This window comes from Polaromonas sp. P1_F8 (assembly GCF_056405635.1).
Genome location: NZ_JBFUBS010000001.1, coordinates 675,644 through 733,314, shown reverse-complemented (window position 1 = coordinate 733,314; position 57,671 = coordinate 675,644). Strand labels below are relative to the sequence as shown.

General features: G+C 61.2%; 48 protein-coding genes and 2 tRNA genes (2 of these 50 running past the window's edge). 38 read left to right on the top strand and 12 right to left on the bottom strand.

What is annotated here, in order from left to right:
- The 3 genes in view from AC1D1J_RS03515 to AC1D1J_RS03505 are tightly spaced (at most 9 nt apart) and all read left to right on the top strand, a layout consistent with a single transcriptional unit that may run on beyond the window.
- Positions 1–235, top strand: partial view of an HNH endonuclease gene (locus AC1D1J_RS03515; RefSeq protein WP_477685572.1) — the 3' portion only. Its footprint begins 53 nt before the window's first position; the window shows 235 of its 288 coding nt (coding positions 54–288); its start codon lies off the left edge, out of view; its stop codon occupies positions 233–235.
- Positions 232–3,003, top strand: a complete 2,772-nt coding sequence (locus tag AC1D1J_RS03510; RefSeq protein WP_477685573.1) for a 7TM diverse intracellular signaling domain-containing protein — start codon at positions 232–234, stop codon at positions 3,001–3,003. The genes AC1D1J_RS03515 and AC1D1J_RS03510 overlap by 4 nt, the downstream gene beginning before the upstream one ends.
- Positions 3,004–3,012: 9 nt before the next feature.
- Positions 3,013–4,599 (top strand): alkaline phosphatase D family protein, encoded by a 1,587-nt coding sequence (locus AC1D1J_RS03505; RefSeq protein ID WP_477685574.1) that lies wholly within the window; start codon positions 3,013–3,015, stop codon positions 4,597–4,599.
- A gap of 171 nt (positions 4,600–4,770) precedes the next feature.
- Here the strand turns inward: AC1D1J_RS03505 and AC1D1J_RS03500 are convergent, their stop codons facing one another.
- The 3 genes from AC1D1J_RS03500 to mfd all read right to left on the bottom strand — a co-directional run bounded on the left by AC1D1J_RS03500 (position 4,771) and on the right by mfd (position 10,950).
- On the bottom strand, positions 4,771–6,627 hold the full coding sequence (locus AC1D1J_RS03500; RefSeq protein ID WP_477693903.1) for an ABC transporter ATP-binding protein: 1,857 nt from the start codon (positions 6,625–6,627) through the stop codon (positions 4,771–4,773).
- Positions 6,628–6,742: 115 nt separating this feature from the next.
- Positions 6,743–7,453 (bottom strand): phosphoserine phosphatase SerB, encoded by a 711-nt coding sequence (gene serB / locus AC1D1J_RS03495; protein ID WP_477693902.1) that lies wholly within the window; start codon positions 7,451–7,453, stop codon positions 6,743–6,745.
- Entirely contained in the window at positions 7,450–10,950 is a 3,501-nt protein-coding gene (gene mfd / locus AC1D1J_RS03490; protein WP_477693901.1) for a transcription-repair coupling factor, read from the bottom strand. The genes serB and mfd overlap by 4 nt, the downstream gene beginning before the upstream one ends.
- 157 nt (positions 10,951–11,107) lie before the next feature.
- Between mfd and ispD the strand changes: the two genes are divergently transcribed.
- Positions 11,108–11,887, top strand: coding sequence for a 2-C-methyl-D-erythritol 4-phosphate cytidylyltransferase (gene ispD / locus AC1D1J_RS03485; RefSeq protein WP_477685578.1), 780 nt, complete (start codon positions 11,108–11,110; stop codon positions 11,885–11,887).
- 32 nt (positions 11,888–11,919) lie between these two features.
- Complete coding sequence (gene ispF, locus AC1D1J_RS03480) at positions 11,920–12,402, top strand: 2-C-methyl-D-erythritol 2,4-cyclodiphosphate synthase (RefSeq protein ID WP_477685579.1); 483 nt, start codon at positions 11,920–11,922, stop codon at positions 12,400–12,402.
- A 99-nt stretch (positions 12,403–12,501) separates the two neighbouring features.
- Here the strand turns inward: ispF and AC1D1J_RS03475 are convergent, their stop codons facing one another.
- Together AC1D1J_RS03475 and ompR are read right to left on the bottom strand one after the other, a co-directional pair.
- Positions 12,502–13,878, bottom strand: coding sequence for a sensor histidine kinase (locus AC1D1J_RS03475; protein ID WP_477685580.1), 1,377 nt, complete (start codon positions 13,876–13,878; stop codon positions 12,502–12,504).
- Between the two features lie 348 nt (positions 13,879–14,226).
- Positions 14,227–14,964, bottom strand: coding sequence for an osmolarity response regulator transcription factor OmpR (gene ompR / locus AC1D1J_RS03470; protein ID WP_007866319.1), 738 nt, complete (start codon positions 14,962–14,964; stop codon positions 14,227–14,229).
- 362 nt (positions 14,965–15,326) lie between these two features.
- Here ompR and AC1D1J_RS03465 point away from each other — a divergent pair, with 362 nt between their 5' ends.
- Positions 15,327–16,043 carry an SIMPL domain-containing protein gene (locus AC1D1J_RS03465; protein WP_477685581.1) on the top strand — a complete coding sequence of 239 codons (717 nt, stop codon included), beginning with the start codon at positions 15,327–15,329 and terminating at the stop codon, positions 16,041–16,043.
- Here AC1D1J_RS03465 and AC1D1J_RS03460 read toward each other — a convergent pair.
- Positions 16,012–16,557: a multidrug/biocide efflux PACE transporter gene (locus AC1D1J_RS03460; protein WP_477694463.1), complete on the bottom strand. Its 546-nt coding sequence runs from the start codon at positions 16,555–16,557 to the stop codon at positions 16,012–16,014. The genes AC1D1J_RS03465 and AC1D1J_RS03460 overlap by 32 nt on opposite strands.
- Before the next feature lie 122 nt (positions 16,558–16,679).
- Here AC1D1J_RS03460 and AC1D1J_RS03455 point away from each other — a divergent pair, with 122 nt between their 5' ends.
- The gene (locus AC1D1J_RS03455) at positions 16,680–17,588 is read left to right on the top strand and encodes a LysR family transcriptional regulator (RefSeq protein WP_477685582.1); all 909 of its coding nucleotides are present in this window, start codon (positions 16,680–16,682) and stop codon (positions 17,586–17,588) included.
- A 143-nt stretch (positions 17,589–17,731) separates the two neighbouring features.
- Here AC1D1J_RS03455 and AC1D1J_RS03450 read toward each other — a convergent pair whose 3' ends face one another.
- Positions 17,732–18,355, bottom strand: coding sequence for an outer membrane beta-barrel protein (locus AC1D1J_RS03450; protein WP_477649170.1), 624 nt, complete (start codon positions 18,353–18,355; stop codon positions 17,732–17,734).
- A gap of 214 nt (positions 18,356–18,569) precedes the next feature.
- Between AC1D1J_RS03450 and AC1D1J_RS03445 the strand changes: the two genes are divergently transcribed.
- The 3 genes from AC1D1J_RS03445 to AC1D1J_RS03435 all read left to right on the top strand — a co-directional run bounded on the left by AC1D1J_RS03445 (position 18,570) and on the right by AC1D1J_RS03435 (position 21,652).
- Positions 18,570–19,415, top strand: coding sequence for an N-formylglutamate amidohydrolase (locus AC1D1J_RS03445; protein ID WP_477693900.1), 846 nt, complete (start codon positions 18,570–18,572; stop codon positions 19,413–19,415).
- 85 nt (positions 19,416–19,500) lie between these two features.
- Positions 19,501–20,547: a histone deacetylase family protein gene (locus tag AC1D1J_RS03440; protein WP_477693899.1), complete on the top strand. Its 1,047-nt coding sequence runs from the start codon at positions 19,501–19,503 to the stop codon at positions 20,545–20,547.
- 1 nt (position 20,548) lies between these two features.
- The gene (locus AC1D1J_RS03435) at positions 20,549–21,652 is read left to right on the top strand and encodes an NAD(P)/FAD-dependent oxidoreductase (protein ID WP_477693898.1); all 1,104 of its coding nucleotides are present in this window, start codon (positions 20,549–20,551) and stop codon (positions 21,650–21,652) included.
- Between the two features lie 3 nt (positions 21,653–21,655).
- On the opposite strand, the gene AC1D1J_RS03430 is transcribed toward AC1D1J_RS03435, so the two are convergent.
- Complete coding sequence (locus tag AC1D1J_RS03430) at positions 21,656–22,438, bottom strand: 3-hydroxybutyrate dehydrogenase (RefSeq protein ID WP_477649166.1); 783 nt, start codon at positions 22,436–22,438, stop codon at positions 21,656–21,658.
- A 118-nt stretch (positions 22,439–22,556) separates the two neighbouring features.
- On the opposite strand from AC1D1J_RS03430, the gene AC1D1J_RS03425 reads away from it, so the two are divergent.
- From AC1D1J_RS03425 to rimO, 8 genes are all read left to right on the top strand, one after another.
- Entirely contained in the window at positions 22,557–23,468 is a 912-nt protein-coding gene (locus AC1D1J_RS03425) for an alpha/beta fold hydrolase (RefSeq protein WP_477693897.1), read from the top strand.
- Positions 23,469–23,561: 93 nt separating this feature from the next.
- Entirely contained in the window at positions 23,562–25,820 is a 2,259-nt protein-coding gene (locus tag AC1D1J_RS03420) for a RelA/SpoT family protein (RefSeq protein ID WP_477693896.1), read from the top strand.
- A 91-nt stretch (positions 25,821–25,911) separates the two neighbouring features.
- A tRNA-Val gene (locus tag AC1D1J_RS03415) sits at positions 25,912–25,988 on the top strand.
- A gap of 168 nt (positions 25,989–26,156) precedes the next feature.
- Positions 26,157–28,013, top strand: coding sequence for a hypothetical protein (locus AC1D1J_RS03410; RefSeq protein ID WP_477685587.1), 1,857 nt, complete (start codon positions 26,157–26,159; stop codon positions 28,011–28,013).
- A 23-nt stretch (positions 28,014–28,036) separates the two neighbouring features.
- Positions 28,037–28,993, top strand: a complete 957-nt coding sequence (locus tag AC1D1J_RS03405; protein ID WP_477685588.1) for a glycosyltransferase — start codon at positions 28,037–28,039, stop codon at positions 28,991–28,993.
- On the top strand, positions 28,993–29,412 hold the full coding sequence (locus tag AC1D1J_RS03400; RefSeq protein ID WP_477693895.1) for a GtrA family protein: 420 nt from the start codon (positions 28,993–28,995) through the stop codon (positions 29,410–29,412). The genes AC1D1J_RS03405 and AC1D1J_RS03400 overlap by 1 nt, the downstream gene beginning before the upstream one ends.
- 132 nt (positions 29,413–29,544) lie before the next feature.
- Positions 29,545–30,159, top strand: coding sequence for a polyhydroxyalkanoate synthesis repressor PhaR (gene phaR, locus AC1D1J_RS03395; protein ID WP_477685590.1), 615 nt, complete (start codon positions 29,545–29,547; stop codon positions 30,157–30,159).
- Between the two features lie 66 nt (positions 30,160–30,225).
- The gene (gene rimO, locus AC1D1J_RS03390; RefSeq protein WP_477693894.1) at positions 30,226–31,635 is read left to right on the top strand and encodes a 30S ribosomal protein S12 methylthiotransferase RimO; all 1,410 of its coding nucleotides are present in this window, start codon (positions 30,226–30,228) and stop codon (positions 31,633–31,635) included.
- Positions 31,636–31,770: 135 nt separating this feature from the next.
- On the opposite strand, the gene AC1D1J_RS03385 is transcribed toward rimO, so the two are convergent.
- Positions 31,771–31,855, bottom strand: a tRNA-Leu gene (locus AC1D1J_RS03385).
- 167 nt (positions 31,856–32,022) lie between these two features.
- Here AC1D1J_RS03385 and rnr point away from each other — a divergent pair.
- Both rnr and AC1D1J_RS03375 read left to right on the top strand, forming a co-directional pair.
- On the top strand, positions 32,023–34,347 hold the full coding sequence (gene rnr, locus AC1D1J_RS03380) for a ribonuclease R (protein ID WP_477685592.1): 2,325 nt from the start codon (positions 32,023–32,025) through the stop codon (positions 34,345–34,347).
- A 75-nt stretch (positions 34,348–34,422) separates the two neighbouring features.
- Positions 34,423–34,992 carry a YggT family protein gene (locus AC1D1J_RS03375; RefSeq protein WP_477685593.1) on the top strand — a complete coding sequence of 190 codons (570 nt, stop codon included), beginning with the start codon at positions 34,423–34,425 and terminating at the stop codon, positions 34,990–34,992.
- 20 nt (positions 34,993–35,012) lie between these two features.
- Here the strand turns inward: AC1D1J_RS03375 and AC1D1J_RS03370 are convergent, their stop codons facing one another.
- The 3 genes from AC1D1J_RS03370 to AC1D1J_RS03360 form a co-directional block, all read right to left on the bottom strand.
- On the bottom strand, positions 35,013–36,539 hold the full coding sequence (locus tag AC1D1J_RS03370) for an NAD(P)H-hydrate dehydratase (protein WP_477693893.1): 1,527 nt from the start codon (positions 36,537–36,539) through the stop codon (positions 35,013–35,015).
- A gap of 71 nt (positions 36,540–36,610) precedes the next feature.
- Complete coding sequence (locus tag AC1D1J_RS03365; RefSeq protein ID WP_477693892.1) at positions 36,611–37,870, bottom strand: D-amino acid dehydrogenase; 1,260 nt, start codon at positions 37,868–37,870, stop codon at positions 36,611–36,613.
- A gap of 121 nt (positions 37,871–37,991) precedes the next feature.
- Positions 37,992–39,335: an amidase gene (locus AC1D1J_RS03360; RefSeq protein WP_477693891.1), complete on the bottom strand. Its 1,344-nt coding sequence runs from the start codon at positions 39,333–39,335 to the stop codon at positions 37,992–37,994.
- A 162-nt stretch (positions 39,336–39,497) separates the two neighbouring features.
- On the opposite strand from AC1D1J_RS03360, the gene rpsB reads away from it, so the two are divergent.
- The 18 genes from rpsB to carB form a co-directional block, all read left to right on the top strand.
- A complete protein-coding gene (rpsB, locus tag AC1D1J_RS03355; RefSeq protein ID WP_457280556.1) occupies positions 39,498–40,250 on the top strand; it encodes a 30S ribosomal protein S2 in 753 nt (250 codons plus the stop codon).
- 127 nt (positions 40,251–40,377) lie between these two features.
- Entirely contained in the window at positions 40,378–41,292 is a 915-nt protein-coding gene (tsf, locus tag AC1D1J_RS03350; RefSeq protein WP_457280557.1) for a translation elongation factor Ts, read from the top strand.
- 61 nt (positions 41,293–41,353) lie between these two features.
- Positions 41,354–42,064, top strand: a complete 711-nt coding sequence (gene pyrH / locus AC1D1J_RS03345) for a UMP kinase (protein WP_036838012.1) — start codon at positions 41,354–41,356, stop codon at positions 42,062–42,064.
- Between the two features lie 52 nt (positions 42,065–42,116).
- Complete coding sequence (gene frr, locus AC1D1J_RS03340) at positions 42,117–42,677, top strand: ribosome recycling factor (RefSeq protein ID WP_457280558.1); 561 nt, start codon at positions 42,117–42,119, stop codon at positions 42,675–42,677.
- 26 nt (positions 42,678–42,703) lie between these two features.
- Entirely contained in the window at positions 42,704–43,444 is a 741-nt protein-coding gene (uppS, locus tag AC1D1J_RS03335) for a polyprenyl diphosphate synthase (protein ID WP_477693890.1), read from the top strand.
- Complete coding sequence (locus AC1D1J_RS03330) at positions 43,444–44,304, top strand: phosphatidate cytidylyltransferase (protein ID WP_477693889.1); 861 nt, start codon at positions 43,444–43,446, stop codon at positions 44,302–44,304. The genes uppS and AC1D1J_RS03330 overlap by 1 nt, the downstream gene beginning before the upstream one ends.
- A 13-nt stretch (positions 44,305–44,317) precedes the next feature.
- Positions 44,318–45,505, top strand: a complete 1,188-nt coding sequence (gene ispC / locus AC1D1J_RS03325; protein ID WP_477693888.1) for a 1-deoxy-D-xylulose-5-phosphate reductoisomerase — start codon at positions 44,318–44,320, stop codon at positions 45,503–45,505.
- Position 45,506: 1 nt separating this feature from the next.
- The gene (gene rseP, locus AC1D1J_RS03320) at positions 45,507–46,880 is read left to right on the top strand and encodes an RIP metalloprotease RseP (protein WP_477693887.1); all 1,374 of its coding nucleotides are present in this window, start codon (positions 45,507–45,509) and stop codon (positions 46,878–46,880) included.
- A 13-nt stretch (positions 46,881–46,893) separates the two neighbouring features.
- The gene (bamA, locus tag AC1D1J_RS03315; protein WP_477685602.1) at positions 46,894–49,191 is read left to right on the top strand and encodes an outer membrane protein assembly factor BamA; all 2,298 of its coding nucleotides are present in this window, start codon (positions 46,894–46,896) and stop codon (positions 49,189–49,191) included.
- A complete protein-coding gene (locus tag AC1D1J_RS03310) occupies positions 49,191–49,697 on the top strand; it encodes an OmpH/Skp family outer membrane protein (RefSeq protein WP_477669255.1) in 507 nt (168 codons plus the stop codon). Before bamA ends, AC1D1J_RS03310 begins: the two co-directional genes overlap by 1 nt.
- 48 nt (positions 49,698–49,745) lie before the next feature.
- Complete coding sequence (gene lpxD, locus AC1D1J_RS03305; RefSeq protein ID WP_477693886.1) at positions 49,746–50,810, top strand: UDP-3-O-(3-hydroxymyristoyl)glucosamine N-acyltransferase; 1,065 nt, start codon at positions 49,746–49,748, stop codon at positions 50,808–50,810.
- Positions 50,807–51,247 (top strand): 3-hydroxyacyl-ACP dehydratase FabZ, encoded by a 441-nt coding sequence (gene fabZ, locus AC1D1J_RS03300; protein ID WP_477685604.1) that lies wholly within the window; start codon positions 50,807–50,809, stop codon positions 51,245–51,247. The genes lpxD and fabZ overlap by 4 nt, the downstream gene beginning before the upstream one ends.
- A 31-nt stretch (positions 51,248–51,278) precedes the next feature.
- The gene (gene lpxA, locus AC1D1J_RS03295; RefSeq protein WP_477693885.1) at positions 51,279–52,091 is read left to right on the top strand and encodes an acyl-ACP--UDP-N-acetylglucosamine O-acyltransferase; all 813 of its coding nucleotides are present in this window, start codon (positions 51,279–51,281) and stop codon (positions 52,089–52,091) included.
- 14 nt (positions 52,092–52,105) lie between these two features.
- Positions 52,106–53,320, top strand: a complete 1,215-nt coding sequence (gene lpxB / locus AC1D1J_RS03290) for a lipid-A-disaccharide synthase (RefSeq protein ID WP_477693884.1) — start codon at positions 52,106–52,108, stop codon at positions 53,318–53,320.
- On the top strand, positions 53,292–53,909 hold the full coding sequence (rnhB, locus tag AC1D1J_RS03285) for a ribonuclease HII (protein WP_477685607.1): 618 nt from the start codon (positions 53,292–53,294) through the stop codon (positions 53,907–53,909). The genes lpxB and rnhB overlap by 29 nt, the downstream gene beginning before the upstream one ends.
- Complete coding sequence (locus tag AC1D1J_RS03280; RefSeq protein WP_477693883.1) at positions 53,906–54,700, top strand: TrmH family RNA methyltransferase; 795 nt, start codon at positions 53,906–53,908, stop codon at positions 54,698–54,700. Before rnhB ends, AC1D1J_RS03280 begins: the two co-directional genes overlap by 4 nt.
- A 270-nt stretch (positions 54,701–54,970) precedes the next feature.
- On the top strand, positions 54,971–56,155 hold the full coding sequence (gene carA / locus AC1D1J_RS03275) for a glutamine-hydrolyzing carbamoyl-phosphate synthase small subunit (RefSeq protein ID WP_477685609.1): 1,185 nt from the start codon (positions 54,971–54,973) through the stop codon (positions 56,153–56,155).
- Positions 56,155–57,671 carry the 5' end (the start) of a carbamoyl-phosphate synthase large subunit gene (gene carB / locus AC1D1J_RS03270; protein WP_477685610.1) on the top strand. The gene runs 1,714 nt beyond the window's last position, so 1,517 of the gene's 3,231 nt are visible here — the first part of the coding sequence; the start codon lies at positions 56,155–56,157; the stop codon falls past the right edge of the window. The genes carA and carB overlap by 1 nt, the downstream gene beginning before the upstream one ends.

Genomic DNA, 57,671 nt, shown 5'->3' with positions numbered 1-57,671 from the left:
GCTCCACGGGGTGGTGCCGTGCTGGGTGTGCGGCGAACATGTCACGCCCCAGGCCGCCACCCTGGAGCACATCCTGCCCCTGAGCGAAGGGGGCAACAGCCATGCAGAAAACCTGGCGATCAGCCATGAAGTCTGCAACGGCCAGCGGCACGCTGCAGGTGCCGTTCCGGCTTCTGCCGCCTCGCCGGGGCAGGTCCAAAGGCGCAAGTCCCCGCTTCTTGCCGCCAATCCATGACATCTTGCTTGCGGTACCTGTTTCGGTTTGTGCTTGCCTTGCTGCTGGTGGGTGCCGGGCCATTGGTTTGGGCGCAGCCGCAGGAGCCCGTGCAGGAGCGCACCGAAGCGGGTGAGATCACCATCGGCGGCGACGACAGATATGTACTGTCGCAGTCGTTTACCTACCTTGAAGACGCCGGCGGCGAGCTGACACTGGCCGACCTTTTGAAACCGGATGCCCAGGCGCGCTTTCAGCCGGTGCCGCAAACCGGCTCGGCCACCAATTTTGGTTTGACCAGCTCGGCCATCTGGCTGCGTGTGAACCTGCGGACCGAACGCAGCACACCCGCAGACTGGATGCTGGAGCTGGCCTATCCGCCGCTGGACCGGCTGGAGCTGTATTCACCGGACGGCAAGGGCGGCTTTGTGTGGCAGGTGGGCGGTGACCTGTTGCCTTTTGCCGATCGGGCCGTGGTGCACCGCAACCATGTGATGCCGGTGCGTCTCAAGCCCGGTGCCGTCAATACGCTTTACCTTCGGGTGACGTCGGACGGCACAGTGTCTGCGCCCGTGCGTCTCTGGCAGCCTGCAGCACTGTGGCGGCACGACCAGGCTGAATACGCCACGATCAGCCTCTACTTTGGGTTGCTGGTCGGGCTCTTTTTCTACAACCTGCTGCTGTTTTTCTCGGTGCGTGACCGGGCCTACCTGATCTATGTGGCATTTGTCGGCTGCATGGCCATCGCGCAGGCCGCGTTGACGGGTTTTGGCGCGCAATTCATCTGGCCGGGCCTTACCTGGTGGAACAGCATTTCGCCCCCTGCGGGCATGGCGGCGACCGCATCTTTCGGCATTTTGTTTGCACGCAGCTTTCTTTCCAGTGCACTCAAGATGCCCCGCATGGACCGCTTTATACAGGCGCTGGTGGGCGGCTGGCTGCTGACCCTGCTGGCCGCTTTTACGATGCCTTATGTGGTGTCTTCATGGATGGTGACCGTGCTGGCGGTTCTCAGTGTCACCACGCTGGTCGCGGTGGGTTTGCTGAGCGTGCGCATGGGGCATCCCGGGGCCCGGTATTTCCTGGCGGCATGGGCCCTGCTGCTGGTGGGTGTGGTGACGCTGGCGTTGCACAACACGGGTGTCCTGCCGTCGAATGTACTCACGGCCAATTCGCTGTTGATCGGGTCGGCGCTGGAAATGGTCGTGCTGTCGTTTGCGCTGGCGGACCGCATCAACGTCACACGGCAGGAAAAAGAGCAGGCCCAGGCCCGCATCATGGCTGAGCAATCCATGGTGGAGGCCTTGAGCGTTTCCCAGGAAAATTTTCGCACCCTGCTGAAAGAGCGCGAAATGATCCTGGAAAATTCCATTGTGGGCATTGCCTTCCTGACACCGGATGGCCGCTTTCGCTGGGCCAACCAGGCCATGCTCAAGGTATTCGGTGCAGGCAGCAATCCGTTGACTTCGATGGAGCCGTTTTACCTGTCGCGTGAGCAGTACCTGCAGGTGGGCGGTGAAGTGGCCGCCTGCGTGAGCCGCGGTGAAAACTACGAAGGCGAGATCCAGGTCCGGCAGTTTGACGGCACCTTGATCTGGGTGTCGCTGTCGGGCAAGTCCGTTGCCGGACGCGACCTTTCGCAGGGCACGGTATGGGTGATCATCAACATCACGCAGCGCAAGGAACTGGAGGCCAAGCTGCTGCGCACCTCCTCGGAGCGCGAAGCCATTCTTAACAGTGCGCTGGTGGGTATTGTGCTGTCGGTGAACCGGCGCCATGAGTGGGTCAACGAGAAATTCGCCCAGATGATCGGCGGCCCGCGCGAAGAACTGATGGGGCAGTCTTCCAGCTATATCCATCCCGACCTTGCCACCTGGGAGCAGTTCGGCAAGGAAGCGCGTGAGATGCTGATTGCCACCGGCAGTTATATCAATGAACGCCAGCTCAGAAGGCGGGACGGACAGCTCTTCTGGGTGCAGATGGCCGGCAGTTGTGTTCAGCCCCATGACCCTGATTCAGGTGTGATCTGGGCGTTTCTTGACATCACCGAACGCAAGAAATCAGAGGAAGACACACGCGAGGCCCTTGAGCAGCAAAAGGCGCTCAATGAACTGCGCACCCGCTTCGTGGCCATGACCAGCCATGAGTTCCGTACACCGCTGTCTGGCATTCTTTCCGCCGAGGAATTGCTCAGGCATTACGGCAGCCGCTTGCCTGAGTCGGAAAAACTGGAGATTCTGGACAGCATTGCCGCCGGCGTGAAACGCATGACGGGCATGTTGGACCGCGTGCTGCTGCTGGGCAAGGCCGATGCCCAGATGCTGGAGTTTGAACCGCATCCGCTGGACCTGCACAGGCTGTGCCATCAATTGGTGGAAGAGGCGCGCACCCAGCAACCGGACAGCCTGTGCGAGTTGCAGCTGGATTATTCCGCCGGGGCGGGAGAAGGCCTGTACGACGAGAAGCTCCTGCGCCACATCTTCAGCAACCTGCTCTCCAATGCGGTCAAGTACTCGCCGCTGGGCGGTCTTGTGCGGTTCACCGTGAGCATCGATCAGGACATGACCGTCATGGAGGTGGCGGACGAGGGCATCGGTATTCCGGAGGACGAGTTGCCGCACCTGTTCGAATCTTTTCACCGCGCCAGTAACGTGGGCACCATCCAGGGCACCGGCCTGGGCCTGGCGATTGTGCGCAACGCGGTCGACATCCACGGCGGCACCATCGATGTGCACAGCAGCGCCGGCTCGGGAACCACGTTCATCGTGCGCCTGCCAGCCAGGCACTGAGCGATCCACATGACTCCCGTAATCCACAGGCGCCGGTTGCTTCAGTCGCTGGCGGCGGCGGGTGCTGGTTTTTACCTGCCACCCAGGGCATCGGCCCAGCAACGGCTGACCGGCAATCCTTTCACGCTGGGCGTGGCCAGCGGCTCACCCACCCATGACTCGGTGGTGCTCTGGACGCGGCTGCTTCTGGACAATGATGCGGCCATGCGCTTGCAGCCGGCGCCGGTGGCCGTACGATGGGAGATTGCGCACGACGATCATTTTTCGCGCATCGTGCAAGCCGGCCAGACCCATGCTGTACCCGGTCTGGCCCACTCGGTGCATGTGGAAGTGCAGGGCCTGGAGGCCGATCGCTGGTATTTCTACCGCTTTGCGGTGGGCGAGGCGGTAAGCGCCACCGGCCGCACCCGCACCTTTCCGGCACCCGATGCCGCTGTGGGGCGGCTGCGGCTGGCCTATGCCTCTTGCCAGCGCTGGGAACACGGCTACTACAGCGCCTACCGCCATATGCTTGCTGAAGAGCTTGATCTCGTGCTCTTCCTGGGCGACTACATCTACGAGTACCCCAACGCCGGCCAGCCGGTGCGTGTGCCCACGGGCGGCTGGGTGCTCACGCTGGACGACTACCGCCAGCGCTATGCCTTGCACAAGGGCGACGCCGACCTGCAGGCCATGCACGCAGCCTGCCCGTGGATGGTGACCTGGGACGACCACGAGGTGCAAAACGACTACGCGGGCGCCACACCCGGCAACAGCGGGCCGCCGGCGCCGGACTTTGCCGCCCGCCGCGCTGCCGCTTACCAGGCGTTTTATGAACACATGCCCGTGCGCGCTTCGGCGCTGACGCGGGCCGTGGCCGGCCTGGCAAGCGGCGCTGAAATGCGCATTTACCAGCGCGTTCCCTACGGCCGCCTGGCCTCGCTCTACATGCTCGACGCCCGCCAATACAAGGATGCGCAGGCCTGCACGCGTGACGGGAAAACCGGCTCCAGCACACTGAGCCCCGCCACCTGCGCTGCGTGGAAGGATCCGGCCCGCAGCATGCTGGGGACGCAGCAGGAAAGCTGGCTGGACGCTGAATGGAGCCGGGCCGCCAGCAAGGAAAGCAGCTGGAATCTGGTCGGCCAGCAATCGCTTTTTGGCCAGCGCGATTTTCGCCGTGGGCCTGAGCAGGTTTTCTGGAACGACGGCTGGGACGGTTATACAGCGGCACGCACGCGTTTTACCAACTCCCTGCGCAAGCACGCCGTGGCGAACCCGGTCATCCTCGGCGGCGATGTGCACGAAAACTGGGTGGGCCACGTCAAGGCCGACTACGCAGATGCGGCCAGCCCGTCAGTGGGCACCGAGTTTTGCGGCACCAGCATCACGTCCCGCTCTGCCGGCAACGCGAAAATTCCGGACTACCTCGCCGAAAATCCGCATTTCGTGTTTGCGGACTCAGAACGCAAAGGCTACGGCGTGGTGGAACTGACCCCGCGCAAGCTGACCACCACCTTGCGCGTGGTGAGCGACGTGACGCGTGCCGACAGCGGTGTGCAAACACTGGCGCAGTTTGCGGTGCAGGCGGGGCGCCCGGTGATCGAGAAAGCCTGAATCCGGCATGAGTGCAGCAGGCTCCGGGTTCAGGTATTTTGAGGCTTTTTCGTAAGCAAAATCGGGCTCTAGCCCTTTCAGTGCATGCGCGAGAAGCTATTAAAACAATAGCAAACGAGTGCCCGCCCCAGATGAGTACCTGAGGCGCGGCACCCGGCGCGGCCAGCAGCGTCAAGCCGCCAGCTCTTCTTCTTCCAGGTTGTCGCTGAGGAAGCCACCGCTTTGGTGCGCCCAGAGCCGTGCATACAGGCCGCCGTTGGCCAGCAGGCTGCGGTGGTCGCCTTCTTCGACGATGCGCCCTTGGTCGAGCACGATCAGCCTGTCCATGGCGGCGATGGTCGAGAGGCGGTGGGCAATCGCAATTACCGTCTTGCCCTGCATCAAGGTGTTCAGGCTGCTCTGGATGGCGACTTCGACTTCAGAGTCGAGTGCGCTGGTGGCTTCATCGAGCAGCAGGATGGGTGCGTCTTTCAGCATCACGCGCGCAATCGCGATGCGCTGGCGCTGACCGCCTGAAAGCTTCACACCGCGTTCGCCCACGTGGGCGTCGTAGCCGTGGCGGCCGTGCGGGTCGGTCAGGTCGGCGATGAAGGTGTCGGCTTCGGCACGCCGTGCGGCCAGGCGCATGTCGTCGTCGGTGGCGCCGGGGCGGCTGTAGGTAATGTTGTCGCGCACCGAACGGTGCAGCAGCGAGGTATCTTGCGTCACCATGCCGATGTGGCTGCGCAGGCTGTCCTGCGTCACGGTGGCAATGTCCTGGCCGTCGATCAGGATGCGCCCGCCGTCGAGGTCATAAAACCGCAGCAGCAGGTTGACCAGCGTCGATTTGCCCGCGCCGGAGCGTCCGATCAGGCCTATCTTTTCGCCAGGCCTGGCGGTCAGCGTCAGTTGGTCGATGACCGGCTTGTTCTTGCCGTAGCTGAAGTTCACGGCTTCAAAGCGCACTTCGCCGCGCGGCACGTCCAGTGCGGCCGCATCGGGCGCGTCCACGATGGTGTGCGGCCGCGAAAGCGTGTTGATGCCGTCCTGCACGGTGCCCACGCTTTCGAAAAGGCTGGTGGTCTCCCACATGATCCAGTGCGACATGCCCTGCAGGCGCAGCGCCATGGCAGTGGCCGCGGCCACCGCACCCGCGCCGACCTGGCCCAGGTGCCAGAGCCATAACGACGTGCCGGCCATGCCGAGGATCAGGCCCATGCTGAGCGTGTGGTTGACGATCTCGAACGCGCTGACCAGGCGCATCTGGGTGTAGCCGGTCTTCATGAACTCGCTCATCGCGTCGCGCGCGAAGCCGGCCTCGCGCCGGGTGTGCGAGAACAGCTTGACGGTGGTGATGTTGGTATAGGCGTCGGTGATGCGGCCTGTCATCAATGAGCGGGCGTCGGCCTGCTGCTTGCCGATGCGGCCCAGCCGCGGCACGAAGTAATAGAGGCTCGCGATGTAGAGCGCCAGCCAGACCAGGAAGGGCGCTACCAGTTTCGTGTCGAAGGCGGCGGCCAGAACCGTCATGGTGGCGATGTAGACGCCCATGGCCACCAGCACGTCGGCCAGCACGAAGAGCGTGTCGCGCACCGCCAGTGCGGTCTGCATGACCTTGGTGGTCAGCCGGCCGGCGAATTCGTCCTGGTAGAACGACATGCTTTGCCCCAGCATCAGGCGGTGAAAGTTCCAGCGCAGCCGCATCGGGAAGTTGATGGCCAGCGTCTGGTGCTTCACGGTGGTCTGCAGCGCCACGGCGGCGATGCTGGCCACCACGATGAAGGCGAGCCAGCCCAGTGCGTTGCCGTGCTCGACCCACAGGTTGGCGGGCGCCGTCGCGCCCAGCCAGTCGACGATGCGGCCCAGCATGGCGAACAGCAAGGCCTCAAAAACCGCCATGACCGCCGAGAGCAGCGCCAGCTGAAGGATGTAGCTGCGTGCGCCTTCGGTGCAGGCCCACAGAAAGGCCATGAAACCCTTGGGCGGCAAGGAAGGGTCAGCGTCAGGGTAGGCGGGAAGCTGGCTTTCGAATCGTTTGAAAAAACCCATGGATGTCGTTTGTCTTTGGTTCAGGTGTCTGCTTATAAGGTGTTATGGCTGTGGGATCGTTGACTTATTTCGGAGTGATTGATGCGCCGGCTGTGATGCCGGCAACACCAGGGCTTCAGCTGAAGAGCTCCAGCATCCGGTCCAGGCCGCCTTCATTGATGGCCACCATGGCCTGCTCGCGTACGCGCGGCTTGGCGTGATAGGCCACCGAGAGGCCGGCCACGCCCATCATGGGCAGGTCGTTGGCGCCGTCGCCCATGGCGATCGCCTGCAGCGGGTTGATGCCCAGCTTGCTGCAGGTCTCGAGCAGCATCTTGCGTTTTTCGTCGCCGTCGCAGATGTCGCCCCAGGGCTGGTCGACCATCTTGCCGGTGAGATAGCCGTCTTTCACCTCCAGCACGTTGGAGCGCGTGTAGTCGATGCCGAGTTCGTCACGCACGCGGTCAGTGAAGAAGGTGAAGCCGCCGCTGACCAGCAGCACCTTCATGCCGGCTTTCTTGCAGGTCTGCACCAGTTCGGCCGCGCCGGGGTTGAGTTTCAGTCGCTCGCGGTAGACCTCGTCCATGCTGGCCACGCTCACGCCCTTGAGCAGGGCCACGCGCTGGCGCAGGCTGTCCTTGTAGTCGGTGATCTCGCCGCGCATGGCGGCTTCGGTGATGGCTGCCACCTCGGCCTTGCGGCCCGCAGCGTCGGCGATTTCGTCCACACACTCGATATTGATGAGCGTGGAATCCATGTCAAAGGCGATCAGCCTGAAATTGCTGAGCTTGAGGTCTGGCGTAGAGACGTTGACGACGAGGCCGGGGGAGATTTCAGCGGGGGTCATGCGGGCGTTGCTTCTGTGGTGGAGGGGGTTTTGGGTTGACCGAGAGAGCGCAGGATGTCGCGCACCATTTGCGCGCGGTCTTTGGGTTCGGGGAGCTCGCGCTCGATACGCAGCTTGTCGTTGCCGGCCAGCTTGATGTGCCGGTTCTTCTGGATGAGGTGCATGATGGCCATCGAATCGATGGGCGGGTCTTTCTTGAAGGTGATGTTGATGCCGCCGGGCGCGGCATCGACCTTGACCACGCCGTAGGGACGGGCAATCACGCGCAGGCGGTGCACGTCGATGAGTGTCTGTGCCTGCGGCGGCAGCTTGCCGAAGCGGTCGACGATTTCTTCCAGCAGCGCGTCGATCTGGTCGGTGTTCTTCGCCGTGGCCAGCTTTTTGTAGAACGACAGGCGCAGGTGCACGTCGCCGCAGTAGTCGTTGGGCAGCAGGGCCGGGGCGTGCAGGTTGATCTCGGTGGTGACGCTGAGCGGCGACAGCAGGTCGGGCTCGCGCCCGGCCTTGAGCGAGGCCACGGCTTCGCTGAGCATCTCGTTGTAGAGCTGAAAGCCGACTTCGAGCATGTTGCCGCTCTGGTTTTCACCCAGCACTTCGCCGGTGCCGCGGATTTCCAGGTCGTGCATGGCCAGGTAAAAGCCCGAGCCGAGTTCTTCCATCTGCTGGATGGCTTCGAGCCGCTGGCCGGCCTGCTTGGTCAGGCCCTCGATGTCGGGCACCATCAAATAGGCGTAGGCCTGATGGTGGCTGCGGCCCACGCGGCCGCGCAGCTGGTGCAGCTGTGCCAGGCCGAACTTGTCGGCACGGCTCATCACGATGGTGTTGGCGGTCGGCACGTCGATGCCGGTTTCGATGATGGTCGAGCACAGCAGCAGGTTGTAGCGTTGGGCGATGAAGTCCTTCATCACGCGCTCAAGCTCGCGCTCGGGCATCTGGCCGTGCGCCACTGCGATTCGCGCTTCAGGCAGTATCTCTTCGAGCTTTTCGCGGCGGTTCTGGATGGTCTCGACCTCGTTGTGCAGGAAGTAGACCTGGCCGCCGCGTTTCAACTCGCGCAGCACTGCTTCCCGGATCACGCCATTGTTTTCGCTGCGCACAAAGGTCTTGATGGCCAGGCGCCGCTGCGGCGCAGTGGCGATCACGCTCAGGTCGCGCAGGCCTTCAAGCGCCATGCCCAGCGTGCGCGGGATCGGCGTGGCGGTCAGCGTCAGCACATCGACCTCGGCGCGCATCGCCTTCATGGCCTCTTTGTGGCGCACGCCGAAGCGGTGCTCTTCGTCGATGATGAGCAGGCCCAGGCGCTCGAACTTCACGTCCTGGCTGAGCAGCTTGTGCGTGCCCACCACGATGTCGACCGTGCCGTCGGCCAGGCCCTTGATGGCGGCGGTAATCTCTTTGCCCGAGCGGAAGCGGCTCATCTCGGCGATCTTGACAGGCCACTTGGCGAAGCGGTCCACCAGCGTCTGGTAGTGCTGCTCGGCCAGCAGGGTGGTGGGCGCCAGCAGCGCCACCTGCCGCCCGCCGGTCACGGCAATGAAGGCGGCGCGCAAGGCCACTTCTGTTTTTCCGAAACCCACATCGCCGCAGACCAGCCTGTCCATGGGGCGCGGGCTGATCATGTCCTGGATCACCGCATGGATGGCGGCGCGCTGGTCGGCGGTTTCCTCGAAGCCGAAGTCGTTGGCAAAGGTCTCGTAGTCGCCGGGCGAATAGCGGAAAGCATGGCCTTCGCGCGCGGCGCGGCGGGCGTAGATGTTGAGCAGCTCGGCGGCCGAGTCGCGGATCTGCTCGGCGGCCTTGCGCTTGGCCTTTTCCCATTGGCCGCTGCCCAGCCTGTGCAGCGGCGCTTCCTCGGCGCTGACGCCGGTGTAGCGGCTGATCAGGTGCAGCTGGCTGACGGGCACGTACAGTGTGGCGCTGTCAGCATATTCGAGGTGCAAAAACTCCTGCAGCAGCGGCGTGCCGTCGGCATTGGTGCCCTGGCCCAGGTCCATGTTGATGAGGCCGCGGTAGCGGCCAATGCCATGGGCGCTGTGCACCACTGGGTCGCCCACGTTGAGCTCCGAGAGGTCCTTGATCAGTGCTTCGACGTCGCTGACCTGTTCCTGCTTTTTGTTGCGGCGGCGCACGGTGGTGCCCGCGGCAAACAGTTCGGTCTCGGTGATGAAGTCGATGCCTTCTTCAAGCCAGCTGAAACCGGTGTTCAGCGCCGCGGTGGCGATGCCCAGTTTTTCATTGCTGGCCTGGAAGTCTTCAAGCGAGTCAAAGGCCGGCGGGCTGACGCTGCTGGCGCGCAGGAAGTCCAGCAGGCTTTCGCGGCGGCCATCGCTTTCGGCCAGCACCAGCACGCGCTGGGCGGTGTTGCGTACATGGCCCTTGAATTTAGCCAGCGGGTCTTCGGCGCCGCGCACCACGGCCATTTCACCCAGCTTTTGAAACTGTGCGTTGTCGGCCACGTCTTCGACCGTGGCGCGTATGGCCAGCTGCGCGTAGTCGTTGGCGCGAGCGTAAAACTGCTCGGTGCCCAGGAAGAGCGACTCGGGCGGCAGCGCCGGGCGGTCGGGCGCGTCACGTACCAGCCGGTAACGGTCTTTGGTGTCTTGCCAGAAGCGCTGGAAGGCCGGCTCCAGGTCGCCGTGCAGCACCACGGTGGCATTGCCGCCCAGGTAGTCAAACACGGTCGCGGTTTCTTCAAAGAAGAGCGGCAGGTAGTACTCAATACCGGCGGTCGCGACGCCGTTACCCATGTCTTTGTAGATGCGGCTTTTGGTCGGATCGCCGTCCAGCAGCTCGCGCCAGCGGCTGCGAAAGCGCGCGCGCGCCTCGTCGTCCATCGGAAACTCGCGTCCGGGCAGCAGGCGCACTTCCGGCACGGGGTAGAGGCTGCGCTGGCTGTCGGGGTCAAAGGTGCGGATGCTGTCGATCTCGTCGTCAAACAGGTCAACGCGGTAGGGCACGGGGCTGCCCATGGGGAAAAGGTCGATCAGGCCGCCGCGCACCGCGTATTCGCCGGGGCTGACGACCTGCGTGACATGGCTGTAGCCGGCGAGGGTGAGCTGGGCTTTAAGTTTGGTTTCGTCAAGCTTTTGCTTGACCTTGAACTGGAAGGTGTAGCCCGCCAGAAAGCTGGGCGGCGCCAGGCGATATAGCGCCGTAGTAGCGGGCACGATGACGACGTCGGCGCCAGTTTCCTTGTCGCGCTGCTGGATTCGCCACAGCGTGGCCAGGCGCTCGCTGATCAAATCCTGGTGGGGCGAGAAGGTGTCGTAGGGCAGGGTTTCCCAGTCCGGGAACAGCGCGCAGCGCAGGTCAGGTGCAAAGAAGGCGATCTCGTCCATCAGGCGCTGGGCCGTGGTGGCGTCCGACGTGATGATGGCGGTGAGTTTGCCCGCAACTTTTTCCCGGGTGCCCAGACGTGCCAGCAGCAGGGCATCGGCAGAACCGGCGGGCTGGGGCAGGGTGTAGCGTTTGCCGGTGACGAGTGAGGGTAGGTGCATTGATCGGTGCGCTGGCGAGTGTGTCGTTTCAAACAATCAGGAAAGAGGAAGGCAGGAAAGGCCAAAATTCAAACGACAAAAGCCAGACACCCCAAACCATCCGGAGTGGGGTGCCTGCATGCGTTCAAGCATCGATTTTAGAATCTATGATGAAGTTATGACGACAAGCCCTGCCAATAACCGTTCCGAACCCCGTTTTTTTGTGCTGATTCCCTGTGCGGGGCAAGGTAGCCGGGCCGGAACCCCTCAAGCCAAGCAATACCAGGTGATTGACGGCCTCCCTATGGTCCGCCATACCGTAGAGGCTTTTCGGGCGCTTCCAGGCACTTTCACCGGTTTGTGGGTGGTCATTTCCCCGTCGGATGACGATTTTTTGAAGGTGTTTCCCGATTTCGGCAACACGAACGAAACCCTGTGGGTTGGTGGCGGACTGACCCGTGCGGCCACGGTGCTGAACGGCCTCAAAGCGATGGTGGCGCAGCAACCCGGCGGCGCGGCCCTGACCGACTGGGTGCTGGTGCACGATGCGGCGCGCTGCCTGGTCACAGCCGGGCAGATCAAGGCCCTGATCCATGAATGCCGCAATGATTCTGTGGGCGGCCTGCTGGCTCAAAAGCTGCCGGACACGCTTAAAACCGAACGGGACGGCCGCGTGGCCGCCACTGTGGACCGTAGCGACAAATGGCTGGCGCAAACGCCGCAAATGTTTCGTATCGGCGCGCTGATCGATGCGCTGGAGCACACAGGAGACGCTGTCACCGATGAATCCAGCGCCATGGAAGCAATGGGCGTATCGCCCAGGCTGGTCAACGGCAGCGCGCAGAACTTCAAGGTGACCTATCCGGAAGATTTCGCTCTGGCGGAAGCGATTCTCTGGCAGCGCAGACGCAGCGGCGAACTGGCTGGTTTTCCCGGCCGGCCCTTGAATGCCGCCTGACGGTTCAAACAATCTTATGAAAGCCTTCATCCATGTCCCTCATGAATTTTCGAATCGGTGAAGGCTGGGACACCCACGCGCTGGTGCCTGGGCGCAAGCTCATCATCGGTGGTGTGGACATTCCCCATACTGTCGGCTTGCTTGGCCATTCGGACGCCGATGTGTTGTTGCACGCAATCACCGATGCGTTGCTGGGCGCTGCCGGGCTGGGCGACATCGGCTCGCATTTTCCGGACACCGACGCGCGCTTCAAGGGCGCTGATTCGACCGTCTTGCTGGCGGAGGTCGGGCGCTTGCTGGCAGAGCGTGGCCACAAGATCGGCAACATCGACAGCACGGTCATTGCGCAGGCGCCCAAACTTGCGCCTTACATTGCGGCAATGCGCACGCGCATCGCAGAAGTGCTGGCGCTGGAAGTGGGACAGGTGAACGTCAAGGCCAAGACCGCCGAAAAGCTCGGCCCGGTAGGACAGGGCCTGAGCATGGAAGCCCGGGCTGTTGTCCTGCTTTTTTAGCGCTATTGTTTTGATAGCTGCTCGCGCACGGCCTGCCTGGTCGGAGGGGTGGTTTCCCTTTGAGGTCGGCTGCGCAGCCGTACAGCCTTCTGCGGGGGGTCAGCTCCTGCGCAGCTTGATATGCGCGGCGAGCCCACCGGAGCCTGTGTTGGCCAGGCCAAATACGCCGCCCATGCGGTGAATCGTCTTTTCGACAATCGCGAGACCCAGGCCCGCCCCGGTGGCGGCCGTGCGTGCGGCGTCTCCCCGGAAAAACGGGCGGGTGAGCTTGGACAAGGTCTCGGGTGCTACGCCCATGCCGTGATCCCGTACCTTGATCAGCACCCACTGGTCACGGCCTTTAGCCGCAATATCAACCAAGGCAATGCCGGTTTCAGGTGTCTTGCCGTAGCGCCTGGCATTTTCGAGCAGGTTTGAAATCACGCGCGACAACTCGACCTCGTCGGCCAGCACGGCCATGTCGTCCGGGATGGTGACGGTGACCCGCATGTCTTCATAGTCTGCGATGGCATACACAGCGGCATCGACCACCGCATTGAGTGATACCCGTTCCAGCCGCGGTGGCTCGGGCCGTGCGTAGTCAAGGAATTTGTCGATGATGGCATCCAGCTGGGTGATGTCTGCGGCCATGTGCTCGCGCGCATCCATGTCGGTGACGCTCATCTCGGTTTCCAGGCGCAGCCGGGCCAGCGGGGTGCGCAGGTCATGGGAAATCCCCGCCAGCATGATGACCCGGTCCTGCTCGATTTTGGACAGCTGTTCGGCCATGCGGTTAAAGCCGATGTTGACCTCACGGATTTCGCTGGTCGCCACTTTTTCATCCAGCAGGCTGGCATCGAAGTCGCCGTCCCGCATTCGGCTGGCGGCGAACGACAGCTGCTTGAGCGGCCGGTTGATCAGGCGGGCAATAAAGGCTGCCCCGGCCAGCGACAGGGCCGCCGCCGTGATGAGCCAGATGATCCATGTGCTGTTGCGTGAGGGCCCGATCTTGGAGGGATCCGTGAGCAGCCAGTACGCATCGCCGTCGATGGTAAAGCCCACCCACAGGCCCTTCTGGCCATTGACGCTGCTGGCCACCACGGTGCCGTTGCCCAGTCGCGCTCTGAGCTCTTCGGCTGTGCGCTCACCCAGGTCGTCACTTTCAAAAAGCTCGTATTTATCTTTGGGTTCTCTCGGCGTGATGCGTACGCGCTCTTCATCGGCCAGTGTTTTGATCAGCGATACGCGAGCGATGGAGTCGGAATAGCGCAGTGCAGCGCGGCTGAGGTTGACGAGCGACGCAAGCTGCTGCGCATTCTGGATGGCGCGCGGCTCGGATTCGAGTGCCCGGAAGGTCTGCAGCCAGGCAACGATGGAGCCGAACAGCAGTAGCGCCAGGAAAAAGAAGGTCCGCCAGAACAGGCTGAAACCCCTGCGCGGGCGCATTTCCAGCGGGGCCGGGGCGGTTTCGAGGGGAACTGGATTGGTAGCGTCCATAAGGAAGTGGGGTACGTGGGCGCGAGCGCTGTGATCAATGGACGTTAGCACGATAAGCCTGCGCTACCGCAGCCAAGCTGTTGCCGCCTGTTGCAGGCCCGCCATACTTGCCCCCACGGTCGCTCACTTTGTGTAGCTCCCTGCCCCCCGAGGGGGCCGCCCGCCTGCAGTCCGGCAAAGCCGGTCCTGCGGCTCATGCTGGTAAAAGACTACTTCCGCTGGTCCTGCCCGCTGAACTCTTCAACCCAGCATGAGCCGCGGAACTGGCTTTGCCAGGCCGCAGGCGGGCGGCCCCCTCGGGGGGCMGCGCATTACACGAAGCCGAAGGCGCAGTGAAAAGCGTGGGGGCTAGTTCGTTCCGTCCGGCACAAACACGTAGCCGATACCCCAGACCGTCTGGATGTAGCGGGGCACCGCAGCGTCCACTTCGATCAGTTTGCGCAAACGCGACACCTGCACGTCCAGGCTGCGGTCAAAGGGCTCGAATTCGCGTCCGCGTGCCAGCTGTGCCAGTTTTTCGCGGGACAGCGGCTGCCGCGGGTGGCGCACCAGGGTTTTCAGCATGGCGAATTCGCCGGTGGTCAGCGGCAGCTCTTCGCCGTTCTTGTGCAGGGTACGCAAGCCCATATCGAAGGAAAACGGCCCAAAGGTAATCACTTCCTGGTCGCTGGACGGCGCACCCGGTACTTCGGCCGTCGGCCGGCGGCGCAGCACGGCGTGGATGCGGGCGAGCAATTCACGGGGATTGAACGGTTTTGCCAGGTAATCGTCGGCGCCGACCTCCAGGCCGACAATGCGGTCCACGTCCTCGCCTTTGGCGGTCAGCATGATGATGGGTGTACGGTCATTGGCGGCGCGCAGGCGGCGGCAAATGGAAAGGCCGTCTTCGCCGGGCATCATCAAATCCAGGACGATCAGGTCGACGGCGTCGCGCAGCATGATGCGGTTCAGCGCTTTGCTGTCTTCGGCGAGGATGACCTCAAAACCTTCCTGGGCCAGGTAGCGACGCAGCAGGTCGCGAATGCGGGCATCGTCATCAAGGATCAGGATTTTGTCGGCGCGGGCGTTGGGTTGAGCTTGGGTCATAGTCATCTGGTAATTTGTAACAGAGCCATTTTGAAGGCTGAAAAGGCGGGATGTCGCATTTTTCAGTCGGTTTGACACACTGTTACAAAAGTTGCGGTCACATGCAAGTGTGCGTGTTGACTATGGCAATGCGCCTACATTCGATTGAAAAAACACATGTAAAAATAATCGGCCGCTCCCCGGGCACCGCGCTGGCGGGCCCTTGTAAAAGCAATGCCGGGCGAATGCGCCTGGTTACTTGCGGTGAACAGGCTGCTTGATTTGCAGCGTTCCGGATGTTCACCGCGATTTCCCCCTCCATTTCACGCTTGTCTTTTTTAGCCAGAAGCGGCTGAAATCCACCACCCCGAAAGGTAATTCTGATGCGAGCTCCAAAATCGATCGCTTTGTGTGTCCTGTTGGCAGGCGCAGTGCTGGGTAGCCACGCGATGGCCCAGACCAACTTCCACGAATCCCTGCAGAACGTGGCTCAGTTATCGGTCAGCGGCTCGGTGGAGGTGCAGCAGGACCTGTTGTCGATTTCATTGACCACAACCCGTGATGGTGCTGACGCAGGCGTCGTGCAAAGCCAGCTCAGGCAGGCGCTTGAGACCGCGCTGACCCAGGCCAAACAGGCGGCAGCGCCCGGCCAGATGGAGGTGCGCACCGGGAATTTCAGCCTGTATCCGCGTTATGGAAAAGACGGCAAGATCAATGGCTGGCAGGGCTCTACCGAGCTGGTGCTGGAAGGCAAGGACTTCCCGCGCATTACCAGTACGGCGGGCAAGATCCAGACCCTGACCATGGGCAGCGTCAGTTTTGCATTGAGCCGGGAGCAACGCGCCAAAGTCGAGGGCGAGGCCCAGGCGCTCGCGATTGAGCGATTCAAGGCCAAAGCCAGTGAGGTGGCGCGCAGTTTTGGTTTTGCCGGCTACTCGCTGCGCGAAGTCTCGGTGAATGCCAACGACCAGGGCTCTCCACCGCGTCCCCGCATGATGGCGATGTCGGCCAAGGCCGAAATGGCCGATGCATCAGTGCCTGTGGAAGCCGGCAAGAGCACGGTATTGGTTATTGTGTCCGGCTCTGTGCAGATGAAGTAAGACACTTGCCGGCGGGCGCTGCGCAAAGCAGCGCGGGCGCCGGCTGCTGCCCGCCCGCCGTGCGGCCGGCCAGCTGGGCTTTGCGCGCGTGGCGCGCCACCACCCGTGAGCGGACATGGTCGTAAGCCCAGTTAAAGCAGAAGGTATAGGGCAGGAAGAACAGCACGATCGCAATGTCCAGTACAAAGGCTTCCCACAGGCCGATGTCCAGCCACCAGGCCGCCAGCGGAACCACCGCGATGATCAGGCCGATTTCAAACAGCACAGCATGCACTGCACGCGCCGTCAGGGTGCGCTGAAAGCCCATGCGGCGCTGCGCCCGGTCAAACAGGGCGTTGAACACCATGTTCCAGCTCATCGCCATCAGCGAAACCATCAAGGTCAGCAGGCCCATGTGCGCCAGCGAATAGCCGAGCAGCCAGGCGCCTAGTGGCGCACAGATGGCAATGGCCAGGATTTCAAAGCCGAGGGCGTGGAAAAACCGTTCTTTCAGGGATTTTTGGAGGCTCATGATGTGCGTTCTAGATGATTTACCGGCCGTTGAGGCGAGATGCCTTACCGCCATGACGGTATTTTCATCGCTATTTCGAATACATTAAAATCAATAATCATCGAAAAAATAGATAGAAAGCCGCTATGCGCCATTCCCCGGAAGCCTTGACCGCTTTTGCCGAGGCTGCGACCCTGGGTTCGTTCTCGGCTGCGGCCCGCAAACTGGGCAAAAGTCAGTCGACGGTGAGCAGTGCGATTGCCAACCTGGAAATCGACCTTGGCCTGAACCTGTTTGACCGGAGCAGCCGAAAGCCGGCACTGACGGAACACGGACGGGTCATGCTGGGCAAGGTGCAGGAAATCCTCGCGGCCAGCGACCGGCTTGACCGCGCTGCCAGCCAGCTTGGGGGCGGCCTGGAGCCCCGGCTCAGCGTGGTCTGGTCGGATACCTACCAGTCAGACCGGTTTGAAGAAATGCTTTCGGCTTTTGAGAAAAGCTTTCCCGACCTGGAGTTTGAATGCCTGATTGCCGAACACGGCGACCTGGTGTCGCTGGTGCAAACAGGGCGGGCAAACATTGGCGTGGTAGCCGCCCAGGGCGCTTATCCGCCCGACATTGGTTCGGCCACGATTGCCGAGCAGTCTGAAATCACCCTGTTTGTGGCCGCCGCCCACCCATTGGCCAGCATGAAAGACATCACGCCCGACGTTCTGGCCAATTTCAGGGAGCTGCGGCTGGATACCTATATAGAGATGGAGCAGGGCGCGCAGGGAGTCCGGAGCTCGCATGGGGCGCGCCAGTCGCGCCGCGCGTGGTCCGCTCCCAGCTATCTCATGCTGCTGGAAATGGCGGTGTTGGGTTTCGGATGGGCGGCCATTCCGCGCTGGATGGTGACGCGCTTTGCCGCTGGCAAACTGGTCGAACTTCATGCGCGCGGCTGGCCGCGCAGGGTGCCAGTGGACGCCGTGTGGTCACGCCAGCGCCCCTTGGGCCGTGCCGGAACCTGGCTGTTGCGGGAGATGCTGGCGCCGCACTTGCCGGCGGTTTTATAAGAATAAAGTGCTTGAAAGCGAAGAAAAACGGGCGCGAGCAGCTATGAAATTGATAGTGAATGCGTGAAGCGACAACGTGAAAAAGCCCGCATGCCGTGAAAGGCATGCGGGCTTTTGGCTGGTGGCTACGCTGCCACAACGGCCTAGAAGCGGTAGCGCAGGCCTATGCTGGTGGTGCTGAGGCGTTCCTTGTTGCCACCGGGGTACTTCATGTCATGCTCGTCCCATTGCAGCACCGCCGACAGGGTCGGAGTGAATGCCCATTCGGCACCCAGGCCGTACGACACGCCCCAGTTGCTTTCGCTGCCTGTGGCAATGCCGGACGCAGGTGCGGCGGACACGTGACTGCGTCCATAGGTCGTCCCCAGCTTGCCCAGCAGATTGAAGGAATTGCTGAGCGGCAAACGGCCGACCAGGCTCAGGTTGATGCCTTCTGCATCGGTCTGCCCGCCGCCACGGTTGATCTTGCCGAAATCGGTATAGCCCAGTTCCAGGCCTAAGTTGTTGTTGAAATAGCTGCCGCCGTAGATGTTGTACGACGTATCGTGATTTTCGGAAGCGAAACCGCCGGCGCCGCCGGGCAGCGAAAAATCGGACCTGCCCACATTGAGGCCGAAATAGCGCGAGCCCGGTGCGTAAAACGAGTAGTTGCTGCTGGATGTGGTGTTGGACGATGTCGAACCGCTTTGGGCGTTGGCCCCTGCGGCCGCAGCCAGGGCGGCGGCGGCCAGCACGGTTGCGGAGAGTCTGCGGGTCAAGGATGGCATGGTGTTTCCTTCAATGGCTGAAATTTCGGAATGCACTTTTTCGTCTGGAAAAAGCGACTTGATTGGCTTTCCGCTGTGAAATTTAAGGGTCGCACCCACACGCCGTTGTGAGGCTAAAAGTTAAAACGCTGTAGGACAAACGGAAGTTTGCGAAGGGGCTGAACCTGATGGCGCCACCGCCGGTTTGCCAATGTGCTGCTGCTAAAGTCAGGGCATGCCCTCCATTACCTACCTGCCCGGAAGCACTCCGCTGGTTCTTGATTCCCCGCACAGCGGGACGGTGTATCCGGCTGATTTCAGGCATGCCTGCGAGTTCGCCGTGCTGCGCAGCGCCGAAGATACTCATGTTGAAAAACTGTATGACTTCGCGCCGGCGTTGGGTGCGCATTGGGTTGAGGCGCATTTCCCCCGAAGCTACCTGGACGCCAACCGCAACACCACCGAAATGGATGTGTCCCTGCTGGATGCGCCCTGGCCCGAACCGGTAGACGACGATCCCCGGGTCATGTCCAAGGTCCGCCTGGGCAAGGGGCTGATCTGGCGCACCACCGACGAAGGCGTGCCGCTGTATGACCGCAAACTGGGAGTGGCAGAAATCCAGGCGCGCATCGAGCAGTGCTGGAAGCCCTACCACGCCGCCGTGGCGCAGGCGATTGATGCCGCCTGGCGGCAGCGCGGCTACAGCATCCACATCAATTGCCACTCCATGCCGGCAGTGGCCTCGGGCAGCGCCACCGATTTTCCGGGAGAGGCGCATGCGGACTTTGTGGTCGGCGACCGTGAAGGCACAACTGCCAGCAAGGCGTTGTCGACACTGGTGTGTGAGCACCTGCGCGCGCATGGCTACAGCGTGGCCTACAACCATCCCTATAAAGGTGTGGAGCTGGTGCGCCGCTATAGCGACCCGGCCGGGCACCGGCACAGCATCCAGCTGGAGATCAACCGCAAGCTGTATATGGACGAAACCACGCTGGAGATGACGCCGGGCGCCGGGGCCCTGAAGGCGACCTTGCGCTCACTGGTCGAGGTGTTGCTGAAGACCGACCCGCGCACACTTTGATGGTGGCAGGCTGCGCCGTGCAGCCGGCCACCATCACTCACCATCACGTCTTCCTGCTCATGAACAAACCAGACCATCAGCCACCATGCTTACTTTTTTCAGCGACAGCCACCACGACCATGCCCCTGCGTTCGAGTTTTACCGCGGTGAGCGCGTGCCGTGTTTTGAAACCCCCGAGCGGGCCGAATACGTCAAGGCCCGCCTGAGCGAGCGCGGCCACGAGCTGCGCACACCCCAGGCCGACAGCCGCGCGCTGTTGGCCAAAGTGCATAGCGCCCGCTACCTGGCGTTTCTGGAGCATGCGTGGCGCGACTGGGTGGCGCTTGAAGAGGGCAACGACCAGCGACAGCCTTTTCCCTCCGTCTGGCCCGTGCGTACCTTGCGCAGCGACGTGGAGCCCGTCAATTTCACCGCACGGCTGGGGCTTTATTCGATGGACAACGGGTCACCGCTTTCCGCGGGAACCTGGACGGCTGCCAAGGCTGGTGCAGATGCCGCCGCCGGCGCTGCCGCCTTGCTGGCGACCGGCCAGCCTTCAGCTCGCGGCGTGTTCTGCTGCAGCCGTCCACCCGGCCACCATGCAGGGGCCGATTTCATGGGGGGCTACAGCTTCCTGAACAACGCTGCAGTCGCTGCCCAGGCGTTTCGGGACGGCGGTGCCGCGCGCGTGGCAGTGCTGGACGTGGACTACCACCACGGCAACGGGACACAAAGCATTTTTTACGACCGCGCTGATGTGCTTTTTGTGAGCCTGCATGGCGACCCCTTGACCGAGTACCCGTTCTACCTGGGCCATGCCAACGAAACCGGCGCGGGCGAGGGCGAGGGCTTTAACCTGAACCTGCCGCTGGCCGCCGGCTGTACCGTGCTGCGCTGGTTTGAGGCGCTGGAAGCGGCATGCCTGCGCATCAAGCAGCACCGCGCCGATGCGCTAGTGGTATCACTGGGGCTGGACACCTTTGCCGAAGACCCCATCTCCACATTCGCGCTGCTGCCTGGTGACTTTATCCGCCTGGGCGAGCGCCTGGGCAAGCTGGGGTTGCCCGCGGTATTTGTGCTAGAAGGCGGTTACGCCGCTGCGGCGCTGGGCACCAACGCTGTCAATGTCATTGAAGGTTTTGAGGGCGTTTGATATGGACCAGGTCGATTGCGTGGTGATTGGTGCGGGTGTGGTGGGCCTGGCGGTGGCGCGTGCGCTGGCCTTGCAGGGCAGGGAGGTGATGGTGCTGGAAGCCGCCGACGCGATAGGCACAGGCACCAGCTCGCGCAACAGCGAAGTTATTCACGCCGGCATTTACTATCCGCAGGGTTCGCTCAAGGCGCGGCTCTGCGTGGAAGGCAAGGGCCTGCTGTACGACTACTGCGCGGAACGCGGCATAGGCCACAAGCGCTGCGGCAAGCTGATCGTAGCGACCAGCGAGGCTCAGGTGGTGCAGCTGCAGGCTATCCGTGAAAAGGCCGCTGCCAACGGCGTGAACGACCTGGTGCTGCTGACCCGCGAAGAAGCCCGGGCGATGGAGCCGCAACTCGAATGCGTGGCGGCGCTGCATTCGCCCAGCACTGGTATTGTCGACAGCCACGGCCTCATGCTGGCGTTGCAGGGCGATCTTGAGAATTCCGGCGGACTTGTAGTATTAAATTCGCCCCTGGCCCATGCGGAATGTGCGCAAGCAGCTATTAATTTAATAGCAGAAGACGGTACGGAACTGCAAGCCAGGACCGTCGTCAACGCCGCCGGGCTGCAAGCCCAGCACCTGGCCAGCCGCTTTGCAGGATTTCCGGCGCAGCATGTGCCGCCCAGCCATTACGCCAAAGGCAACTACTTCACCTTGCCCGGCCGTTCGCCCTTCAGCCGCCTGATCTACCCCGTGCCCGAAGCCGCCGGCCTGGGTGTGCACCTGACCATCGACCTGGGCGGCCAGGCCAAGTTCGGCCCCGACGTGCAATGGGTCGACTCACCCGACGACCTGGTGGTGGACCCGGCGCGCGGCGATGCCTTTTACGCCGAAGTACGCAAGTATTGGCCCGGATTGGCTGACGGTGTGCTCATGCCGGGTTACTCGGGCATGCGTCCCAAGATCCAGGCGCCCGACGAAGCCGCCAAAGATTTTCTGATCCAGGGACCGCGTGATCACGGTGTGGCAGGGCTCGTCAATCTTTTTGGTATTGAATCGCCGGGGCTGACAAGTTCACTGGCGATTGGCGGCTATGTGGGCCGTATGGTGCAAACGGCTTGATCTTTACTGCGCCGCCCAGCCACCATCCATGTTCCAGGCCACGCCGCGCACGTTGTTGCCCGCGGGTGAGCAGAAAAACACTGCCAGCGCGCCGAGCTCTTCGGGCGTGGTGAACTGCAGCGAAGGCTCTTTTTCACCCAGCAGTTGCTGCTTGGCGGCCTCGTTGCTGATGTTGCCAGCCGCGGCTTTGGCATCCACCTGTTTTTGCACCAGGGGCGTCAGCACCCAGCCGGGGCAGATGGCGTTGCAGGTGACACCGGTGGTGGCGTTTTCGAGGGCGGTGACTTTGGTCAGGCCCACAATGCCGTGCTTGGCGGCAACGTAGGCGGATTTTTCTGCAGAGCCCACGAGGCCGTGGACCGACGCCACGTTGATGATGCGTCCCCAGCCTTTGCCGCCGTTGGCGGCCAGCATGGCAGGCAACGCCAGGCGGGTGGCGTGAAAAGCGCTGCTCAGGTTGATGGCGATCACAGCGTCCCATTTTTCGACCGGAAAGTTCTCGACGCGGGCAACGTGCTGGATGCCGGCGTTGTTGACGAGGATGTCGACCTGGCCGAATTGCGCGGCAGCAAACCGCATCATGTCCTCGATGTCGGCGGGCTTGCTCATGTCGGCGCCGTGGTAGGCCACGCGCACGCCCAGCGCTTCGATCTCGGCCTTGGGACCGTCCACATCGCCGAAGCCGTTGATGACGATGTTGGCGCCTTGCGCTGCCAGCGCCTTGGCGATGCCCAGGCCGATCCCGCTGGTCGAGCCGGTGACGAGGGCTGTTTTACCTTTGAGCATGATGTTTCTCCGGATGATTTACGATGGTTGAGCTGGGATTCTGAACGGCGCGCGGTGCAGGCTGCGCATCGCCAGTTTCTCAAGCAATTATCAAGCCTTTGAATTGAACTGCCGCACCATGACCCAACCTACGCTGAACTACGTAAATTGCCCCGACGCCACAGGCGGGCACCGCATGGCGTACTGGCAATGGGGCCGGCCGGAAAGTGCGCACGTCGTGGTGTGCGTGCACGGCCTGTCGCGGCAGGGGCGCGATTTTGACGTACTGGCGAGGGCGCTGTGCGACCAGGCTCCGGGCGGCATTCGCGTGGTCTGCCCCGACGTGGTGGGCCGCGGGGAAAGCGACTGGCTCAAAGATCCCATGGGCTATCAAATGCGGGGCTATGCCGCCGACATGCTGGCGCTGCTGGGCCAGCTGCACGCGCAGGCGCCCGTGGTTTCGCTGGACTGGGTGGGCACCAGCATGGGTGGCCTGATCGGGGTAGCGGTGTGTGGGACCGCGGGTCTGCCCTTGCCGGCGCCGGTGCGCCGGCTGGTGCTCAATGATGTGGGCCCGGCCATCCAGTGGCAGGCGATCGTACGGATCGGCGCTTATTTGGGGCAGGCCGGTCACTTTGGGTCGGTGCAGGAAGCGGCTGATGCGATGTGGGCGATTTCCCAAAGCTTTGGCCCGCACACGCCCGACCAGTGGCTGGCGCTGTCGCGTCCCATGCTCAGGCGCGTCTCGGACGCCGCCGATGCCAAATGGCGCCTGCATTACGACCCGGCCATCGCCGTGCCTTTCAAGCAGGAGACCGAGCAATCCGCACAGCAGGGTGAAGCCTTGCTCTGGCAGCTCTACGACAATATCAAGGCGCAAACGCTGGTGATCCGCGGCAAGCAGTCGGACTTGCTGAGCTCCCAGACGGCTCAGGCCATGACGGTCCGCGGCCCGCGCGCACACCTGGTGGAGTTTGACGGGGTAGGCCATGCGCCCACGCTGATCGCTGCGGACCAGGTGGCCGCGGTGGCGGGTTTCCTGCTTGGGTAGCGCTTGGGTAGTGCCCGGGTATTGAATTGGGTGATGCAGGGGAAGTGCTGCAATGCGGCACTGCCAGCCTCGCAACTATTTGACTGAAGTTTCATGAAAAGCAATGTGGTCGGGCCCGGTAGCCCGACACCCTCCCAGGGGGCAAACGCCTCCATCGTGACCGCCACGGCCGACAGCCTGCCGGACCAGCCGCATGCGCTGGCCCGTGCCCGGGCGTTTGCCGAGCCCCTGATTGCCAGCGAAACGCATGACACGGGTGAAAACATCCTGGCGCATGCCGACGCCGTGGCGGCCATCCTGAAAAACATCGGCGGCTCGGAAGCCATGCAGGCCGCGACCTACCTGGTGTATGCGTGCCAGCATCTGAACAAGCCGCAGGAAGTCATCACCAAGGCATTCGGCGCCAACTATGCTGCGCTGGCGCTGGAAACCACCAAACTGGTCCAGGTGCAGCGGCAGGCTCGCACGGCCAATGCCAAGGCGCACTTGCTGGACGACCCGGCTGCGCAAACCGAAAACGTGCGCAAGATGCTGTTGGCGTTCTCGCGCGACTTGCGGGTGGTGATGTTGCGGCTGGCGTCACGGCTTCAAACCCTGCGCCATTACGCGGCCACCCGGCAACCTGCCCCTTTGCCGCTGGCCCACGAATCCCTGCATGTGTTCGCACCGTTGGCCAATCGCCTGGGCATCTGGCAGATTAAATGGGAAATGGAAGACTTGGCCTTCCGTTTCCTGGAGCCCGATACCTACAAGCAGACAGCCCGTCTGCTGGATGAAAAGCGCGTGGAGCGCGAAGGCTTCATGGAGGCCTTGCGTGCGCAGCTGGAGCGCGAGCTGAACCAGAACGGCATTGCCGCGCTGGTGCAGGGCCGACCCAAGCACATCTACAGCATCGTTAAAAAAATGCGCGGCAAGTCGCTTGACTTCGAGCAGGTGTTTGATATCCGTGCCTTGCGTGTGATTGCCGCCGACGTGAAGGGCTGTTATGCCGCGCTCGGTTTTGTACATTCGCGCTTCACGCCGGTGGACGGCGAGTTTGACGACTACATCGCCAAGCCCAAGTCCAATGGCTACCAGTCATTGCACACCGTGGTGCGCGACGATGGCGGGCGGGCGGTGGAGATACAGGTGCGCACGCAGGCCATGCATGACCATGCCGAGCACGGCGTGGCTGCGCATTGGGCCTACAAGGAGGCGGGTGCCAAGGGTTACGCGGGCGTATCGGCCAGCAGCGAATATGACGCCAAGATCGCCGTGCTGCGGCAACTGCTCGCGTGGGAGCGGGACCTCTCGGGCCCGGCTTCCCAGCGTGCACGCGACGCCAAGCAGGGGCTGTTCGAAGACCGCATCTACGTGCTGACTCCTGATGCCGCCATTGTGGAATTGCCGCAGGGCGCGACGACGGTGGATTTTGCTTACAGCGTGCACACCAGCCTGGGGCACCGTTGCCGGGGCGCGCGCATTGACGGTGTCATGGTGCCGCTGAATACGCCCTTGCAAAATGGCCAGACGGTTGAAGTGATCACCGTGAAGGAAGGTGGCCCCTCGCGCGATTGGCTCAACCCCGAGCTCGGTTTCTTGTGCAGCCACCGTGCAAAGTCGAAAGTCCGCGCATGGTTCAACGTGTTGGCCATGGAACAGACGGTGGCCCGGGGCCGCGAGGCCGTGGAAAAGCTGCTTCAGCGCGAAGGCAAGACCGCCATGAAGCTGGACGACCTGGCGGTGCAACTCGGCTTCAAGGCGGCGGATGATTTGTTTGAAGTAGTGGGCAAGGACGAGCTGTCACTGCGCACGATCGAAAACATGCTCAGGCCACCCGAGCCGGTGTTGAGCCAGGACGACTATGTGCTGGCAAAAAAAGCGCGCCCGCCGAATCAGAAATCCAAAAGTGGCGGCGGCGTGCTGGTGGTCGGCATGGGTTCGCTGCTGACGCAGCTGGCCAAATGCTGCAAGCCGGCGCCGCCGGATGAAATTCTCGGTTTTGTCACCAAAGGCAAAGGGGTCAGCATCCATCGCAGCGACTGCAGCAATTTCCGCAACATGGCCAGCGGCAGTCCCGACCGCGTGATTGAGGTTGAATGGAACGCACCCAAGACGGCGGATGGCGCGGTGTATCCGGTGGATGTGGCCGTGGAGGCGGCGGACAGGCAGGGATTGCTCCGCGATATTTCCGAGGTATTCGCCAAGGAAAAAATGAATGTGATTGGTGTGCAGACGCAATCGGTCAAGGACAACCGCGGCGGCACGGCCTGGATGACATTCACCGTGGAGGTTGCGCAATCGGGCCGGCTTAACCAGGTGCTGGCCGTCGTGGCCGAGGTGCCGGGCGTGCGGTCTGCGCGGAGACGCTGAACCCCATCAACAGGACTTTTTTAGGCAAATTTTCAGGGCGAAGCCGGATAGCCGTTTTGCTTTGCTACAATACGAGCTTCGAACAGTCCTTAGGCGCGTAGCTCAGCTGGTTAGAGCACCACCTTGACATGGTGGGGGTCGTTGGTTCGAGTCCAATCGCGCCTACCAATTCCTGTTCTACAAATACGGCATCTACGGATGTCGTTTTTTTTGGTCCCGAATATATTCCCGACAAGGTGTTCCCGGAAACGTCCCGCCGCGTACCGGTTTCAACTGGGTTCTTTGTCCGCTTCCTCTGGGCATTTAGGACGGGAAGAAAAGCATCAGGAAGTTGCCATGGGATTTTTCTCTAAACTCCATTCGCGGCAGATAGCCTGTCTGGATCAGCCATCAGCCCCGCGTTGGGCAGCTCTCTTCGTTCCCCTTTTGTTTGCGCTGGCTTCCGTATTTGTGATCGGCCAGGATGCGAACTGGGATCTGCTTAACTACCACCTCTATAACGCGTATGCGCTGCTCAACGGCCGCGTTGGGGTTGACCTTGCACCGGCCGCGATGCAGAGCTATTTCAATCCGCTGCTGGATTTGCCCTATTTTCTGATGGTCCAGCACTGGCCGCCTCGTGCAGCTGCCTTCGCGATGGGCTTGTTTCATGGCCTTAATTTTGTATTTTTGCTTCTGATCGTGAAGCCTTTTGTTGTGCGTGCAAAACATCCCAACGCGACGGCGATTCTGCTCTCGCTGGCTGGGTGCCTGAGTGCTGTTTTTGTGTCGGAACTGGGAAACACCATGGGCGACAACGCTTCATCGGTGTTTGTGCTGGCAGGCCTGGCGATCGCAGTGGCACGATGGGATGACGTGGTACGTGTGCGCGGACACTACCTGTTGTGGTTACTGTTGGCAGGATTGCTGATAGGTATGGGTGCGGGCGCAAAGCTCACAAACGCGGTTTATGCGGTGGCCGGCGCCTTGGCATTTCTGCTCGCCTGTCCCGGCGGCGCAGTGCATCGGTTGCGCGTCGCATCGACATTCAGCGTGGGCGTTGTGCTGGGCATCGCCTTGACGGGAGGCTACTGGTTCCTTCTGCTCTGGGATCTCTACGGCAATCCGCTGTTCCCGCAGTTCAACACTTATTTTCAGTCGGACATGGCCGGCTCGATCGGTGTGGGGGACGCCCGCTGGAGACCCAAAGGTATAGCTGAAGCGATTTTTTTCCCCTTTATCTTTGCGCTGAATCCAGCGCGTGTTGGTGAATCGGCGCTTTATCAGATCGCGCTACCTGTGTTGTACGCATTGTTCCTGTTTTGGGCTGTTGCGGCGGTGCGTCACCGATTTTTCAGGCTACCGCCCGTGCGGCATGGATATGCCTTTCCTCTCGAGGCGCCGTCGCGGGCTCATTTCCTGCTGGCATTCGCCTCTACGAGCTACTTGACTTGGCTCGGAATCTTCAGCATTCACCGTTACCTGGTGCCGCTGGAAATGATTGCTCCATTGGCAATTTGGCTTTTGCTGCATCGGTTATTCAAGCCGGCTCTGGCGCAATCGCTCGGGAAAAAGATACTATTTTCCTCGGTGGTTGTGGTTTTGCTATTCCGGACAACATGGGGCAACGTTGGTTTTGGCGAGACGGCTTTTCGGGTTGAATTGCCACCACTGGCTCAACCAGAAAAAACCGCGGTCATGATATTGCAAGGTGGTCAGCACGCTTGGTTGATCCCTTTTTTCCCGTCGGAGATCGAAGTTGCCTCGCTGGCAAGTTTTCCCGAGTCGCCGAAATTTGTGGCGCAGGCCATGCGTATGATCGACAGCCGGTCAGAAAACGCTTATGTTATTTTTGCAGCGAGCAAAGACACGCGGCCTGCGCAAATTGCAAAAATCAATCGTGTTCTGGCAAGCATGAGCATTGGGAAAAACGGTTTTGGCTGCAATGTCGTACGTTGGGCCATCAATCGAAATTCCCGCTTGAATGCCAGGATGTCCGATAGCAGCAACGGTGCGTACTGCGGTGTTGTGATGGATCCCGCCACGCGGCGTGATCTTGCCGGGGAAGACAAGGTCATCGCCCAGGCCAGTGACGAACTTGCAAAAGCACGCTATGGCTTGCGTATCGATCTGGCATCGTGTGTGACGTACCATGCGTGGGTGGGCAACCGCCAGGATCGCTACCAATACTGCCGTATTTCCCGTCAGTCGTGATTCAGTCTTTTCAAGAGGTGTCGATGAGTTCTGCCAAGCCGACCGTTGCCGTCATTCTTCCTGCCTACAACGAAGAGTTGACGATCAGGCAGGTTATCCTGGACTTCCATGCTGCGCTGCCTGACGCCACCATATGTGTGATCGACAACAACTCCAGCGACCGTACCTCCGCAATCACTGAAACGACATTTGAAGAGTTGGGCTGTCAGGGGCGGTTGATTCGCGAGTATCGACAAGGCAAGGGAAATGCATTACGCCGTGCATTTTCCGATGTGGACGCTGACATTTATTTGCTGGCTGACGCCGACCAGACTTATCCGGCATCTCGCGCCGCCGACATGATCGCGCCTGTTGCGTCAGGCCAAGCGGACATGGTAGTAGGCGATCGGCATTCCGGCGGGCATTATCAGGACCACAACAAACGCCGCTTTCACGGATTTGGCAATGATCTTGTCAAAAACATGATCAATTTGTTTTTCCGATCCACTTTGCAGGACATCATGAGCGGGTATCGTGCCTTCAGCCGTACCTTTGTGAAGACCTATCCGGTAATGGTGGCAGGCTTTCAGGTCGAAACTGATATGACGCTGCATGCGCTTGATAAACGTTTTCGCGTCATGGAAATTCCTGTGGAGTATGTGGACAGGCCGGCTGGCAGCTTTTCCAAGCTCAACACCTTGGCCGATGGCGCCAAGGTTATTTTTGCGATTTTCCAGATACTGCGTTATTACAAGCCGTTGGCGTTTTTTGGTACGGTTTCCGTGCTGCTCATGGTCCTCGGTTTTATTGCCGGTATTCCGGTGTTGGCTGACTGGTTCACCTACCAATACATTTACCATGTACCGCTGGCGGTGCTTGCTGCCGCGCTGGAAATCGTGGCAGTCATCTTCTTTTCCGTGGCGTTGATGCTCGACAGCATCGTGCATCAGCACAGGATGAGCTACGAACTCATGATCGTGTCCATGACAAATAAAACCTGATGTCCAAGAGCCCGTCGGAACAAAATTCAGGACGCCAGTTGATGACCTTTCTGGTGGTGGGTGGTTTCGGCTTCGTGGTTGATGCTGGTTTATTCTTTGTCTTCCTGCGGATATTCGGCATCGACATCATGGTCGCGCGCGCATTGGCCTTTCTTCCCGCGACGTTTGTTACCTGGTGGGCCAACCGGCTATTCACCTTTCGCCCGCCAACCGGCGCCAGAGTTTTTTTAATGCAGGAATATCTCAGGTATTTGCTGGTGCAGGCCGGAGGCATTGCGATCAATTTCCTGGTTTTCTACCTGATGATCCTCTGGCTTCCGATCGCGGCCGCTCACACGCTCCTGCCGCTGGCTGTCGGCTCCGTGATTGCGTTGCTTTTTAACTTTTCGGGTGCGCGTTTTCTGGTTTTCAGGCATTGATCGAGATAGCGAGGCCGCTTGTGTCAAGATGATGCTGATAGCTTCTTCTTGTGAAATGTCAGGGTAAACCAAGATAAGTGCGGGTATCAGGCTCCCTAAAATAGCCCAATTCATCCATTCACCGGAATACCAGTGCCAAAAAGCAAATCCACCAGCCCATCACCCGGCATGCCGCCTTCACAGGATGAGGCTTCTGCCGACGGCGCTCCCGGTGCCAAAGGTGGTCGGACGGCCGGCAAGGCTGCGGCTTCCCGTGTGATCAAGAAGTACCCGAACCGACGGCTGTACGACACCGAGACATCGGCCTACATCACGCTCACAGAAGTGCGCCAGCTGGTGATGGACACCGCCGATTTTGTGGTGCGCGATGCCAAGACCAATGAAGATTTGACGCGCAGCATCCTGCTGCAGATCATTTTGGAAGAGGAAACCGGCGGTGCACCGATGTTCACCGAGGCTGTGCTCGCCAACATCATCCGTTTTTACGGCAATGCGATGCAGAGCTTCATGGGTGCCTACCTTGAGAAGAACGTGCAGAGTTTTATGGACCTGCAGGTCAAGATGGCCGAGCAGTCCAAAGGGCTGACGCCCGAGATGTGGGCGCAGTTCATGAATGCGCAATCTCCCATGATGCAAGGCATGATGGGCAATTACGTGGAGCAATCCAAGAACGTTTTCACGCAGATGCAGGAGCAGATGCAAAAACAGAGCGAGCAGATGCTGCAGGCCTTCGGCTTGAAGCGTTGAAATGAAAGCCAGGGGTTGAATCTCTGGCGGTCCCGCAGAAGTCGGCGACCTGAGACAATACACCCCATGAGTGAAGTTATTTCCCCACCTGTTTCCATTAACACCAAGCCCGCGCCGCGCGTCGGCTTTGTCAGCCTGGGCTGCCCCAAGGCCCTGACTGATTCCGAGCTGATCCTGACGCAATTGAGTGCTGAGGGCTACCAGACCTCCAAGACCTTTGAAGGTGCGGACCTGGTGATCGTCAATACCTGCGGCTTCATCGACGACGCGGTCAAGGAAAGCCTGGACACCATTGGCGAGGCGCTGGCCGAAAACGGCAAGGTCATCGTCACCGGCTGCCTGGGCGCCAAGGCGGGTGAGGGCGGCGGCAACCTGGTGCGCCAGATGCACCCGAGCGTGCTGGCCGTGACGGGCCCGCACGCCACGCAAGAGGTGATGGACGCGGTGCACCTGAACCTGCCCAAGCCGCATGATCCTTTCGTGGACCTGGTGCCGAATGCCTTTGGCATTGCCGGCATCAAGCTGACGCCCAAACATTACGCCTACCTGAAGATCAGCGAAGGCTGCAATCATCGCTGCACATTCTGCATCATCCCGTCCATGCGCGGCGACCTGGTGTCGCGCCCTATCGGCGACGTGCTCAATGAGGCGCGCGCCCTGTTTGAAGGCGGCGTGAAGGAATTGCTGGTGATCAGCCAGGACACCTCGGCCTATGGCGTCGATGTGAAATACCGCACTGGCTTCTGGGATGGCAAGCCCATCAAGACGCGCATGCTGGAACTGGTGCAGGCACTGGGCGAGATCGCCGAGCCGTATGGCGCCTGGGTGCGCTTGCATTATGTGTATCCGTACCCAAGTGTGGATGAAGTGCTGCCGCTGATGGCCACCGGCAAGGTGCTGCCTTACCTGGATGTACCTTTGCAGCACAGCCACCCGGATGTGCTCAAGCGCATGAAGCGGCCGGCCAGCGGCGAGAAAAATCTTGAGCGCATTGCGCGCTGGCGCGAGATCTGCCCCGAAATTGTGATTCGCAGCACCTTCATCGCCGGTTTTCCCGGCGAGACGGAAGCGGAGTTCGACCATCTGCTGGACTTCATGCGGGAAGCCAAAATCGACCGTGCAGGCTGTTTTGCCTATAGCGCGGTGGAAGGCGCCACGGCCAACGATATTCCCGGCATGCTGCCGATCGAGCTGCGTGAAGAGCGGCGCGCCCGCTTTATGGCCGTGGCCGAAGCGGTGTCCAGCCAGAAACTGCAGCAGCGCATAGGTGCAACCATGCAGGTGCTGGTGGATTCGGCGCCGGCGCTAGGCCGAAAGGGTGGCACCGGGCGCTCTTATGCCGATGCGCCGGAGATCGACGGCATCGTCAAGCTGTTACCGCCCGAGAAAATCAGCAAGACGCTGAAAGTCGGCGAATTCACCCGGGCCCGCATTGTCGGAACCCAGGGCCATGACCTGGTTGCCGTGCCTGTTTGATTAACGATACTGCGGACGCTAAACCGGGCCTGAAGAAGAGGCCCGGCCACAAAAAAAGCCACTGGGTCACAGTGGCTTTAATCTTGCTTTACCCCAGAGTCAGTTTCAGAGTCTGGCAAAGCTGTTTGGTGTATCTGGTGCCCGGGAGAGAACTCGAATCTCCACATCTTGCGATACACGGACCTGAACCGTGCGCGTCTACCAATTCCGCCACCCGGGCACAGCTAGCAGTGTACCATTACTTCAATGCTTTCTCAGGCCCGGGCCCTCAAATTTTCCTGAAATATTTCGGCTGCATACTTAAACCCGGCAGCCTCCAACGAAAAGAGACTTTCTATCAAAACAACTCACTCCCATCCCGGCGGATCGTCCGCCCATTCATCCGGCTTGCTCGCTGAATTCGAGGGCACCGTTTCCGGCCACCGCGACGGCCATGGTTTCGTATTGCGCGATGACGGCGAAGCAGATATTTACCTGCCGCCCAACGAAATGCGTGCAGTGCTGCACAAGGATCGTGTCAAGGCCCGCATCGTGCGGCACGACCGCAAAAACCGGCCCGAAGGCCGCGTCACGGAAATCGTTGAGCGATCCTCGAATCCCATCATCGGCCGCCTGCTGCAGGAAAGCGGCGTCTGGCTGGTGGCACCCGAAGACAAGCGCTATGGTCAGGACGTCCTGATCCCCAAGGGCGCTACCGGCACGGCCAAGGCCGGCCAGGTGGTGGTGGTGCAACTCACCGAGCCGCCGGCGCTGTTTGGCCAGCCTGTGGGCCGCGTCAAGGAAGTACTGGGCGAGATCGACGACCCCGGCATGGAGATCGAGATCGCGGTGCGCAAGTACGGCGTGCCGCATGAATTCAGCGACGAAGCGCTGGCCCTGGCCCGCACCCTGCCGGATTCCGTGCGGCCTGCCGACAAAAAGCATCGCGTTGACCTGACGGACGTGCCGCTGGTCACCATCGACGGCGAAGATGCCCGCGACTTTGACGACGCCGTGTATTGCGAGCCCGCCAAAGTGGGCCGCGGCAAGGGCTGGCGTCTGTTGGTGGCGATTGCCGACGTGAGCCACTATGTGGAAACCGGCAGCGCTATCGACATCGACGCCTACGACCGCGCTACCAGCGTGTATTTTCCGCGCCGCGTGATTCCCATGCTGCCGGAAAAATTGTCGAATGGCCTTTGCTCGCTCAACCCGAATGTCGAGCGCCTGTGCATGGTCTGCGACATGCTGGTCAATGCCAAGGGCGAGGTTCACGCCTACCAGTTCTACCCGGCGGTGATGTTCAGCCAGGCGCGTTTTACCTACACCGAAGTCGCCGCCATCCTGGCCAACACACGCGGCCCTGAAGCTGCGCAGCGCAAGGCGTTGGTGCCGCACCTGCTCGACCTGCACGACGTGTACCAGGCACTGCTCAAGGAGCGTGGCGAACGCGGGGCGGTGGATTTTGAAACCACCGAGACCCAGATTGTTTGCGACGAAGCAGGCCGGATTGAAAAAATCGTCCCCCGCACCCGCAACGTGGCGCACCGGCTGATTGAAGAAGCCATGCTGGCGGCCAACGTCTGCTCGGCGGACTTCATCTCGCAAAGCAAGCACGTGGGCCTGTACCGTGTGCACGAAGGCCCAACGCCCGAGAAGAAGGAGATGCTGCGCAACTACCTGAAGGCGGCCGGCATCGGCATGACCATCACCGATGACCCGGCGCCCGGCGAATTCCAGAAGATCGCGCTGGCCACCAAGGACCGGCCGGACGCACAGCAAATCCACTCGATGCTGCTGCGATCCATGCAGCAGGCGATCTATACACCCATGAACAGCGGTCACTTTGGCTTGGCCTATGAGGCTTACACGCACTTCACCAGCCCGATCCGGCGTTATCCGGATCTGCTGGTGCACCGCGTCATCAAGGCGGTGCTGAACAAGGCCAAGTACCAGCTCCCGACCCTGCCCACGCCGGGCGAAGCTGAGGCCAAGTTGTCCAAACGCCTGGCCGCGCGCGTCAAGGAACCAACGCAAAAGCCGAAAAAAGCCAGCGCGGACGAACTCGCCTGGCAGGCCGCCGGCCTTCACTGCAGCGCCAACGAGCGCCGCGCCGACGAAGCCAGCCGCGACGTGGAAGCCTGGCTCAAGTGCAAGTACATGCGCGAGCATCTCGGTGAGGAATTCGGCGGCGTCGTCACCGCGGCCACGGGCTTCGGCATCTTTGTCACGCTGGACGCGATGTACGTCGAAGGCCTGGTGCACATCACCGAGCTGGGCGGCGAATACTTCCGCTTCGACGAAGCCCGCCAGGAACTGCGCGGCGAGCGCACCGGCATCCGTTATGCCATCGGCACGCGGGTGCGGGTGCAGGTCAGCCGGGTGGACCTGGACGGCCGCAAGATCGACTTCCGGCTGGTGAATGAGGGCCAGGACCTTGTTGGCCGTGCGATGAAGGACAAGACGGGCGGCCATGCGGCGGAACTGCCGGCACAGGAACGCGGCGCTTCGCGCCATGCGGCAGAGCCTCGAACCGGCGGCAAGGCGGGCGGCAAGAGCGCTGGTAAACGCTCGGAGTCGCGCTCAGGCGGCCGCGGCGGCGGCGCGGCCAGCCGCAGCACCAGCAGCAGTGAAAGGGCGCCCAAATCGCCCATTCAGGCTCTGAAGGCGGCGGTCAAGAAGGCGGCGGGCAATCCGCCGGGCCGCAAGCAGGGCAAGAAGCCGCGCCGTTAGGCGCCGGGACACCATGAAATTTCCGCACAACACTTTTTCCCTGCCTGCGCTCCGTACGCGCAAGGCACGTTGCCCATGCTGATGCGCGTATTGGCCTTCCTGCTTGAAACGCTGTTTTTCCTGCTGATTGCAGCGGCGTTGCTGCGGGCCTGGATGAACTGGGTCCGGGTCAACATGACGGCCCAGCCCGGCCATTTTGTGATGGCCGTGACCGACTGGCTGGTCAAGCCCTTGCGCCGCGTGCTGCCCAGGCCGGTGATGCAGTCCCGGGTGGACTGGGCCAGCATCCTGGCGGCCGTGTTGCTGGCACTGGCCTATGCGTTGCTGTGGGGCCTGCTGTTTGGACTGCTGCTGGGGGGCACGTTGTGGACTGCCGGGGCTGCCCCTGTAGCCTTGCTCACGCTGCTGTCCTTTGCGCTGAAGATGCTGATCCGCGTGGCGCTGCAAACCCTGTTCATCCTGGTGCTCGGTTTCGCCATCCTGTCGTGGGTGCAGCCTGGTTCACCCGCGTATGGTTTGCTGGGGCGCCTGACCGAGCCCGTGCTGGCACCCCTGCGCCGCGTGATCCCCACGGTGGGCGGCGTGGATTTGTCCGCGCTGGTGCTCATCGTGCTGATCCAAATCGCCCTGATGATCCTGGTGTAAGGCCCTCATCGGCGCGTCTGTCAGTTGCCGCCTTGTGCACGGGCCAGTTCCGAGGCCGTCAGGGCCGGGGCCGTCCATTCGTCGGCCAGACGGCCATGTGCCCATACGGCGCTGCAGGCAGCGTTGAAGGCATCCAGCCCTGCCGCCAGCCGCGCGCCCACCATGCCCGCCAGCACGTCGCCGGTGCCGGCAGTAGCCAGCAGGGCGTTGCCGGTGCTGTTGATGGCGCTGCTGCGGCCCGGCGCCGCGATCACTGTTCCCGAACCCTTGAGTACCACCACACACTGAAACCGGTCGGCAAGCTGCCGGGCCGATGCCAGCCGGTCGGATTGAACCACTGCGGCCGTGGTTCCGGCCAGCCGGGCGGCTTCCAGCGGGTGCGGTGTCAGCACCGTGCGGTAGCCGCGGCCGTGACGTGCAATGAGCTGCGCCTGGAACTGCGTGTCCCCTGCAATGGCATTGAGCGCATCGGCATCCAGCACCAGCCGCCTGGCTGTCGACAGCACCCTGGCCAGCACGGCCCTGACGGCCTCGCCGCCGCCGCAGCCGCACACCACCACCTGCTGTGCGAGGTCCAGCGCCTCGGGCGCGCGGAACATCAGCTCCGGTTGTTGCGGGTCGACTGCGATGGTTGGCTTGCCGAGCAGCGCCACAAATACCCGGCCGGTGCCGGCATGCAGGGCGGCCCGCGCCGCCAGCAGCGCGGCGCCCGCCATATGGCTGTGGGCGGCGGACTCTCCCCCGAGCACGGCCACGTCACCAAAACTGCCTTTGTGGCTGGCATGCGCGTTGGCTGACCGGGGCGGCTGGCCGGCCTGGTCGGCGCCCAGCAACCAGGCGTCGGTCTGGCTTGGGGTTGCCGCCTGCGTCTCGCGGACGCCGAGATCGTCAAACCAGACCTGGCCCGCCCAATCCCGGCCGCCGGCGGTGAACAGTCCCGGCTTCAATGTTAAAAGGCTTAAGGTAAAAATGGCTGTGGCGCCCGGTTTACGGGCGCAAGCAGCTATCAAATGTGTAGCAGATCCGGTGTCTGCATCCAGGCCGGTCGGCACGTCCACTGCCAGCCGCGGCGCACTGCCGTCCTGCATTCGCGCCAGCCATTCCAGCATCAAGGCCGTGCCTGGGCGCTCGGGGTCCAGCGTGCCGCCTATGCCCAACAGGGCGTCGATGCAGAAATCAAAATCATCGGGCGGTTGCGCCGCCATGGGCACGCCCGCGGCGATGGCGCGCTCGCGCGAGGCATGGGCGTCGCGCGGCAGGCTGGTTTTTCCGGCGGGCAGGCCGGTCCAGGTTACGACCACTGTTTTGCCCCATTGGTGCAGATGCATGGCGGCCTCAAAACCGTCGCCGCCATTATTGCCGGGCCCACAGGCGATCCAGATGCGCTTCGCATGTGGCGCCAGGGCCAGCGCCAGGCGCGCGACCGAGAGGCCGGCCCGCTGCATCAGCGTGTGGGGCGGCAGCCCGGCGGCGGCATGCCGTTCAAGTTCACGCGTGGCCGCCACGCTGTGAAGCGGCTCGCTGCGGGCGCTGGAAATTTTTCGCATGGCCCGATTGTGCGGCCCCGCAAAGTAAAAAGCCCGGCAGGCCGGGCTTTGGGCGTAGACGCGGGGTGGTTTCAGCCCAGGCGGGCAACCCCCAGGCCTTCCATGTCGATGTCCGCGCTTTTGCCGGCCATCAGGTCGGCCAGCACCCGCGCGCTGCCGCAGCTGAGGGCCCAGCCGCTGGAGCCATGCCCCAGGTTGAGCCAAAGGCCGGGAATGCCGCTGTCGCCGATGATGGGCGGGCCGTCGGGCAGCATGGGCCGGGCGCCTTTCCATTCCTGCACGCTGGCGCCGGTGTTGGAGAGCTGGGCCGCACCCGGGAACCAGTCGTGGAGCACCTTGTACAGCGTCTGGATGGACGATGCCCGTTTGCTTTCAAGCGTGCCGCCGATTTCGGCGCTGCCGGCCACGCGCACGCGGTTGCCCAGGCGGGAAATCGCGACCTTGTAGCGCTCGTCCATCAGTGCGCTGCGCGGTGCGTTCAGCGGTTCGCGGATCGGCGCGCTGATGGAGTAACCGTAAACCGCCGCCATGGGAATCTTCAGGCCGAGCGGCCTCAGGAGCTCCGCGGACGCCAGGCCGGCGCACATGACCACGCGGTCGAAGCTGCGTGGGCTGGCCTCGCCTGCTATCAAAATACTAGCTGGTTGCGCCCGTTCCAATTGGGCTACAGCCGTATTGAACTCAAAATTCACGCCGATGCGCTGGGCTTCGTTCTTCAGCAGCAGGGCAAACTGGCGGCAATTGGCCACCTCGTCGTTCGGCAGGTGCACGGCGCCCAGGAAGGGCGTGTCCGGGCTCAGTGCCGGCTCGATCTTGCGCACCTCGTCGGGGCCGATTTCCTTGAATACCACGCCGGCATCGCGCAGCACGGCCAGGCCCGGCTGCACCAGCTTCGCGTCTTTTTCAGAGCGCAGCAGCACCATGTAGCCGGGGCTGCCGTCGTACTCGAGCTCCAGTTCGGCCGTCAGGTGGTGCAGCCTTTCGCGGCTGTAAAAAGCCAGGCGCTGCATGCGCGCGCGGTTGGCCAGATAGGTTTCGAGCTTGCAGGCGCGAAACCATTTCCACATCCAGGCCAGGTCGCGGGCCGACAGTGGCAGGCCGAGCTTGACCGGCGCGTGGCGGCTGAAAAGATGGCTGATGACCTTGCCCGGCATGCCGGGGGCAGCCCAGGGCGTGACGTAGCCGGGCGCTACCAGGCCGGCGTTGGCAAAGCTGGTTTCCTCGGCCGCCGCGCCGCGCCGTTCGAAGACGGTGACCTCGTGGCCGTCCAGGGCCAGCTCGTAAGCGGTGGTGATGCCGATGATGCCGGCGCCAATGACGGCAATCCTCATGCGAGGCTCCCGCGGTCATGTGGGGCAGGCACGGGGCGCGGGGCTGGGGAGATGTTTTTGTACATTTTTATAAGAAAAAGGCTTTCAAGCCAATAGGGATGAGCGCGAGCAGCTATCGTTTTTATAGCGAATTCGACAGGGCGGTCTCCACCTGCAGGGCCAGGTCCAGCACCGCGTCGTCATGCAGCGCCGCATGCCAGAGCATCAGGCCCACGGGCAACTGGCCGGGCGTGTGGCAGGGCAGGGAAATGGCGCAGCCGTCGAGCATGTTCACCACGGAGGTGTTGCGCAGCAGCAGGCCGTTGACCCGGAAAAATTCGGCATCGTCACCCAGCACACCGGCGATCGGCGGCGCGACGATGGGGACGGTGGGCGAGAGCATGGCGTCAAAGCCTTGCAGGCGTGTTTCCATGCGGGCCACCCAGGCCTTGCGGGCAGCCAGCAGGTCGATGTAGTCGGCCGCACTCATGCCGGCGCCACGCAGGATGCGCAAGGCCACGCGCGGGTCGTATTCGGCCTGGTGTCTGGTGATCAGCGTTCGGTGCCAGGCATAACTTTCCGCCGCCGAGAGGCCGCCGGTGGCATTGATGGCGGCCAGCTCGCCGATCTCTTCCAGGTCGATTTCTTCAATATGCGCGCCCGCCTGGCGAAGGATTCGCAGGCTGCGCCCAAACGCCTCGGCGACGGTGTTGTCCAGGTGGTCCTGCATCACGGTGCGGGCAACGGCCAGGCGACAGGAGGCGAGCGGTTTGCCGGCCAGTTGGACCTTGCGTGCCGCCAGGACCTCATGCACGGTGACTGCGTCGCGCACCGAGCGGGTCAGGGCGCACACGGTGTCCAGGCTGATAGACAAGGGTAGGGCGCCTTGCGTGGGCACCAGGCGCGCGGTGCTTTTGAAGCCGACGATGCCGCAAAGCGCCGCCGGGATACGGATCGATCCGCCGGTGTCGGAGCCGAGCCCGACCAGGGCCGCACCCGTGGCCACCGAGACTGCCGCACCGGAGGACGAGCCCCCGGGAATACGCGCCACCTTCGGGTCGGCCGGGTTGACGGGTGTGCCGTAGTGCGGGTTGATGCCGACGCCGGAGAAGGCGAACTCGACCATGTTGGTGCGCCCCATGAACATGGCGCCGGCTGCGCGCAGGCGTGCCACGGCGGGGCAGTCTTCTGCGGCAGGCGCGGCGCCTGCCAGCACGGTGGATCCGGCTGTGGTGGTCTGGCCGGCCACGTCGAACAGGTCCTTCACCGACACCGGAATGCCGGCAAGCGGAAGGCCTGCAGCGTCCGAAACGGGGTTTTCCGCCGTTCCGGCAAGGTTTCGGCTCCCTGGCATGAAAACGTGGCGGCAGGCGTCACTTTGGGCCGAAGCCAGGGCCTGTTCGATAACCTGCCGGGGAGCGGTCTGGCCGGTCGTCATGGCCTGGCGAGTGGCATGGAGGTCGCCTGAGGAGGGCATCTGGCTCATGGGTCAGGAGGGTGTTATACTCGACAGGCTTTGCAAATGACGATTTTGTTGTTTGCAAGGCAAATCGCAAATCAGCCACTCAAGGTGTTGCCCCGGAAATCTCGAAAGAGGCTAACGGGACGATAAGCGCTGATTTTAGACACAACCTTTTGGAGTATTCCTATGTCGACCACTATGCGCGAAATGCTGGAAGCAGGCGTTCATTTCGGACACCAAACCCGCTTCTGGGACCCCAAGATGGCCCCGTACATCTTCGGCCATCGCAACCGTATTCACATCATCAACCTGGAAAAATCGCTTCCGATGTACCAGGAAGCGATGAAGTTCGCGAAGCAGCTGTCTGCCAACCGCGGCACCATCCTGATGGTAGGCACCAAGCGCCAGGCTCGCGACATCGTCGCCACCGAAGCCAAGCGCGCCGGTGTTCCCTATGTTGACCAGCGCTGGCTGGGCGGCATGCTGACCAACTTCAAGACGGTCAAGACTTCCATCAAGCGCCTGAAAGAAATGAAGGCCCAGCAGGAAGCCGGCCTTGATTCCATCAGCAAAAAAGAACAGCTCACCTTCAAGCGCGAAATCGAAAAGCTTGAAAAAGACATCGGCGGCATTCAGGATATGAACGCCCTGCCGGACGCCATCTTCGTGATCGACGTGGGCTTCCACAAAATCGCGATCCTGGAAGCCAAGAAACTCGGCATTCCCCTGATCGGCGTGGTTGACTCCAACCACTCGCCTATCGGCATCGACTACGTGATCCCCGGCAATGACGACTCCTCCAAGGCTGTCGCCCTGTACGCCCGCGGTATCGCCGACGCGATCATCGAAGGCCGCGCCAATGCCGTGAACGACGTCGTCAAGGCGGTTTCGGCTGAGAGCTCGGATGAGTTCGTGGAAGTGGAAAACGCAGCCGCCTGATAGTTTTCGGCTCTGCGCCAGACGCGAAAAAGGGGCTCGCGTAGCCCCTTTTTCACAACCTAACGAAAAGCTGGGTGCGAATTGATCGCTTCCAGCGTGTCAAAAACGACAAAACGGAGAATCAAAGATGGCAATTACTGCAAGCATGGTCGCTGAACTGCGCGCCAAGACCGACGCCCCCATGATGGAGTGCAAGAAAGCACTGACCGAAGCTGAAGGCAACTTCGAAAAAGCCGAAGAAATCCTGCGCGTCAAGCTCGGCAGCAAGGCCGGCAAGGCCGCCTCCCGCGTCACCGCCGAAGGCGTTGTGGCTGCGCACCGCGAAGGCGATGTGGGTGCGCTGGTGGAAATCAACTGCGAAACCGACTTCGTGACCAAGAACGACAGCTTCCTGGCCTTCACCAAGGCAGTGGTCGAAGGGATTGTCAAGAACAACCCGGCCGATGTGGAAGCTGTTGGCGCCATGCCTTTGTCGCTCGACGGCTTCGGCCCGACGGTGGAAGACGTGCGCAAGGGCCTGATCGGCAAGATCGGCGAAAACATGAGCGTGCGCCGCTTCAAGCGTTTCTCGGGCAGCAAGCTGGCCTCTTACCTGCACGGCACGCGCATCGGTGTGGTCGTGGAGTTTGAAGGCGACGAAGCCGCCGCCAAGGATGTCGCCATGCATGTGGCCGCGATGAAGCCCGTGTCCCTGTCCAGCGCTGAAGTTCCCGCTGAACTGGTCGCCAAGGAGCGCTCGGTTGCTGCAGCCAAGGCCGCTGAAGATGCCGCCAAGGCACAAGCTGAAGGCAAGGCCGTCCAGTCCGCTGAAATTGTTGCAAAGCGTATCGAAGGTGGCGTGCAGAAGTACCTGAAGGAAGTCAGCCTGTACAACCAGACTTTCGTCAAGAACGACAAGCAGACCGTCGAGCAAATGCTCAAGGAAAAAGCGACAACGATCAAGTCTTTCACGCTGTATGTCGTGGGTGAAGGCATTGAGAAAAAGGTGGACGATTTCGCTGCCGAAGTCGCTGCCCAGGTCGCCGCAGCCAAGGCTGCTTGAGCATTTCAGTCCAGCCGGAAGGCCGCTAAACTTCAGACAACCCAACAAAGAAAGCTCTCACATGCCAGCCTACAAGCGAATCTTGTTAAAACTGTCAGGTGAGGCCTTGATGGGGGATGATGCCTTTGGCATCAACCGTGCGACCATCGTGCGCATGGTGGAAGAGATTGCCGAAGTCACCCGCATGGGTGTCGAAGTGGCGGTCGTGATCGGAGGCGGCAACATTTTTCGCGGTGTGGCCGGCGGTTCCGTCGGCATGGACCGCGCCACCGCCGACTACATGGGCATGCTGGCCACCGTGATGAACGCGCTGGCCTTGGGCGACACCATGGACAAGGCCGGGCTGATCGCTCGCGTAATGTCGGCCATTGGCATTGAGCGCGTGGTCGAGCCTTATGTTCGCCCCAAAGCCCTGCAGTACCTGGAAGAGGGCAAGGTCGTCATCTTCGCGGCCGGCACCGGCAACCCGTTTTTCACCACCGACACGGCGGCCGCATTGCGCGGTGCGGAAATTGGCGCCGAGATCGTGCTGAAGGCCACCAAGGTCGACGGTGTGTACACTGCGGACCCCAAGAAAGACCCGAAAGCCACGCGCTACACCAACATCACGTTTGATGAAGCCATGGGCAAGAACCTGGAAGTCATGGATGCCACTGCCTTTGCGTTGTGTCGCGACCAGAAACTCCCCATCAAGGTGTTCAGCATTTTCAAGCACGGTGCGCTCAAGCGTGTTGTGCAGGGCGAGGACGAGGGAACCCTGGTTCACGTCTGAGCCTCCTTTCCCAGCTTGTTCTTTTTCGCTATAAAAATCCGGAGATTCGACCATGAGCATTGTTGAAGTCAAGCAGCAGGCAGAGCAAAAGATGCAGCAGTCCATTGATTCGTTCAAAAATGGCCTGACCAAGATCCGCACGGGCCGCGCCAACCCCGGTTTGCTCGATACCGTGCATGTTGACTATTACGGCTCCATGGTGCCGATCAGCCAGGTGGCCAATGTGTCGTTGCTCGACGCCCGCACCATCAGCGTCTCGCCTTGGGAAAAAGGCATGGGCGCCAAGATCGAAAAGGCCATCCGTGATTCAGACCTGGGACTCAATCCGGCCGCGCAGGGCGACCTGATCCGCGTGCCCATGCCGGCCATGACCGAAGAGCGCCGTCGCGAACTCACCAAGGTCGTGCGCGCCGAAGGGGAGCACGCCAAAGTGGCTATTCGCAACCTGCGCCGTGATGCCAATGACGGTGTCAAGAAACTCGTCAAGGACAAGCTCGCTTCTGAAGACGACGAACGCCGTTCTCAGGACGATATCCAGAAGTTCACGGACCGTTTCATTGCCGAAGTCGACAAACTGGTCGCAGGCAAGGAACAAGACATCATGGCGGTTTGACGCCTCGTCGTCTGGCCTGATTCACCATGGCCACCACCCATCCCATAGTCCCGCACCACGTTGCCATCGTCATGGACGGCAATGGCCGGTGGGCGACCAAACGGTTTTTACCCCGCATTGCGGGCCACAAGCAGGGCGTCGATTCGCTCAGCCGCTGCGTTCGCGCCTGCCTGGATCGGGGCATCAGGGTCCTCACGGTTTTTGCTTTTTCTTCCGAAAACTGGAACCGTCCGGCTGAGGAAGTGTCCGGGCTGATGGAGTTGCTGGCCTATTCTCTTTCCAAGGAAGTCCCCAGTCTGAATGCCAACGGCGTGCAACTGCGTTTTGTCGGAGACCGCCAGCGGCTTTCCGAGAAAGTCCAGGCAGGGTTGGCGCAAGCTGAGCTCGACACCTCGACCAACCTGCGGCTGGTTTTTAATGTGTGCTTCAACTACGGTGGCCGCTGGGATATTGCCCAGGCTGCGAACAGGTTGGCCAGCCGCGGTGAAGCCATCACGGAACTGTCAATGGACCGGGAGATGGCGCTGGCGCACGTGCCGGACCCGGACCTGCTGATTCGCACAGGCGGTGAGTTGCGGATCAGTAATTTTTTGCTGTGGCAGGCAGCTTATTCAGAGCTGCATTTCTCCGACAAGTTGTGGCCTGAGTTTGACGAAGCGGCACTGGACGAGGCGATAGCCGTCTTTCGGACTCGCGAACGACGCTTCGGCAAGACCTCCGCCCAGGTCAGCGGCTGCAGCACCAATGAAAATACAAAGGCTGCCTGATGCTTAAACAGCGCGTGATCACAGCGATTGTCCTTCTGGCTATTTTGCTGCCAGCCCTTTTCTACAAGACGCCAGAGCCCTTTTGTGCCGTCGCGCTGCTGCTGATTGCTGCGGGTGCCTGGGAGTGGGGCCGGCTGAATGCGCTCGGGCAGGGAGCCTCTGTGGGGCTCGCCGTCGTTTGTGTCGGGCTGTGCGCGCTCGCGTGGTACTTTGGCCTGCTCGTAAAGCCGCTGCCGCTTCTTTGGGCTGCTGCAGGTGCTGCCTGGGTGCTTGCCGGTGGCTGGTTGCTGCGCAATGGCGTGGCGGGCTGGCCGCGCATACCCAAAGTAATTCGCCTCCCAGGGGGGCTGGCTGCGTTGTTGGTCGCCTGGCTGGCTGTGGCACAGGCCCGTGTGGCGGGCATTGACTTTTTGCTGTCCGTTCTGCTGCTGGTCTGGGTGGCCGATATCTTTGCCTACTTTGCGGGTCGCGCCCTGGGAGGCCGGTTCAGCAAGGGCAAGCTGGCTCCTTCGATCAGCCCTGGTAAAAGCTGGGAGGGCGTGTGGGGCGGCATGGCCGGTGTGGTGGCGCTGTCGCTGGCCTGGGTCTGGCTGGGCCGTGCGGGCATTGGCGGTGGCTTCTGGGCTGACGCCACGCTTTACAGCCGCCTGGCTGATCATCACGGCATGGCCGTCATGCTGCTCGCGGTTATTTTCCTGGCCGCCATGAGTGTGGTGGGCGATCTGGTCGAGTCTCTTATCAAGCGCAGTGCCGGGGTGAAAGACTCCAGCGGCCTGTTGCCGGGCCACGGCGGCGTGCTCGACCGGGTCGACGCGCTATTGCCCACGCTGCCCCTGGCGATGATGCTGGTTACCCTTTAGGCTTTGCTCCCGTATGTCCTTTGAAAAGCAGCGTGTGACGGTTTTGGGCTCCACGGGGTCCATTGGTGTCAACACGCTTGATGTCATCGCCCGCCACCCTGAGCGCTTTGAGGTGTTTGCGCTCAGCGCCGCAACCCAAACGGACTTGATGCTGGCGCAGTGCGCCCAGTTCAAACCCCAATACGCGGTGATGGCCAGTGAGCCGCATGCCCGTTTGCTGGCGGAGAAGATCAAGGCAAATCAGCTTCCGGTGAAGGTTCTATGGGCGCAAGACGCTCTCGAAATGATAGCGTCACACGAGTTGGTGGATACCGTGATGGCCGCTATTGTGGGCGCTGCCGGGTTGGGCCCGTGCATGGCGGCCGCAAAGGCGGGCAAGCGCCTGCTGCTCGCCAACAAGGAGGCCCTTGTCGTCGGCGGCGAAGTGTTTATGCGGGCGGTTCGTGAAGGAGGTGCCCGGTTGCTGCCTATTGACAGTGAGCATTCGGCCATTTTCCAGTCATTGCCCGAAGACCCGGCGGTGTGGCCCCGGCGCATCGAAAAAATCATGCTGACCTCGTCGGGCGGTCCTTTTCGCGCCCGTGATCCGGCAACTTTGCGCGACGTAACGCCCGAGCAGGCGTGCGCGCACCCCAATTTTTCCATGGGCCGCAAGATTTCGGTGGATTCGGCCACGATGATGAACAAGGCTTTGGAGGTGATAGAGGCCAAGTACCTGTTTGGTGTCGTGCCGGAGCAGATCGAGGTGGTGATCCATCCGCAGCAAATCATCCATTCGATGGTGCAGTTCCATGACGCATCGGTGATGGCCCAGCTGGGTACGCCCGATATGCGGGTGCCGATTGCCTATGGCCTGTCCTGGCCGGAGCGGATTGAAAGCGGCACGGCGCGCCTGGACTTCGCCCGCATGGCCGCCATGACATTCGAGGTCCCGGACTTTCAGCGCTTTCCCTGCCTGCCTTTGGCCTGGGAGAGTTTGCGTGCGCCGCCGGGCACTTGCGTGGTGCTGAACGCAGCCAATGAGATTGCTGTGGCGGCGTTTTTGGACCGGCGCATCCGCTTCGACCATATTCATCATGTAAACCATGCAACTTTGGAGGCTGCGGCAGTCTCTCAGGTGGACGATATAGAAGGCTTGCTGGCGCTGGATGAGCAAGCCCGCCGCGTTGCCACTCAAATCACCCAACGCCTGGAGTCCTGAGATGCTGACACTGGTTTCTTTCGTTGTGACTCTCGGTATCCTGATTGCCGTGCACGAATACGGTCATTACCGCGTCGCAGTGGCGTGTGGCATCAAGGTCCTGAAATTTTCCATCGGATTCGGCAAACCTATTTACACCTGGAAGCTCAAAAACAAGTCGACAGAGTTTTCCATCGGCATGCTGCCCCTGGGCGGCTACGTCAAGATGCTGGATGAGCGCGAAGCCCCGGTGGATCCATCCGAGCGCCATCTGGCTTTTAATACCCAGCCGCTGAAATCGCGGGTTGCTGTGGTGGCCGCCGGCCCGGCCGCCAATTTGCTGCTGGCCATAGTGCTGTATGCCGTGGTCAACTGGAGTGGCTTGCAGGAGCCCAAAGCCATTTTGGCCAGCCCGGTGGCAGGATCGCTTGCCGAAAAGGCTGGCCTGGCTGGCGGGGAAACGGTTCAGCAGGCGGCTTTTGAAGGTGGCGACCTGGAGGTCGTTCATTCTTTTGAAGACTTGCGCTGGAGGCTCACTCAAGGTGCACTGGATGGTCGCGACCTCACCTTGGTGCTTGGCAGCGATGGCGCAGCGTCAGGGCAGACTGTGCGGTTGCCGCTCAGTACGCTGGGTGCACCCGAAGCAGATGCCGATCTGTTCAGGAAAATTGGCATTCTCGGCCCCTGGACCCGTCCGGTGATTGGTACTGTCATGCCGGGGGGCGCCGCAGAAAAATCCGGCCTGCGTGCCGATGATCTCGTGCTTCGCATTGGCGAGACAGCGATTGTGGATGGGCAACAGCTGCGCGAGGTGATACGTACCTCTGCCCGCTCGACCGGCACGGGTGCTGCCGTTGTCCCGCAGACATGGCAAATCAGCCGTACCGGCGCATCCCTGGCGCTGCAAGTGACGCCTGAGATCAAGGCAGTGAACGGGGTGATGGTGCCCCGGATTGAGGCCTATGTGGGAGCCCCTCCCGAGTTTGTCACGGTGCGCTACGGCCCTGTCGATGGTTTGTGGCAAGGTGCCGTCCGTACCTGGCAGGTTTCGCTGCTCACACTGAAGATGATGGGGAAAATGGTCATAGGCGAGGCGTCGCTTAAAAACCTGAGTGGCCCGCTCACGATTGCGGATTACGCGGGGAAGTCGGCCAGCCTTGGGTGGAGCAGTTATCTGCTGTTTTTGGCCCTTATCAGTGTGAGCCTTGGCGTCCTGAATTTACTGCCCCTGCCGGTTCTGGATGGGGGGCACCTGATGTATTATCTTTGGGAGGGGATCACCGGCCGGGGCGTGTCTGACGCCTGGATGGACCGGTTGCAGCGCGGTGGCGTTGCTATCCTGCTGGGCATGATGTGCGTTGCCCTGTTTAACGATGTCACCCGGCTTTTGGGCTAATTCCTTACATTTCATGCAAAAACAAATAAATCGCTTCAAAGTTCGTGCAGTTTGCGCTATCGCCGCCGGTCTTTTTGCAGCCAGTTCGGCTTGGGCCGTTGACCCTTTCACGGTGCGTGATATCCGGGTTGAAGGCTTGCAGCGCGTTGAGCCCGGAACCATTTTTGCCTCCTTGCCCTTTCGGGTCGGTGAAACCTATAACGACGACAAGGGTTCCACCGCCATTCGTGCGCTGTTTGGACTGGGTCTGTTCAAGGACGTGCGGCTTGAAGTCAGTGGCGACGTATTGGTGGTGATCGTTGAAGAGCGTCCCACTGTCGCTGACGTGGACTTTGTGGGTGCCAAGGAGTTCGACAAGGACGCGCTCAAGAAGGCACTCCGCGAGGCCGGTGTTGCGGACGGCCAGCCGTTCGACAAGGCGCTTGCCGACAAGGCGGAGCAGGAGCTCAAGCGCCAGTACATCAACAAGAGCCTTTACGGCGTTGAAATCGTCACCACCGTCACGCCGATCGAACGCAATCGGGTCAACCTGACTTTCAGTGTGACCGAAGGCGATGTCGCGAAGATCAAGGAAATCCACATTACAGGCAACAAGGCGTTCAGCGAGTCAACCCTCCTGAGCCTCTTTGACCTTGATACAGGTGGCTGGCTCAGCTGGTACACCAAGTCGGATCGCTATTCGCGCACCAAGCTCAATGCCGACATTGAAACGCTGCGCTCCTACTACCTTTCGCGGGGCTACCTTGAGTTCAAGATCGACTCTACCCAGGTTGCGATTTCCCCGGACAAGCAAAGCATTGCCATCACCGTCAACGTGACCGAGGGCGAGCGTTTTGTGGTTTCGGGCGTCAAGCTTGAGGGCAACTACCTGAACAAGGAAGAAGAGTTCAAGACACTCGTGAAAATCACGCCTGGTGAAGCCTACAACGCGGACGAGGTCGCTGAAACGACCAAGGCGTTCAGCGACTATTTCGGCACTTTTGGCTACGCTTTTGCCCGCGTTGAAGCGGTGCCGGAAATCGACCGTGTCAATAACCGCGTGGCATTTGTGCTTCAGGCAGAACCATCCCGCCGTGCTTATGTGCGGCGCATCAACGTGGCCGGAAACAATCGCACGCGCGATGAAGTCGTGCGTCGCGAGTTCCGCCAGTTTGAGTCGTCCTGGTACGACGGCGACAAAATCCGGCTTTCCCGCGACCGTGTCGACCGCCTGGGCTTCTTTACAGATGTGAATGTAGAAACGCAGGAAGTGACCGGCACAAACGACCAGGTCGACATCACGGTGAACGTGGTTGAAAAACCAACCGGCAATTTACAGCTTGGGGCAGGGTATTCCAGCGCGGACAGCCTCTCACTGGTATTCGGCATCAAGCAGGAAAACGTTTTTGGCTCCGGCAATTACCTGGGTGTTGAAGTCAACACCAGCAAGTCAAACCGCCAGATTGTGCTCAGCACCATTGACCCATATTTCACGGCCGATGGTATTTCGCGCACCATTGATGTCTATGACCGCACCTCGAAGCCTACCTCGGGCCAAGGGGGTGACTACAGCCTGAAAACGCGGGGCGCAAGCATTCGTTTCGGTGTTCCGTTTACCGAGAATGACACGGTCTATTTTGGTACTGGTTACGAGCAATTGAAGATCGTGCCGGGCACCAATCTGCCAGTGAGCTACCTGAACTATGCGAACCAGTTCGGCTATACAAGCAACTCGATTCCACTGACCGTGGGCTGGTCGCGCGACAGCCGCGACAGTGCGCTGGTTCCTACCTCGGGCCTGTACCAGCGCGTATATGGTGATTGGGGCGTCGCTGGCGACATCAAATTCGTGCGAGCGAATTACCAGGCCCAGAAATACATTCCCCTCAACAAGCAGTTCACGATTGCGCTTAACGGCGAGTTTGGCTGGGGTAAAGGCCTGAGTGGCCAGCCTTATCCGCTCTTCAAGAACTACTATTCGGGCGGCCTGGGTTCCGTGCGTGGATTTGAGCAAGGCTCACTGGGCCCGCGCGATGCGTCTGATCTTGCCATTGGTGGACCGAAGAAGCTCACCCTCAACGCCGAGCTCATTGCGCCGTTTCCTGGTGCGGGCAATGACCGTACCTTGCGCCTCTATGGGTTTGTAGACGCGGGCAATGTTTTTGGTGAAAATGAGCGCTTTCGGGTAAATGATCTGCGGGCTTCCACAGGTATCGGTATCAGCTGGATTTCCCCAGTGGGTCCCTTGCGCATCGCCATTGCGACGCCGCTGCGCAAACTGCCAGGCGATAGAATAGAGCGGTTGCAATTCCAAATTGGTACATCTTTCTAATGAAGCATTTTTCAATCAAAATTTTCCTGGGCGTTGCCATTGCATTGGCGGGTTTCTCCGCAAGTGCGCAGGAGTTCAAGGTCGGGATTGTCAACCTGGACCGGATTTTCCGGGAAGCCAATTCCGCGAAAGCCGCTCAAACCAAACTCGAGCAGGAATTCAGCAAGCGTGAAAAAGAGCTGAACGATCTGGCGACGCAGCTGAAAACCCTCTCCGACAAGTTTGAGCGTGAAGCACCAACACTTGCCGAGAGCCAGCGCGTTTCACGGCAAAAGCAGCTTGTTGACCAGGATCGGGACTTCCAGCGCAAGCGCCGTGAGTTCCAGGAAGACCTGAACACCCGCAAAAATGAAGAACTCCAGCAAGTCATCGAACGCGCGAACAAGGTTGTGAAGACACTGGCTGAGACGGAAAAGTACGACCTGATTCTCCAGGAATCGGTCTATGTCAATCCCAAGCATGACATCACCGACAAGGTGATCAAGGCGTTGAACGCTGCCCGTTGATTGCGGGGTGTTCACCACGATCACCATCGTGAAAATGGCAGGCGCAGTGTGACACTCCGTCTTGCCGATATCGTTGAATCCCTGGCCGGTGCCGTACAGGTCGAACTTGTCGGCGACCCTGACCTGCAGATAGAGCGGCTCTCCACTTTGGAGGCAGCCGGTCCCACGGACCTGAGTTTCCTCAGCCACCCCAAATACCTGTCCAAGCTCGCGCAGTCCGAGGCTGTCTGCGTCATTGTGGCGCCCGCCGCGCGCGAGGCCGCAGTCAAGCGGGGCGCTTGCATCGTCACAGACGATCCCTATCACGCTTTTGCGTTGGTCACCCAACTCTGGAAGCGGCGGCATTCCCCGCAGGTGGTTCCGCACATTCACCCCAGTGCCTATGTCGATCCCTCTGCCACTGTGGCGTCCGGCGTTTCGATCGGTGCATTTGCCTGCATTGGCCAAGACGCGGTGATTGGCACGGATGCGCGGATTGCGGAGCATTGCGTCGTCGGGCGGCATGCACAAATTGGCGCGAATACCCGGTTGTCGGCGCGCGTGACTGTGGCCGACGGCTGCCGCGTCGGGGAGCGCTGTATCGTACATTCCGGCGCGGTGATCGGCGCCGACGGTTTTGGCTTTGCATCGCACCAGGGGCAATGGGTGAAGATCGAGCAACTCGGTGGTGTGCAGATCGGCAATGATGTCGAGATCGGTGCCAACACCTGCATTGACCGCGGTGCGCTGCAGGATACGGTGCTGGAAGACGGTGTGAAGCTCGATAACCTGGTTCAGATCGGCCACAACGTCCGGGTTGGCAAACATACCGCCATGGCCGGCTGTGCCGGCGTAGCGGGCAGTGCCACGATTGGTGCGCATTGCACAGTGGGGGGCGGCGCCATTGTGCTGGGCCACCTGACGCTCGCCGATGGTGTGCATGTCTCGGCTGCATCGGTGGTAACCCGATCCATTTTGAAGCCCGGGCATTACACCGGTCTCTTTCCCATCGACGACAATGCTGTCTGGGAAAAAAATGCCGCTACGCTCAAGCAGCTTCATACGCTTCGTGAGCGTCTCAGGGAGGCTGAAAAAGCGATCCTGCACCCAGGACACACTCAAGAAAAATCATGATGGATATCCACCAAATTCTCAAACAACTGCCGCATCGTTATCCCATCCTGCTGGTGGACCGGGTGCTGGAAATCGAAAAAGGCAAACGCATCAAGGCGCTCAAAAACGTCACGATCAACGAGCCCTTTTTCATGGGGCACTTTCCCCATCACCCGGTGATGCCGGGGGTATTGATACTGGAAGCCATGGCGCAGGCGGCTGCGCTGCTGGCTTTCGAAACGCTGGGCGTCACGCCCGACGACAAGACGGTCTACTATTTCGCCGGCATCGACGGCGCACGCTTCAAGCGGCCCGTCGAACCTGGCGACCAGCTGATCATGGACGTCACACTGGACCGCATGAAGGCCGGCATTTTCAAATTCAAAGGGACCACCAGGGTAGGTGAGACCATAGCCTGCGAAGCCGAATTGATGTGCACCATGCGCACGATCGCGTGAGCCGGGTTGTGAAAATCAAGGCTGACGCGACATGACAGCATCTTCTTCCACGCCGGGCATTCACGCCACGGCGATTGTGGATCCGCAAGCCCAGCTCCATGAGTCTGTGAGCGTCGGTCCCTACACGGTCATTGGCCCGCACGTGAAGATTGGTGCCGGCACCACCGTAGGCGCCCACTGCGTGATCGAAGGCCACACCACCATTGGCCGTGACAACCGGATCTTCCAGTTCAATTCACTGGGCGCAATTCCGCAGGATAAAAAATATGCGGGTGAGCCTTGTGAGCTGGTTATCGGCGACCGCAACACCATTCGCGAGTTCTGTACCTTCAACATCGGTTCGCCGGGCGACAGCGGCGTGACCCGTGTGGGGGATGACAACTGGCTCATGGCCTATGTGCACCTGGCGCACGACTGCGTGGTGGGAAACAACACCATTTTTGCCAACAACACCCAACTGGGTGGGCATGTGCATGTCGGCGACTGGGTGATTCTGGGTGGCTTCACCGTCGCGCATCAGTTCGTGAAAATCGGTGCCCACAGTTTCACCGCCATGTGCTCATTGCTGTTTGCCGATTTGCCGCCTTTTGTCATGGCGCAGGGACAACCGGCCGAGGCGCGCTCCATGAATTTTGAAGGGCTACGGCGACGGGGCTTTTCACCGGAGCGAATTTCCGCTGTCAAGGCCATGCACAAAGCGCTGTACCGTGACGACCTGACCCTGGACGTATCGCGCGAGCGCATTGCCGCTCTGACGGAAAAGTACCCGGATGCTGCGCCTGACGTGCAGATGATGCTTTCATTTCTGGAGCAAACCTCGCCGCAGCGCGGCATTGTCCGGTAAGACCTATGTCGTTGATGGAGCCAAGCCCTCTGCCAGCCCGTAGAGAGGCAGGCCTCCCCGTTGCTGACTCCCTGAGAGCCCGTTCCCCTTGCGTGGCGATGGTCGCGGGCGAAACCTCTGGAGATTTGCTCGCCGGCCTGCTGCTCGATGGTTTCAAGGCCCGCTGGCCGGCACTGACGTCAAACGGTATCGGCGGCTCACAGATGGCAAGCCGCGGTTTTAACGCCTGGTGGCCCAGTGAAAAGCTCGCGGTACGCGGGTATGTTGAGGTATTGCGGCATTACCGCGAGATTGTCGGCATACGCGAACAACTGAAGCAGCGCCTGCTGGATCAGCGCCCCGATCTTTTCCTGGGCATTGACGCACCCGACTTCAATCTTGACCTGGAGGCGGCGCTCAAGGCCAAAGGCATCAAGACCGTGCATTTTGTCAGTCCCGCCATCTGGGCCTGGCGTGCCGACCGTGTTGAGAAGATCCGGCGCAGTGTGGATCATGTGCTGTGCATCTTTCCTTTTGAGCCTGCGCTGCTGGCTGCTCATGGCATTGCCGCGACCTATGTGGGGCACCCGCTGGCCAATGTCATTCCCCTGCAGCCTGACCGCGCAGCGGCCCGGCGCAAACTGGGTTTGCAGGATGAAGACACCGTGGTGGCCATTCTTCCCGGCAGCCGGAAATCTGAAATCCAGTACCTGGCTCAACGATTCTTTAAGGCTGCAGCCCTTATCCAACGTGCACAACCAGCTATCAAATTTATAGTGCCGGCCATTCCCGCGCTGAGGCACATGATTGAGCGCCATGCCGACCAGGAAGGAATGAAATCCCATCTGCAGATCATCGAGGGCCAGTCCCACAGTGCACTGGCGGCATGCGATGTAACGCTGATAGCCAGCGGTACCGCTACGCTGGAGGCGGCGCTTTTCAAGCGGCCCATGGTGATCGCCTACAACATGAACTGGCTGTCCTGGCAAATCATGCGGCGCAAAAAATTGCAGCCCTGGGTGGGCCTGCCCAATATCCTCTGCCGGGAGTTTGTCGTTCCGGAGCTGCTGCAGGACGCCGCTACGCCTGAGGCGCTGGCAGCGGGCGTGCTGAAATGGGTTGACGCAAAGTCTTCGGCACCTGACAAAATAGCGGCTGTAGAACAACGATTTACCGCGCTGCATGCGGAACTGCAGCGGGACACTTCAAAACTGGCGACAGATGCGATCCAGCAAATTCTTGAAAGCTGAGCAAACACCCTTGTCATGGGATACGCCTGGCCTTGTGGCTGGCGTGGACGAAGCTGGCCGGGGACCGTTGATGGGCCCGGTGGTCGCGGCCGCCGTCATTCTTGATGAGCTCAATCCCATTCAGGGGCTGGCCGACTCCAAGAAGCTCACGGCCTTGCGCCGCGAAAAACTCTATGACGAAATTCGAGCCAAAGCGTTGTGCTGTTCTATCGCGCTGGCGACGGTTGAGGAAATCGACAGCATCAACATCTTGCAGGCCACCATGCTGGCCATGCGGCGCGCGGTAGAAGGCCTGCGCCTCAAGCCCAACAAGGTGCTGGTCGACGGCAACCGGCTGCCGACGCTGGTGATTCTGTCCGAGGCCATTGTGGGTGGTGACGCGCTGGTGCCTTCGATTTCCGCAGCATCGATCCTGGCCAAGGTTTACCGCGACCGTTGGTGCGCGGAGTTCCATCTTGAGTATCCCCAGTACGGGTTTGCCGACCACAAAGGCTACGGTACGGCCGAGCATCTGGCTGCGTTGCGCGAACACGGCGCGTGTCCCCAGCATCGCAGGTCCTTTGCGCCGGTGGCTGAGGTCTTGCGGTGAGTTCCAGCTTCTCCGGGTCCTCCGGCTCCGCCACGTACATCACTTCGCGCGACAACCCCCTGATCAAAGAGCTGCGCAAACTGTCGCAAGACAGCACCGCGTACCGCAAGCAGGGCCGCGTCTGGCTGGAGGGGGATCATCTATGCCGTGCTGCGCTGGCGCGCGGCCTGAAACCTGCCATCGCAGTTTTTTCTGAATCATTTTGGTCTGCAAGCCAGTCTGAATGGGCGCAAGCAGCTATCAAAAACATAGTGATTCCCGATGCACTGCTGCCGGAAATCAGCGGCCTGGAGTCACCCGCACGCATGGGTTTTGTGCTGGATTTGCCGGTGCCCGCCAGCCCGCAGCCCCATGCAGCCTCGGTCATTCTGGACCGGGTGCAGGATGCCGGCAACGTGGGCTCCATCCTGCGCAGCGCGGCGGCCTTTGGGTTTGGCCAGGTTCTCGCCCTCAGGGGCACGGCGGCCCTCTGGTCGCCCAAGGTGCTGCGTGCCGGTATGGGCGCCCACTTTGGGCTGCAACTGGTGGAAGGCCTGGAGCCCGAGGCTCTGGCAGCATTGACCGTGCCCATCGTTGTCACCAGCTCGCACCAGGGCAGCTTTTTGCATCAGCAGAAGTTGCCTGTGCCGTGTGCATGGGCCATGGGCCACGAAGGGCAGGGCGTCAGCGACGACCTCATGAGCCGGGCGGCGCTCAAGGTCCGCATCGACCAACCGGGGGGCGAGGAGTCGCTTAATGTGGCAGCCGCGGCCGCAATTTGCCTTTACACCAGCTCGGTACAGGCGGTGTAACGCCCGCCCGGGCGCGTTGACAGCCCCCAGTCTGCTTATGGCGGATGGATTTGATACCCATATTCGGCTGATTTCTCCGACTATGTGTTTAAAGCATAAACTGGCGTTCAGCTCAAGCTATAATCAAGGGCTTTTCAAAACACAGCTTCGCCCGAGCGCAGACAAAGCAAACACCCTCACAAAAGCAGCCAACTAAGGCAGCCAGCAAGAGTCTCCCAGAGACGTTTCTTGTGCACGCTTGGGCGAACCGTAACCAACCCGGAGAACCCAGTGCTTTTGTCTCTACAGGGATCACGCGAAAAATCCCCACACGCCATACTGGCGCTCGCAGACGGCACGGTCTTTATCGGCAATTCCATTGGAGCCGCAGGCTCCACAGTCGGCGAGGTGGTGTTCAATACCGCCATGACCGGCTACCAGGAAATCCTCACGGATCCGAGCTACTGCCAGCAGATCGTCACCCTCACGTACCCGCACATCGGCAACTACGGCATCAATGCCGAAGACGTTGAAGCTGAAAAAGTCCACGCCGCCGGCCTGATCATCAAGGACCTGCCGCTGCTGGCCTCGAACTTCCGCATGACCATGACCTTGTCCGAATACCTGGTCAAGGAAAACACGGTAGCCATCGCCGGCATTGACACCCGCCAGCTGACACGCCACCTGCGTACCAACGGCGCGCAAAACGGCTGCATCATGGCACTGCCTGCGGGCGAAGAAGTCAGCCAGCCCGCGATCGAGAAAGCCGTTGCGGCGGCGCGCGGCGCGCCCAGCATGGCCGGCCTGGACCTGGCCAAGGTCGTTTCGGTCAAGCAGACCTACGAATGGACGCAGACCGAGTGGAAGCTCGGCGCGGGTTACGGCGTGCAGATCACGCCCAAATTCCACGTCGTGGCTTTCGACTTCGGCGTGAAGAAAAACATCCTGCGCATGATGGCCGAGCGCGGTGCGCGCATCACCGTGGTGCCGGCACAAACGCCAGCCGCCGACGTGCTCAAGCTCAAACCCGACGGCATCTTCCTGGCCAATGGCCCGGGCGACCCTGAGCCTTGTGACTACGCGATTGCGGCGGTGCGCGAACTCATTGAGACCGGCATCCCGACTTTCGGTATCTGCCTGGGCCACCAGATCATGGCACTGGCCAGCGGTGCGAAGACCTTCAAGATGAAGTTTGGCCACCATGGTGCGAACCATCCGGTGAAAGATCTCGACAATGGCCGCGTCAGCATCACCAGCCAGAACCATGGTTTCGCGGTCGACGAAAAAAGCCTGCCCGCCAACCTGCGGCCCACGCATATCAGCCTGTTTGACGGCACGCTGCAAGGCCTGGCCCGTACCGACAAGCCGGCGTTCTGCTTTCAGGGTCACCCGGAAGCCTCGCCTGGCCCGCACGATATTTCGTATCTGTTTGATCGTTTCACAGCCCTCATGGAACAGCATGGAGGGAACAAATAATGCCAAAACGTACAGACATCAAAAGCGTCCTCATCATCGGCGCCGGCCCCATCATCATTGGCCAGGCCTGCGAATTCGACTATTCCGGCGTGCAAGCCTGCAAGGCATTGCGCGAAGAGGGCTACAAGGTCATCCTGATCAACAGCAACCCCGCCACGATCATGACCGACCCGGCCACCGCCGACGTCACCTACATTGAACCCATCACCTGGCAGACGGTTGAAAAGATCATCGCCAAGGAGCGCCCTGACGCCATCCTGCCGACCATGGGTGGGCAGACCGCGCTCAACTGCGCGCTCGACCTTTGGCACAACGGCGTGCTCGACAAATACAAGGTCGAGCTGATTGGCGCCAAGCCCGAAGCCATCGACAAGGCCGAAGATCGCCTGAAGTTCAAGGACGCGATGACCAAGATCGGTCTGGGCTCAGCCCGCTCCGGTATCGCGCACAGCATGGACGAAGCCTGGGCGGTGCAGAAGACCGTCGGCTTCCCGACCGTGATCCGACCCAGCTTTACCCTGGGCGGCACCGGCGGCGGCATCGCCTACAACTCCGAAGAATTCGAAGTCATCTGCAAGCGCGGCCTCGAAGCCTCGCCCACCAATGAACTGCTGATTGAAGAATCGCTGCTCGGCTGGAAAGAGTACGAGATGGAAGTCGTGCGCGACACCGCCGACAACTGCATCATCGTTTGCTCGATCGAAAACCTGGACCCAATGGGCGTGCACACCGGCGACTCGATCACCGTAGCCCCGGCCCAGACGCTGACTGACAAGGAATACCAGATCCTGCGCAATGCCTCGCTGGCCGTGCTGCGCGAAATCGGCGTGGACACCGGCGGCTCCAACGTGCAGTTCTCCATCAATCCGGTCGATGGACGCATGGTCGTGATCGAGATGAACCCGCGCGTCTCGCGCTCCTCGGCGCTGGCCTCCAAGGCCACGGGTTTCCCTATCGCCAAGGTCGCGGCCAAGCTGGCTGTCGGCTACACGCTCGACGAGCTGCGCAACGAAATCACGGGCGGTGCAACCCCAGCGAGCTTCGAGCCCAGCATCGACTACGTCGTGACCAAGATTCCGCGTTTCGCGTTTGAGAAATTCCCTGCTGCTGATTCGCGCCTGACCACGCAGATGAAATCGGTAGGTGAAGTGATGGCCATGGGCCGCACCTTCCAGGAGTCCTTCCAGAAAGCGCTGCGCGGCCTGGAAGTCGGCGTGGACGGCATGAACGAGAAGACGCAGGACCGTGAAGTGCTTGAGAAAGAACTCGGCGCGCCCGGCCCCGACCGCATCTGGTATGTGGGTGACGCGTTTGCGCTGGGCATGAGCGTGGATGAAGTGTTTGCGCTCACCAAGATCGACCCTTGGTTCCTCGTGCAGATCGAGCAGATCGTCAAGATAGAACTTGAACTCGAAACCACCTCGCTCGACAAGATCGACGCCGTCACGCTGCGTGCGCTGAAGCAAAAAGGCTTCTCCGACCGGCGCCTGGCCAAGCAGCTCAAGACCACCGACAC

Excerpts from the sequence above, each read along its gene's own strand:
- AC1D1J_RS03510 (WP_477685573.1), top strand. The coding sequence starts at position 232 with ATGACATCTTGCTTGCGGTACCTGTTTCGGTTTGTGCTTGCCTTGCTG.
- AC1D1J_RS03505 (WP_477685574.1), top strand. The coding sequence starts at position 3,013 with ATGACTCCCGTAATCCACAGGCGCCGGTTGCTTCAGTCGCTGGCGGCG.
- AC1D1J_RS03500 (WP_477693903.1), bottom strand. The coding sequence starts at position 6,627 with ATGGGTTTTTTCAAACGATTCGAAAGCCAGCTTCCCGCCTACCCTGAC.
- serB (WP_477693902.1), bottom strand. The coding sequence starts at position 7,453 with ATGACCCCCGCTGAAATCTCCCCCGGCCTCGTCGTCAACGTCTCTACG.
- mfd (WP_477693901.1), bottom strand. The coding sequence starts at position 10,950 with ATGCACCTACCCTCACTCGTCACCGGCAAACGCTACACCCTGCCCCAG.
- ispD (WP_477685578.1), top strand. The coding sequence starts at position 11,108 with ATGACGACAAGCCCTGCCAATAACCGTTCCGAACCCCGTTTTTTTGTG.
- ispF (WP_477685579.1), top strand. The coding sequence starts at position 11,920 with ATGTCCCTCATGAATTTTCGAATCGGTGAAGGCTGGGACACCCACGCG.
- AC1D1J_RS03475 (WP_477685580.1), bottom strand. The coding sequence starts at position 13,878 with ATGGACGCTACCAATCCAGTTCCCCTCGAAACCGCCCCGGCCCCGCTG.
- ompR (WP_007866319.1), bottom strand. The coding sequence starts at position 14,964 with ATGACCCAAGCTCAACCCAACGCCCGCGCCGACAAAATCCTGATCCTT.
- AC1D1J_RS03465 (WP_477685581.1), top strand. The coding sequence starts at position 15,327 with ATGCGAGCTCCAAAATCGATCGCTTTGTGTGTCCTGTTGGCAGGCGCA.
- AC1D1J_RS03455 (WP_477685582.1), top strand. The coding sequence starts at position 16,680 with ATGCGCCATTCCCCGGAAGCCTTGACCGCTTTTGCCGAGGCTGCGACC.
- AC1D1J_RS03450 (WP_477649170.1), bottom strand. The coding sequence starts at position 18,355 with ATGCCATCCTTGACCCGCAGACTCTCCGCAACCGTGCTGGCCGCCGCC.
- AC1D1J_RS03445 (WP_477693900.1), top strand. The coding sequence starts at position 18,570 with ATGCCCTCCATTACCTACCTGCCCGGAAGCACTCCGCTGGTTCTTGAT.
- AC1D1J_RS03440 (WP_477693899.1), top strand. The coding sequence starts at position 19,501 with ATGCTTACTTTTTTCAGCGACAGCCACCACGACCATGCCCCTGCGTTC.
- AC1D1J_RS03435 (WP_477693898.1), top strand. The coding sequence starts at position 20,549 with ATGGACCAGGTCGATTGCGTGGTGATTGGTGCGGGTGTGGTGGGCCTG.
- AC1D1J_RS03430 (WP_477649166.1), bottom strand. The coding sequence starts at position 22,438 with ATGCTCAAAGGTAAAACAGCCCTCGTCACCGGCTCGACCAGCGGGATC.
- AC1D1J_RS03425 (WP_477693897.1), top strand. The coding sequence starts at position 22,557 with ATGACCCAACCTACGCTGAACTACGTAAATTGCCCCGACGCCACAGGC.
- AC1D1J_RS03420 (WP_477693896.1), top strand. The coding sequence starts at position 23,562 with ATGAAAAGCAATGTGGTCGGGCCCGGTAGCCCGACACCCTCCCAGGGG.
- AC1D1J_RS03410 (WP_477685587.1), top strand. The coding sequence starts at position 26,157 with ATGGGATTTTTCTCTAAACTCCATTCGCGGCAGATAGCCTGTCTGGAT.
- AC1D1J_RS03405 (WP_477685588.1), top strand. The coding sequence starts at position 28,037 with ATGAGTTCTGCCAAGCCGACCGTTGCCGTCATTCTTCCTGCCTACAAC.
- AC1D1J_RS03400 (WP_477693895.1), top strand. The coding sequence starts at position 28,993 with ATGTCCAAGAGCCCGTCGGAACAAAATTCAGGACGCCAGTTGATGACC.
- rimO (WP_477693894.1), top strand. The coding sequence starts at position 30,226 with ATGAGTGAAGTTATTTCCCCACCTGTTTCCATTAACACCAAGCCCGCG.
- AC1D1J_RS03375 (WP_477685593.1), top strand. The coding sequence starts at position 34,423 with ATGCTGATGCGCGTATTGGCCTTCCTGCTTGAAACGCTGTTTTTCCTG.
- AC1D1J_RS03370 (WP_477693893.1), bottom strand. The coding sequence starts at position 36,539 with ATGCGAAAAATTTCCAGCGCCCGCAGCGAGCCGCTTCACAGCGTGGCG.
- AC1D1J_RS03365 (WP_477693892.1), bottom strand. The coding sequence starts at position 37,870 with ATGAGGATTGCCGTCATTGGCGCCGGCATCATCGGCATCACCACCGCT.
- AC1D1J_RS03360 (WP_477693891.1), bottom strand. The coding sequence starts at position 39,335 with ATGAGCCAGATGCCCTCCTCAGGCGACCTCCATGCCACTCGCCAGGCC.
- rpsB (WP_457280556.1), top strand. The coding sequence starts at position 39,498 with ATGTCGACCACTATGCGCGAAATGCTGGAAGCAGGCGTTCATTTCGGA.
- tsf (WP_457280557.1), top strand. The coding sequence starts at position 40,378 with ATGGCAATTACTGCAAGCATGGTCGCTGAACTGCGCGCCAAGACCGAC.
- pyrH (WP_036838012.1), top strand. The coding sequence starts at position 41,354 with ATGCCAGCCTACAAGCGAATCTTGTTAAAACTGTCAGGTGAGGCCTTG.
- frr (WP_457280558.1), top strand. The coding sequence starts at position 42,117 with ATGAGCATTGTTGAAGTCAAGCAGCAGGCAGAGCAAAAGATGCAGCAG.
- uppS (WP_477693890.1), top strand. The coding sequence starts at position 42,704 with ATGGCCACCACCCATCCCATAGTCCCGCACCACGTTGCCATCGTCATG.
- AC1D1J_RS03330 (WP_477693889.1), top strand. The coding sequence starts at position 43,444 with ATGCTTAAACAGCGCGTGATCACAGCGATTGTCCTTCTGGCTATTTTG.
- ispC (WP_477693888.1), top strand. The coding sequence starts at position 44,318 with ATGTCCTTTGAAAAGCAGCGTGTGACGGTTTTGGGCTCCACGGGGTCC.
- rseP (WP_477693887.1), top strand. The coding sequence starts at position 45,507 with ATGCTGACACTGGTTTCTTTCGTTGTGACTCTCGGTATCCTGATTGCC.
- bamA (WP_477685602.1), top strand. The coding sequence starts at position 46,894 with ATGCAAAAACAAATAAATCGCTTCAAAGTTCGTGCAGTTTGCGCTATC.
- AC1D1J_RS03310 (WP_477669255.1), top strand. The coding sequence starts at position 49,191 with ATGAAGCATTTTTCAATCAAAATTTTCCTGGGCGTTGCCATTGCATTG.
- fabZ (WP_477685604.1), top strand. The coding sequence starts at position 50,807 with ATGATGGATATCCACCAAATTCTCAAACAACTGCCGCATCGTTATCCC.
- lpxA (WP_477693885.1), top strand. The coding sequence starts at position 51,279 with ATGACAGCATCTTCTTCCACGCCGGGCATTCACGCCACGGCGATTGTG.
- lpxB (WP_477693884.1), top strand. The coding sequence starts at position 52,106 with ATGGAGCCAAGCCCTCTGCCAGCCCGTAGAGAGGCAGGCCTCCCCGTT.
- rnhB (WP_477685607.1), top strand. The coding sequence starts at position 53,292 with ATGCGATCCAGCAAATTCTTGAAAGCTGAGCAAACACCCTTGTCATGG.